Source organism: Nonomuraea sp. NPDC049129 (genome assembly GCF_040648495.1).
In the GTDB taxonomy this organism is placed as follows: domain Bacteria; phylum Actinomycetota; class Actinomycetes; order Streptosporangiales; family Streptosporangiaceae; genus Nonomuraea.
Genome location: NZ_JBEZDU010000029.1, coordinates 1 through 55690, shown reverse-complemented (window position 1 = coordinate 55690; position 55690 = coordinate 1). Strand labels below are relative to the sequence as shown.

56 protein-coding genes, 1 tRNA gene and 1 riboswitch (1 of these 58 cut by a window edge) are annotated in these 55690 nt (G+C 69.9%); of the genes, 30 read left to right on the top strand and 27 right to left on the bottom strand.

What is annotated here, in order from left to right:
• The 6 genes from AB0B64_RS50820 to AB0B64_RS50795 form a co-directional block, all read left to right on the top strand.
• On the top strand, window positions 1-687 hold the end of the coding sequence (locus AB0B64_RS50820) for an MFS transporter (RefSeq protein WP_357942737.1). Its footprint begins 924 nt before the window's first position; 687 of the gene's 1611 nt are visible here — the last part of the coding sequence; its start codon lies beyond the left edge, outside the window; it ends in the stop codon at window positions 685-687.
• A gap of 119 nt (window positions 688-806) precedes the next feature.
• Window positions 807-1058: a DUF3039 domain-containing protein gene (locus tag AB0B64_RS50815; RefSeq protein WP_357646610.1), complete on the top strand. Its 252-nt coding sequence runs from the start codon at window positions 807-809 to the stop codon at window positions 1056-1058.
• Between the two features lie 77 nt (window positions 1059-1135).
• Window positions 1136-2119 (top strand): zinc metalloprotease, encoded by a 984-nt coding sequence (locus AB0B64_RS50810; protein ID WP_358197183.1) that lies wholly within the window; start codon window positions 1136-1138, stop codon window positions 2117-2119.
• A gap of 75 nt (window positions 2120-2194) precedes the next feature.
• Entirely contained in the window at window positions 2195-3721 is a 1527-nt protein-coding gene (locus AB0B64_RS50805; RefSeq protein WP_357942741.1) for an MFS transporter, read from the top strand.
• Between the two features lie 718 nt (window positions 3722-4439).
• Window positions 4440-5105: a hypothetical protein gene (locus AB0B64_RS50800; protein WP_357942743.1), complete on the top strand. Its 666-nt coding sequence runs from the start codon at window positions 4440-4442 to the stop codon at window positions 5103-5105.
• Window positions 5106-5238: 133 nt separating this feature from the next.
• Window positions 5239-6987, top strand: a complete 1749-nt coding sequence (locus AB0B64_RS50795; protein ID WP_357942745.1) for a DEAD/DEAH box helicase — start codon at window positions 5239-5241, stop codon at window positions 6985-6987.
• On the opposite strand, the gene AB0B64_RS50790 is transcribed toward AB0B64_RS50795, so the two are convergent.
• A complete protein-coding gene (locus AB0B64_RS50790) occupies window positions 6984-7151 on the bottom strand; it encodes a hypothetical protein (protein WP_357942747.1) in 168 nt (55 codons plus the stop codon). The genes AB0B64_RS50795 and AB0B64_RS50790 overlap by 4 nt on opposite strands.
• A 269-nt stretch (window positions 7152-7420) precedes the next feature.
• Between AB0B64_RS50790 and AB0B64_RS50785 the strand changes: the two genes are divergently transcribed.
• Window positions 7421-7798 (top strand): anti-sigma factor antagonist, encoded by a 378-nt coding sequence (locus tag AB0B64_RS50785; RefSeq protein ID WP_357942749.1) that lies wholly within the window; start codon window positions 7421-7423, stop codon window positions 7796-7798.
• On the opposite strand, the gene AB0B64_RS50780 is transcribed toward AB0B64_RS50785, so the two are convergent.
• The 3 genes from AB0B64_RS50780 to AB0B64_RS50770 form a co-directional block, all read right to left on the bottom strand.
• A complete protein-coding gene (locus tag AB0B64_RS50780; protein WP_358197173.1) occupies window positions 7788-8462 on the bottom strand; it encodes a hypothetical protein in 675 nt (224 codons plus the stop codon). The two genes, AB0B64_RS50785 and AB0B64_RS50780, sit on opposite strands and share 11 nt — an antisense overlap.
• Window positions 8463-8670: 208 nt before the next feature.
• A complete protein-coding gene (locus AB0B64_RS50775; RefSeq protein ID WP_358197170.1) occupies window positions 8671-9240 on the bottom strand; it encodes a nicotinamidase in 570 nt (189 codons plus the stop codon).
• A gap of 15 nt (window positions 9241-9255) precedes the next feature.
• On the bottom strand, window positions 9256-10539 hold the full coding sequence (locus AB0B64_RS50770) for a nicotinate phosphoribosyltransferase (protein WP_357942755.1): 1284 nt from the start codon (window positions 10537-10539) through the stop codon (window positions 9256-9258).
• Between the two features lie 37 nt (window positions 10540-10576).
• On the opposite strand from AB0B64_RS50770, the gene clpS reads away from it, so the two are divergent.
• The 5 genes from clpS (at window position 10577) to AB0B64_RS50745 (ending at window position 13194) form a co-directional block, all read left to right on the top strand.
• Window positions 10577-10879 carry an ATP-dependent Clp protease adapter ClpS gene (gene clpS, locus AB0B64_RS50765; protein WP_219526749.1) on the top strand — a complete coding sequence of 101 codons (303 nt, stop codon included), beginning with the start codon at window positions 10577-10579 and terminating at the stop codon, window positions 10877-10879.
• 10 nt (window positions 10880-10889) lie between these two features.
• Window positions 10890-11420: a DUF2017 domain-containing protein gene (locus AB0B64_RS50760; RefSeq protein ID WP_357942757.1), complete on the top strand. Its 531-nt coding sequence runs from the start codon at window positions 10890-10892 to the stop codon at window positions 11418-11420.
• Between the two features lie 10 nt (window positions 11421-11430).
• A complete protein-coding gene (locus tag AB0B64_RS50755; protein ID WP_357942759.1) occupies window positions 11431-11832 on the top strand; it encodes a M67 family metallopeptidase in 402 nt (133 codons plus the stop codon).
• Between the two features lie 140 nt (window positions 11833-11972).
• Window positions 11973-12245 carry a MoaD/ThiS family protein gene (locus AB0B64_RS50750; RefSeq protein ID WP_225290416.1) on the top strand — a complete coding sequence of 91 codons (273 nt, stop codon included), beginning with the start codon at window positions 11973-11975 and terminating at the stop codon, window positions 12243-12245.
• 1 nt (window position 12246) lies between these two features.
• Window positions 12247-13194, top strand: coding sequence for a cysteine synthase (locus AB0B64_RS50745; RefSeq protein ID WP_358197159.1), 948 nt, complete (start codon window positions 12247-12249; stop codon window positions 13192-13194).
• A 112-nt stretch (window positions 13195-13306) separates the two neighbouring features.
• On the opposite strand, the gene AB0B64_RS50740 is transcribed toward AB0B64_RS50745, so the two are convergent.
• Together AB0B64_RS50740 and AB0B64_RS50735 are read right to left on the bottom strand one after the other, a co-directional pair.
• A complete protein-coding gene (locus AB0B64_RS50740; RefSeq protein WP_358197156.1) occupies window positions 13307-15118 on the bottom strand; it encodes a DUF3352 domain-containing protein in 1812 nt (603 codons plus the stop codon).
• 167 nt (window positions 15119-15285) lie between these two features.
• A complete protein-coding gene (locus AB0B64_RS50735) occupies window positions 15286-15609 on the bottom strand; it encodes a hypothetical protein (protein WP_357942765.1) in 324 nt (107 codons plus the stop codon).
• A gap of 125 nt (window positions 15610-15734) precedes the next feature.
• On the opposite strand from AB0B64_RS50735, the gene AB0B64_RS50730 reads away from it, so the two are divergent.
• From AB0B64_RS50730 to AB0B64_RS50720, 3 genes are all read left to right on the top strand, one after another.
• A complete protein-coding gene (locus AB0B64_RS50730; RefSeq protein ID WP_357942767.1) occupies window positions 15735-16526 on the top strand; it encodes a thioesterase family protein in 792 nt (263 codons plus the stop codon).
• 74 nt (window positions 16527-16600) lie between these two features.
• Window positions 16601-17425 (top strand): glutamate racemase, encoded by an 825-nt coding sequence (gene murI, locus AB0B64_RS50725; protein WP_225290421.1) that lies wholly within the window; start codon window positions 16601-16603, stop codon window positions 17423-17425.
• Entirely contained in the window at window positions 17422-18174 is a 753-nt protein-coding gene (locus AB0B64_RS50720) for an MBL fold metallo-hydrolase (RefSeq protein ID WP_358197147.1), read from the top strand. The genes murI and AB0B64_RS50720 overlap by 4 nt, the downstream gene beginning before the upstream one ends.
• 7 nt (window positions 18175-18181) lie before the next feature.
• Here AB0B64_RS50720 and AB0B64_RS50715 read toward each other — a convergent pair whose 3' ends face one another.
• A complete protein-coding gene (locus AB0B64_RS50715) occupies window positions 18182-19420 on the bottom strand; it encodes an MFS transporter (RefSeq protein ID WP_358197143.1) in 1239 nt (412 codons plus the stop codon).
• A 68-nt stretch (window positions 19421-19488) separates the two neighbouring features.
• On the opposite strand from AB0B64_RS50715, the gene rph reads away from it, so the two are divergent.
• The 5 genes from rph (at window position 19489) to AB0B64_RS50690 (ending at window position 25201) form a co-directional block, all read left to right on the top strand.
• Window positions 19489-20208, top strand: a complete 720-nt coding sequence (gene rph / locus AB0B64_RS50710) for a ribonuclease PH (protein WP_225290424.1) — start codon at window positions 19489-19491, stop codon at window positions 20206-20208.
• Window positions 20205-20795 (top strand): RdgB/HAM1 family non-canonical purine NTP pyrophosphatase, encoded by a 591-nt coding sequence (rdgB, locus tag AB0B64_RS50705; protein ID WP_358197135.1) that lies wholly within the window; start codon window positions 20205-20207, stop codon window positions 20793-20795. Before rph ends, rdgB begins: the two co-directional genes overlap by 4 nt.
• A gap of 64 nt (window positions 20796-20859) precedes the next feature.
• A complete protein-coding gene (locus tag AB0B64_RS50700; RefSeq protein ID WP_358197132.1) occupies window positions 20860-22623 on the top strand; it encodes a molybdopterin-dependent oxidoreductase in 1764 nt (587 codons plus the stop codon).
• A gap of 1658 nt (window positions 22624-24281) precedes the next feature.
• Window positions 24282-24935, top strand: a complete 654-nt coding sequence (locus AB0B64_RS50695) for a toxin glutamine deamidase domain-containing protein (protein ID WP_357942779.1) — start codon at window positions 24282-24284, stop codon at window positions 24933-24935.
• The gene (locus AB0B64_RS50690; RefSeq protein ID WP_357942781.1) at window positions 24932-25201 is read left to right on the top strand and encodes a hypothetical protein; all 270 of its coding nucleotides are present in this window, start codon (window positions 24932-24934) and stop codon (window positions 25199-25201) included. The genes AB0B64_RS50695 and AB0B64_RS50690 overlap by 4 nt, the downstream gene beginning before the upstream one ends.
• A 125-nt stretch (window positions 25202-25326) precedes the next feature.
• Here AB0B64_RS50690 and AB0B64_RS50685 read toward each other — a convergent pair whose 3' ends face one another.
• From AB0B64_RS50685 to AB0B64_RS50670, 4 genes are all read right to left on the bottom strand, one after another.
• Entirely contained in the window at window positions 25327-27819 is a 2493-nt protein-coding gene (locus tag AB0B64_RS50685; protein ID WP_358197125.1) for an FtsX-like permease family protein, read from the bottom strand.
• 1 nt (window position 27820) lies between these two features.
• Window positions 27821-28573, bottom strand: coding sequence for an ABC transporter ATP-binding protein (locus AB0B64_RS50680; protein ID WP_357942785.1), 753 nt, complete (start codon window positions 28571-28573; stop codon window positions 27821-27823).
• Window positions 28574-28678: 105 nt separating this feature from the next.
• The gene (locus AB0B64_RS50675) at window positions 28679-29329 is read right to left on the bottom strand and encodes a response regulator transcription factor (protein WP_357942787.1); all 651 of its coding nucleotides are present in this window, start codon (window positions 29327-29329) and stop codon (window positions 28679-28681) included.
• Window positions 29329-30510, bottom strand: a complete 1182-nt coding sequence (locus AB0B64_RS50670; protein WP_358197115.1) for a sensor histidine kinase — start codon at window positions 30508-30510, stop codon at window positions 29329-29331. Before AB0B64_RS50670 ends, AB0B64_RS50675 begins: the two co-directional genes overlap by 1 nt.
• A 146-nt stretch (window positions 30511-30656) precedes the next feature.
• On the opposite strand from AB0B64_RS50670, the gene AB0B64_RS50665 reads away from it, so the two are divergent.
• On the top strand, window positions 30657-31166 hold the full coding sequence (locus AB0B64_RS50665; protein ID WP_358197113.1) for a hypothetical protein: 510 nt from the start codon (window positions 30657-30659) through the stop codon (window positions 31164-31166).
• Here the strand turns inward: AB0B64_RS50665 and AB0B64_RS50660 are convergent.
• Window positions 31163-32185, bottom strand: a complete 1023-nt coding sequence (locus AB0B64_RS50660; RefSeq protein ID WP_358197111.1) for a helix-turn-helix domain-containing protein — start codon at window positions 32183-32185, stop codon at window positions 31163-31165. The two genes, AB0B64_RS50665 and AB0B64_RS50660, sit on opposite strands and share 4 nt — an antisense overlap.
• 154 nt (window positions 32186-32339) lie before the next feature.
• On the opposite strand from AB0B64_RS50660, the gene AB0B64_RS50655 reads away from it, so the two are divergent.
• Window positions 32340-36137: a S8 family serine peptidase gene (locus AB0B64_RS50655; protein ID WP_358197110.1), complete on the top strand. Its 3798-nt coding sequence runs from the start codon at window positions 32340-32342 to the stop codon at window positions 36135-36137.
• 31 nt (window positions 36138-36168) lie between these two features.
• On the opposite strand, the gene AB0B64_RS50650 is transcribed toward AB0B64_RS50655, so the two are convergent.
• Both AB0B64_RS50650 and bcp read right to left on the bottom strand, forming a co-directional pair.
• Window positions 36169-36251, bottom strand: a tRNA-Leu gene (locus tag AB0B64_RS50650).
• Window positions 36252-36341: 90 nt separating this feature from the next.
• On the bottom strand, window positions 36342-36815 hold the full coding sequence (bcp, locus tag AB0B64_RS50645; RefSeq protein WP_358197109.1) for a thioredoxin-dependent thiol peroxidase: 474 nt from the start codon (window positions 36813-36815) through the stop codon (window positions 36342-36344).
• 143 nt (window positions 36816-36958) lie between these two features.
• Here bcp and AB0B64_RS50640 point away from each other — a divergent pair, with 143 nt between their 5' ends.
• Window positions 36959-37291 (top strand): DUF3618 domain-containing protein, encoded by a 333-nt coding sequence (locus tag AB0B64_RS50640; RefSeq protein ID WP_357942799.1) that lies wholly within the window; start codon window positions 36959-36961, stop codon window positions 37289-37291.
• Window positions 37292-37370: 79 nt separating this feature from the next.
• On the opposite strand, the gene AB0B64_RS50635 is transcribed toward AB0B64_RS50640, so the two are convergent.
• Window positions 37371-38564, bottom strand: a complete 1194-nt coding sequence (locus tag AB0B64_RS50635; RefSeq protein WP_357942801.1) for an amino acid deaminase/aldolase — start codon at window positions 38562-38564, stop codon at window positions 37371-37373.
• A 134-nt stretch (window positions 38565-38698) separates the two neighbouring features.
• On the opposite strand from AB0B64_RS50635, the gene AB0B64_RS50630 reads away from it, so the two are divergent.
• Together AB0B64_RS50630 and AB0B64_RS50625 are read left to right on the top strand one after the other, a co-directional pair.
• Window positions 38699-39298, top strand: a complete 600-nt coding sequence (locus AB0B64_RS50630) for a DUF6286 domain-containing protein (RefSeq protein WP_357942803.1) — start codon at window positions 38699-38701, stop codon at window positions 39296-39298.
• Between the two features lie 58 nt (window positions 39299-39356).
• The gene (locus AB0B64_RS50625; protein WP_357942805.1) at window positions 39357-39857 is read left to right on the top strand and encodes a hypothetical protein; all 501 of its coding nucleotides are present in this window, start codon (window positions 39357-39359) and stop codon (window positions 39855-39857) included.
• 5 nt (window positions 39858-39862) lie between these two features.
• Here AB0B64_RS50625 and AB0B64_RS50620 read toward each other — a convergent pair whose 3' ends face one another.
• The 9 genes from AB0B64_RS50620 to AB0B64_RS50580 all read right to left on the bottom strand — a co-directional run bounded on the left by AB0B64_RS50620 (window position 39863) and on the right by AB0B64_RS50580 (window position 48833).
• The gene (locus AB0B64_RS50620; protein WP_357942807.1) at window positions 39863-40411 is read right to left on the bottom strand and encodes a MerR family transcriptional regulator; all 549 of its coding nucleotides are present in this window, start codon (window positions 40409-40411) and stop codon (window positions 39863-39865) included.
• Window positions 40412-40421: 10 nt separating this feature from the next.
• Window positions 40422-41288: an SDR family NAD(P)-dependent oxidoreductase gene (locus AB0B64_RS50615; protein ID WP_358197093.1), complete on the bottom strand. Its 867-nt coding sequence runs from the start codon at window positions 41286-41288 to the stop codon at window positions 40422-40424.
• Window positions 41289-41388: 100 nt separating this feature from the next.
• Window positions 41389-42765, bottom strand: coding sequence for an L-serine ammonia-lyase (locus AB0B64_RS50610; RefSeq protein ID WP_358197088.1), 1377 nt, complete (start codon window positions 42763-42765; stop codon window positions 41389-41391).
• A 52-nt stretch (window positions 42766-42817) separates the two neighbouring features.
• A complete protein-coding gene (gene gcvH, locus AB0B64_RS50605) occupies window positions 42818-43207 on the bottom strand; it encodes a glycine cleavage system protein GcvH (RefSeq protein ID WP_357942820.1) in 390 nt (129 codons plus the stop codon).
• Window positions 43204-44289 carry a glycine cleavage system aminomethyltransferase GcvT gene (gcvT, locus tag AB0B64_RS50600; RefSeq protein WP_357942822.1) on the bottom strand — a complete coding sequence of 362 codons (1086 nt, stop codon included), beginning with the start codon at window positions 44287-44289 and terminating at the stop codon, window positions 43204-43206. The genes gcvH and gcvT overlap by 4 nt, the downstream gene beginning before the upstream one ends.
• A gap of 130 nt (window positions 44290-44419) precedes the next feature.
• Window positions 44420-44517, bottom strand: a riboswitch (glycine riboswitch).
• Between the two features lie 92 nt (window positions 44518-44609).
• Window positions 44610-45299: a gamma-glutamyl-gamma-aminobutyrate hydrolase family protein gene (locus AB0B64_RS50595; RefSeq protein ID WP_358197081.1), complete on the bottom strand. Its 690-nt coding sequence runs from the start codon at window positions 45297-45299 to the stop codon at window positions 44610-44612.
• Between the two features lie 38 nt (window positions 45300-45337).
• A complete protein-coding gene (locus tag AB0B64_RS50590; protein ID WP_357942825.1) occupies window positions 45338-46102 on the bottom strand; it encodes a 3-oxoacyl-ACP reductase in 765 nt (254 codons plus the stop codon).
• Between the two features lie 5 nt (window positions 46103-46107).
• On the bottom strand, window positions 46108-47451 hold the full coding sequence (locus AB0B64_RS50585) for an aldehyde dehydrogenase family protein (RefSeq protein ID WP_358197077.1): 1344 nt from the start codon (window positions 47449-47451) through the stop codon (window positions 46108-46110).
• Between the two features lie 5 nt (window positions 47452-47456).
• Window positions 47457-48833 carry a glutamine synthetase family protein gene (locus tag AB0B64_RS50580; protein WP_358197075.1) on the bottom strand — a complete coding sequence of 459 codons (1377 nt, stop codon included), beginning with the start codon at window positions 48831-48833 and terminating at the stop codon, window positions 47457-47459.
• Between the two features lie 108 nt (window positions 48834-48941).
• Between AB0B64_RS50580 and AB0B64_RS50575 the strand changes: the two genes are divergently transcribed.
• The gene (locus tag AB0B64_RS50575; protein ID WP_357943110.1) at window positions 48942-49646 is read left to right on the top strand and encodes an FCD domain-containing protein; all 705 of its coding nucleotides are present in this window, start codon (window positions 48942-48944) and stop codon (window positions 49644-49646) included.
• Window positions 49647-49710: 64 nt separating this feature from the next.
• Window positions 49711-50466, top strand: coding sequence for a hypothetical protein (locus AB0B64_RS50570; RefSeq protein ID WP_357942831.1), 756 nt, complete (start codon window positions 49711-49713; stop codon window positions 50464-50466).
• On the opposite strand, the gene AB0B64_RS50565 is transcribed toward AB0B64_RS50570, so the two are convergent.
• Window positions 50463-50651, bottom strand: coding sequence for a hypothetical protein (locus AB0B64_RS50565; protein ID WP_357942834.1), 189 nt, complete (start codon window positions 50649-50651; stop codon window positions 50463-50465). The two genes, AB0B64_RS50570 and AB0B64_RS50565, sit on opposite strands and share 4 nt — an antisense overlap.
• Window positions 50652-51048: 397 nt before the next feature.
• A complete protein-coding gene (locus AB0B64_RS50560) occupies window positions 51049-52479 on the bottom strand; it encodes a WD40 repeat domain-containing protein (protein ID WP_358197070.1) in 1431 nt (476 codons plus the stop codon).
• A gap of 430 nt (window positions 52480-52909) precedes the next feature.
• Between AB0B64_RS50560 and AB0B64_RS50555 the strand changes: the two genes are divergently transcribed.
• Both AB0B64_RS50555 and AB0B64_RS50550 read left to right on the top strand, forming a co-directional pair.
• Window positions 52910-53242, top strand: coding sequence for a DUF4232 domain-containing protein (locus tag AB0B64_RS50555; RefSeq protein ID WP_358197066.1), 333 nt, complete (start codon window positions 52910-52912; stop codon window positions 53240-53242).
• Window positions 53239-53388 (top strand): hypothetical protein, encoded by a 150-nt coding sequence (locus tag AB0B64_RS50550; protein ID WP_357942839.1) that lies wholly within the window; start codon window positions 53239-53241, stop codon window positions 53386-53388. The genes AB0B64_RS50555 and AB0B64_RS50550 overlap by 4 nt, the downstream gene beginning before the upstream one ends.
• 46 nt (window positions 53389-53434) lie before the next feature.
• Here the strand turns inward: AB0B64_RS50550 and AB0B64_RS50545 are convergent, their stop codons facing one another.
• Window positions 53435-54649, bottom strand: coding sequence for an FAD-dependent monooxygenase (locus AB0B64_RS50545; RefSeq protein WP_358197060.1), 1215 nt, complete (start codon window positions 54647-54649; stop codon window positions 53435-53437).
• A 120-nt stretch (window positions 54650-54769) separates the two neighbouring features.
• Between AB0B64_RS50545 and AB0B64_RS50540 the strand changes: the two genes are divergently transcribed.
• On the top strand, window positions 54770-55519 hold the full coding sequence (locus AB0B64_RS50540; protein WP_357942843.1) for a TetR/AcrR family transcriptional regulator: 750 nt from the start codon (window positions 54770-54772) through the stop codon (window positions 55517-55519).
• The last annotated feature ends 171 nt before the right edge of the window (window positions 55520-55690 follow it).

Below are 55690 nucleotides of genomic sequence, written 5' to 3'. Positions count from 1 at the left end.
ATGTTCTTCCTCGGCTTCTTCTTCCAGGGCGTTCACGGTCTGAGCCCGCTGGACGCGGGCCTGCGCATGCTGCCGATGAGCGCCGGCATGATCGTGGCCTCGCCGCTGGCCGGCATGATGATCGGCAGGGTCGGCCCGAAGATCACGATGGCCACCGGCCTGCTGATCACCGCGGCCGCGATGTTCCTCATGTCGCAGCTGAGCATCGACGCCTCGTTCATCGAGAGCGGCATCCCGTTCGTACTGCTGGCGTTCGGCCTCTCGCCGGTCTTCGTCGGCGCCACCGAGATCATCGTGGGCAACGCCCCGATCCAGCTCAGCGGTGTCGCGGGCGGTCTGCAGCAGTCGGCCATGCAGGTCGGCGGCGCGCTCGGCACCGCGATCCTGGGCGCCGTCATGGCCTCCGAGATCTCCAGCAAGCTGCCCGGCTACCTCGGCCAGACGGCCAAGGGGCTCCCGGCGGACCAGCTGTCGCTGCTGGAGAAGGCCGCCGCGTTCGGCGGGCTCCCGGCCGGCACCCCGCAGCAGCTCCAGAAGCTGGTGGGCGGGGCCGTGCACAATGCGTTCATGGACGGCATGCACCTGGCCTTCCTGGTCAGCACCTGCATCGCGGTCCTCACCGCGGTCCTGGCGCTGTTCGTCAAGAGCGGCCGCAAGACCGAGGGCGCGCCGGTGCACATGGGCTGACCCTTCTTTTCATCTGTACGGCCCTCGCCTGGTGGCGGGGGCCGTACGCGTGTCCAAGGGGTGGGCTGAACGATCTCGACCGGGAAGACGCGCTCGGAGGCGGGCATAGACTCGGTGGCGTGAGCACGAAGATCCTCCCTGAGCAGGAGACCACCCCGCGGACGTCGCATGGCGACGGCGATCATGAGCGGTTCGCGCACTACGCGGACAAGCACAAGATCACCGAGAGCATGGTAACCGGCACGCCGATCCGGGCCCTGTGCGGCAAGGTCTGGGTGCCCAGCCGCGACCCCAAGAAATATCCGGTGTGCCCCGAGTGCAAGGAGATCTACGAGGGGCTGCCGTCGGGCGGCGACGACGACAACGAGTGAGTGTTGATCACGTGTGATCACCCACGGTAGAGCTACGGTCTGCATACGGACCTACTCATACCGTAACGGGGGATTGCATGGCCCGGCGCGCGACCGCCGTCTCGTTGGCATGCCTGCTCGCGGCCGGGCTCACACCGCCGCTCCGTCCCGCCTCGGGGGCCCCGGCCGCACCTGACTGCGCCGCCGCGGACTCGCCGCGCGAGGTGGGTCTGCGCGCTGCCCACCATGGCGCCGTGGCCCGCGACGGTGGGTTGCCCAGGCCGGGTGGGGGGCTGGGGGACGATCCGCGGTCCTTGGGGCCGCGGCAGCCCAGGCCACGGGACGTCGAGCAGGTGCTGGACGAGCTCGCCCAGCGGCTCGCCGGAGTGACGGTCCCGGACGAGGTGATCGTTCCTACCTGGGTGCACGTACTCACCGACGGCGCCAGGCGGGCCTCCAACGCGGACGTCAGGGCGCAGATCGACGCGCTCAACTCCGCCTACAGCGGCGCGCTGGGCGGCGCCGCCACCGGGGTGCGCTTCCGCCTCGACGGCATCTCGGTCAAGGAGGACGCCTCCTGGTTCATCGACCCGATCGGCAACGAGCGCGCCATGAAGTCCGCCCTGCGCCGCGGCGGCCCCGAGACCCTGAACCTCTACATCGGCCAGCTGGGCGACCTCGTCCTCGGCTTCTCCACCTACCCCTACTGGTACAAGGACAGCCCCACCCTCGACGGCGTCGTCATCGACTGGCGCAGCCTGCCCGGCGGCGCGCTGGTCAACTACAACCGCGGCTACACCGGCGTACACGAGATCGGCCACTGGCTCGGCCTCTTCCACACCTTCGAGAACGGCTGCGCGTACCCGGGCGACGGCATCGCCGACACCCCACCCGAGGCCAGGCCCACGGAAGGCTGCCCAGACTCCAAGGAGACCTGCGCGGAGCGGGGTCTGGACCCCATCCACAACTACATGGACTACGCGCATGACCGGTGCATGTGGGAGTTCACGGCTGAGCAGGCGAAACGCATGCACCAGATGTGGGCCGTCTACCGGGGTCGGGGCTCGCTGCCCGCCCTCTGACGGGGCGTCGCGATGACATGGGCGTCGCGCTGATGGCGCGTCGTCCTGAAATAGCGGCACAACTAGGATGTTTGGGTGACAGCACCGAAGGCACTCGACACTCCGTACGATCAACCTCGCATCTTCGGTTCGGCCTATCGGACGGCCACCATCGGCATCCTGCTGGTGATCACGCTGATCGCCTTCGAGGGCATGTCGGTGGGCGTCGTCATGCCGGTCATCTCCCAGCAACTCGACGCGCTCGACCTCTACGGCCTGAGCTTCTCGGCCTTCCTCATCGCCAGCCTGTTCGCGAACGTGGTGTCCGGGCTCTGGTCGGACCGGCGGGGGTACACGATCCCGTTCCTGGTCGGGGTGGTGCTGTTCGTGGTCGGGATGGGGCTGGCGGGGGCGGCGTCGACCAAGGTGTTGTTCCTGGCCGCGCGGGCCGTGCAGGGGCTGGGCGCGGGATGCACGATCGTCGCCGTGTACGTGATGATCGCCCGGGTCTATCCGGCCGACGTGCGGCCGAAGGTGTTCGCGGGGCTGTCGGCGGCGTGGGTGGTGCCCGCCATGGTCGGGCCGGCCGTGGCCGGATTCGTGGCGGACACGTGGGGGTGGCGGTGGGTGTTCTTCGGGATCATCCCGCTCGTGGTGCCTGCCCTGGTCATGCTGGTCCCCGCCCTGAACAAGCCCGCCCACGAGCCGGACGCGTCCCACGCCTCCGGGGACGCAGGCTCGGCCGACTTGCCCGGCTCGTCGGTGCCGTCCGGGTCGTCCGGGTCGTCCAGGTCATCGGGCTCGCTCGGCTCATCCGATTCGTCTGGCTCGTCTGGCGCGGGTGGTGGGTCGGTGGAGGGGGCGCGTTCCAGGCCGTTGGCGATGACCGTGGCCGCCACCGCCTCAGCAGGTGGGGCGGGCGTGTTGCTGTACGGCGTGGACAAGCTTCATGTCTCGCCGGTGCCGAGCGCCGTCGCGGTCCTGGTGGGGCTGATCTGCCTCGGGTACGGCCTGGCCAAGCTGCTGCCGCCGGGCGCTCTGCGCTTCAGCCGGGGGCTGCCGACCACGATCATGATGCGGGGCCTGTTCTCGGCGGCCTTCTTCGGCGTGAACTCCTTCATTCCCCTCGCCCTCCAGCAGGTCAAGTCGTTCGGCCCCACGGCGGCGGGCATCGCGCTCACGACCGGGGCCCTCGGCTGGTCGACCGGGTCCTACCTGCAGAGCAGGCGCTCGGTCGAGCCGCACAGGCGGATCAGGATGGGAGCCGCCTGCGTCATGACGGGGGTACTGCTCGGGCTGCTGTCGGTCCTGCCCGGGGTCACCGGCTGGGTCGCGGTGCCGGCGTGGATCGTGGCGGGGTTCGGCATGGGCATAGGAATGACCACGGTCAGCGTCACGGCGCTCAAGCAGTCGCCGGTCAACGAGCAGGGGGCCAACTCCGCCGCGCTCTCGGTGACGGACATGCTGGGGTCCGCGCTGGCGGTGGGGCTCGGCGGCGCGTTGATCAACGTCATCGGGCACAGCCCGGGGATGATCGCGCGGGGCTTCGTGGTCATCTGCTGTCTGATGTCGGCCATATCCCTCGCGGCGACCCTTCTCGCCTCTCGCACTCGTTCCGACTGACCCGGTTCAAGGGTGATTCTTGTCCCTCCTGTCACAGCGATCACGGAACGCCGGACCCGGGCGGGCAGGAGTGATAGGACAGCGGGCAGGAGGTGTCATGGAGGACGATCGCCGCGTTTGGCCGCCGAGCTCGGGAGCCAGGCACCGCCGTACACCTCCCGCACCTCCACCCGACGACCCCGAGCCCCCGCAGTCGTCCGAGCCCCAGTCCCAACGCTCATCTGACCCCCAGCCCCAGCAGCCATCTGACCCCGAGCCTCAGCGGTCATCTGGCACGGCGTCTCAGCGGCGCGAGGAGGCGCCGAGTCCGGGGCGCAGGGGCGGGGATCCGTACCCGCGGGTCGGGCGGCGGGAGCCCGTACGCGATGGCGGGTCCTCGCGGCGGGGCGCCCCGCGCGATGACGAGGCCGCGCGGAACCCTCTACGCGAGGACGGGACGGCGCGGGACCCTCTACGCGATGGCCGGGCCGCGCGGGATCCCCTGCGCGAGGGCCAGGCTTCACGGCGGGACCCCCTGGACGATGACGGTTCCTCACGGCGGGGCCCCGAGCGCGATGGCGGGGCCGCGCGGCGCGGTCCCCTGGCCGGGGGGCTCGGGTGGGTGCGGCGGGGGTCTGCAAGCGACGATGACGAGGTCGGTGGGGGGTATTCGTGGCACGGGAGGGGCGATCCCGAGGGCGAGGAGGGGGACGAGCCGGAGGATCTCTGGAATCCGCGGTTGCGGCGCACCGCCGGGCGAGGGCTCGAGCGGGACGACGGCGATCCGCAGGTGCCCTGGGAGTCCCTGCCTCCGTCCGCCCGCCACTACGGGGTGCCCGCCGATCCCGGCCTGTCAGGGCGGGTACGGGGGCGCCGGTGGCGGCGGCCTGCCGGGGCGGTGCTCACACTGCTCCTGGCCACCGGGCTGATCGCGGCGCTGGTCATGGTCGTACTGCGGCTGGTCGCCCCAACGCCCGCGACGGCGAGCCTGAGCGACTCTCGGGCGGGGGTGACGATCACGCTGCCGGCGGGGTGGCAGGAGGCCGGGGTGCCGCCTGTGACCGGATTCACTTCGGCCGCCAGGAGCGGAGGCGCGCTCGTCATGGCCAGGCCGGTCCCCGATCCCACGGCCGACGTGACGAAGGCCACAAAGGACGCGGCGGAGCTGTACTCCCGGCTGCTGCTCAAAGGCGACAAGGTCGACATCGTGGAGGACAAAGTTCTCCCGCAAGGGCACACGCGTGCGCTACGAGCGCAATACCAGGATGTGGCGAACACACCCGCCTACCTACGTGTCACACTCCTCACCCGGGACGGCAAGGCAGTGCTGCTCGTTGGCCTGCTCCAACCCGAAGAAACCACCCGAAGGCAGGCGCTCGACGCGGTGATGTCGAGCGTGCGATAAGCCCCGTACGCCCCTTAGCACGCAAGGATGAGCTTGGCCAGGATCCCCGGTGCACGGCACGTCTTGTCGGTGGGCCCGATTACTCTTGGGTCACTGTGAGACAGCGAAGCACACGAACCCCAGAGGTGATGCGGTGAGCACCTTCGCCGCATCCCACCTTTCGCCTTCCTACCCCGACCGCGCCGCATGGGGCACCGCCCCCAAGTTGCGTGCCTGGCAGCAGGAGGCGTTCGACCTGTATTTCAGGCGCGAGCCGCGTGACTTCCTCACCGTGGCGACGCCGGGCGCGGGCAAGACGACCTACGCCCTGCGCATCGCCAGCGAGCTGCTCGCCAATGGGGTGATCCGGGCGATCACCATCGTCACTCCCACCGAGCACCTCAAGCGCCAGTGGGCCGACGCCGCCAGCAAGGTCGGCATCGGCATCGACCCCGAGTTCAAGAACAGCCAGGGCGCCACCTCCCGCGACTACACCGGCGTGGCCGTGACCTACGCGCAGGTCGCCATGCACCCCGCCCTCCACAGGGCGCGCACGGAGGCCCGCAAGACGCTCATCATCTTCGACGAGATCCACCACGCGGGCGACGCCAAGTCGTGGGGCGATGGCATCCGTGAGGCGTTCGAGCCGGCCACCCGCAGGCTCCAGCTGACCGGCACGCCCTTCAGGTCCGACGACAACCCGATCCCGTTCGTCGGCTACGAGGAGGACACCGAGGGGCTCAAGCGCAGCGTCTCCGACTTCTCCTACGGCTACGGCCCGGCCCTCGACGACGGCGTCGTCCGGCCGGTCATCTTCCTGGCCTACTCCGGGGAGATGAAGTGGCGCACCCGCGCGGGCGACGAGCTCGCCGCCACGCTGGGCACGCCGCTCACCAAGGACCAGCTCTCCCAGGCCTGGCGCGCCGCGCTCGACCCCAAGGGCGACTGGATCCGCCAGGTCATGGAGGCCGCCGACCGGCGGCTGACGGAGGTGCGGCGCGGCGTCCCCGACGCCGGTGGCCTGGTCATCGCGACCGACCACGAGGCGGCCCGCGCCTACGCCCGGCACCTGCGCAACATCTCCGGCGAGGGCGCCACCGTCGTGCTCTCCGACGATCCGGGGGCGTCGAACAAGATCAAGCAGTTCGCCGCGTCCAATGATCGCTGGCTGGTGGCGGTCCGGATGGTGTCCGAAGGCGTCGACATCCCGCGGCTGTGCGTGGGCGTCTACGCCACTTCGACCTCCACGCCGCTGTTCTTCGCCCAGGCGGTCGGGCGTTTCGTGCGGGCCCGCAAGCGCGGTGAGATGGCCTCGGTGTTCCTGCCCTCGGTGCCGACCCTCATGGGCCTGGCCAACGAGATGGAGCTGGAGCGCGACCACGTGCTCAACCGCCGTCCGCCGGAGGACGGGCTGGACGACAGCCTGCTCGAACAGGCCAACAGGAAGAAGGACAATCCAGACGTCCTTGGTGACGAGCTGCCGTTCGAGATGATGGAGACCTCGGCGACGTTCGACCGGGTGCTCTACGACGGCGGCGAGTTCGGCACCGGGGCGGAGGTCGGTTCGGCGGAGGAGGAGGACTTCCTCGGCCTGCCCGGCCTGCTGGAGCCCGACCAGGTGGCCACGCTGCTGCGCAAGCGGCAGTCGGACCAGCAGGCGGCCAAGGCCAAGAAGGCCGAGAGCGCACCGCCCGCGCTGGCGCCGCACGAGCAGATCGCCGAGCTCCGGCGGGAGCTCAACGGCCTCGTGGGCGCCTGGAACCACCGCACCGGCCAACCCCACGGGGTCATCCACTCGGACCTGCGCCGGGCGTGCGGCGGGCCGCCCATCGCCCAGGCCACGGCCGCCGAGATCCAGGAGCGGATCGCCAAGATCCGCCAGTGGGCCACCCAGCGGCGCTAGCGCAGCCGCCCGGCGAGGGGGTTCCCTCCTCGCCGGGTGACCAGGCCGACGTGGTCGTCCACAGGCACGTCCTGGACCAAGCCGACCTGGTCGCCCACGTCCACGTCCTGGACCAGGCCGACGTGATTGCCCATGTCCTGGACCAGACAGACGTGATCGTTCATGTCCTGGACCAGGCGGGCGGAGATGAACCCGTCTCGCCGGGTGACCCCAAGCCGGGCGTGATAGGGATCTTCGCGATCCGGTGGCCGTGGGCCCCGAATAGTGTCACGGTTAGGACACGGCAGCGAAGAGCCTGTTCATGGCCGTGCCGGGCGCCGATCCAGAGGTGAGTAACACAGTTGGTCACATCGCGGTGGCCTTTCGGCGGACGCCCAGCCGCATCGGCTACGACCCACGATGGCTGCCTTGGATGAACAGAAGGATTTCTTCCATGTCAGCTGGGGCCACGGGTAAATCGACGTTCGTCGTCACTTCCGGCCTCTCGGGAAACGCCATCGTCACCCGGCTGAACGGCGATCTCGACGCCTCCGCGGTGCCCGTCTTCCGGGAGCACATGGAGCGCGTCTGGGCGCACCCGGCGATGCCCGTCCTGATCATGGACCTGCGGGAGATCACCTTCTGCGACTCCCTGGGGATGAACGAGCTGGTCGAAGTGCTGCAGCGGTGCGAGGCCAGGGGGACCCGGTTGCTGCTGGGCGGGGTTCAAGGGGTCATGGGGCGGGTGCTGTTCATCACAGGGCTGCGGCACGCGTTCGAGGTCTACGCCGATCTGGACGAGGCGCTGCGGCAGGGCTCCGTCATCTCATAGGACGTCGTCTGTCGGTCGCGCCTGGCACGCCAGGATGTCCGTCGGTCGCTGCTGGGGTTCCAGGATGTTCAGCTGAGGTGCCGGGACGTTCCGCGGTCCCGGCTGAGGTGCCCGGACGTTCCGCGGTCCCGGCTGAGGTGCCAGGACGGTCGTCGGTTGCGGCTGGGATGCGGTGGCCGGTGCGGCCGTCGACCGGGCTGAGCCGCGCGGGGGCCGGCGGGTCGAGCGGCACTCGCAGCGAGGCGGCGCCCCCGACAACGTGTACGGGCACCGTACGCGCCTCCTTGCCCTCGCCGACCGTCGGCCCTTCGCGGATCCAGACGCGCAGCCCGCGTCCCTTGGGGCGGAGCGTGACCTGCGCCGTCGCGCACTCGTCGGGCGCGGCGGGCCAGGACAGCGTGAGATCGTCGCGCGCGCCGCTCAGCCGGGCCGTCTGCGGCATCGGCGTACGCGCCGCGCACGCCATCGAGAACACGCTCGGTGGCGCCTCATGGGCGACGACCGCGGCTTCCCGCTCCTCGGCGGTCATCGCGACCGTGGCCGCCTCCAGCAGTGCCAGCGTCACCACGGCCCCGACCCTGGCTCCGTTGCGTCCGCGGACGAGCACCCAGAGGCTGAGCGGGGCGAGCAGCAGCCAGGCGAGGCCGAGGGAAAAGGTGAGCATGGGGAACCTCACACCAGAAAGAAGTCATATCGCTCTCCGTGGCGGGGTGGGCGCGGAGAGCGTTCGCCTTCTGGATATCACATGACCGCAGCGTCGCGCATCGCGTACTCTTCGTGGCTGACGCTCCACGCGGCCTGCGATGGGCGGCACACGAACGGCGCGCGAGAGAAAGTCGCCGCGCGAAAGAAAGTCAGCGTGCGAAAGAAAGTCAGCCCACGGACGGTGTGCCCTGCAGGACGGCGCCCGCGGCCCTCAGTTCCGCCAGCGCGCGGTCCGTGGTCTCCCGTGCCACCCCGGCCGTGAGGTCGAGCAGCACACGTACGGCCAGGCCGTGCTGGACCGCGTGGAGCGCCGTGGCGCGGACGCAGTGGTCCGTGGCGATCCCCACCACGTCCACCTCGCTCACCCCGTGCTCGTCCAGCCAGGCGGCCAGCGACACGTCGTCACCGGAGGCGCCCTCGAACCCGCTGTACGCGGCGGCGTGGGCGCCCTTGGAGAAGACCTCCTCCACCGCCGAGACGTCGAACGCCGGGTGGAAGTCCGCCCCCGGCGTGCCCGCGACGCAGTGCGCGGGCCATGTCGTCACGTAGTCGGGGGTGTCGGAGAAGTGGCCGCCCGGGTCGACGTGGTAGTCGCGGGTGGCCACCACGTGGTCATAGCCGTGGTCGTCCACGTAGCGGGTGATCGCGGCGGCCACCTCGGAACCGCCCGCCACGGGCAGACTCCCGCCCTCGCAGAAGTCGTTCTGCACGTCCACGATGATCAGCGCGGTCCCCATACGAAGCACCATACGTCAGGCGAACTCCGTGGCGATCGCCGCATACCCCCTGCCAAGGTGCAGCGCCTCCTGGGGCAGGTGTGCGATCGTCTCGGCGTGTCGCTCGCGGGCCGCGGTCAACGGCTCCCTGCCGATGACCTCGCCGTCTCGTACGAGCTGGTGCAGCAGCCGCACACCGCCCTCCGGCGCCGGCCCCGACGTGGTGATCAGCTCGGTGTCGGCGTGCCCGCTCTCGTCGAACAGGCGGTAGGACTCCTTGCGTCCCCCACGCGACGGCTTGCCGACCGACCGCTTGGCGACCGGCTCCATGACGCCCGCCGCGGTTTCGCGCGCCACCAGCTTGTACACCAGCGCGGCGGTGGGCACGCCCGAGCCCGTCACCAGCGAGGTGCCCACGCCGTAGCCGTCGACGGGGGCGGCGGCCAGGGCGGCGATGGCGTACTCGTCCAGGTCGGAGGTGACCACGATGCGCGTGTTAAAGGCGCCGAGCGCGTCGAGCTGCTCGCGTACCTCCTGCGCGGCCGCCGCCAGGTCGCCCGAGTCGATCCGCACCGCGCCCAGCTTGGCGCCGGCCAGCTCGATCGCCGTGCGGACCGCGTCGGCCACCTCGTAGGTGTCGACCAGCAGCGTGGTCTCCGGGCCGAGAGTGGCGATCTGGGCCTCGAACGCGTCCCGCTCGGAGTCGTGCAGCAGCGTGAACGCGTGCGCCGCCGTACCGGCCGTCGGTACGCCGTAGACCCGCCCGGCCATCAGATTGGAGGTGGAGGCGAACCCGGCGATGTAGGCGGCGCGGGCGGCGGCCACGGCGGCCCACTCGTGCGTACGGCGCGAGCCCATCTCGATGATCGGGCGCTTGCCCGCCGCGTTCGTCATCCGGGAGGCGGCGGAGGCGATGGCGCAGTCATGATTGAGGATGGAAAGGGTCAAAGTCTCCAGGAGTACGGCCTCCGCGAACGTTCCTTCCACCACCATGATCGGGGAGGCGGGGAAGTAGACGTCGCCCTCGCGGTAACCATAGACGTCTCCGGAGAACCGGTAGCCGGCGAGGAAATCGAGGGTCGCCTCGTCGACCACCTCGTTCTCCCGCAGATAGGTCAGCTCTTCGTCACCGAAACGGAAGTTCTCCAGCTCGTCCAGGACACGTCCCGTCCCGGCGACAACCCCGTAGCGCCGTCCGCCCGGTAGATGCCGGGCGAACACCTCGAAAACCGCCCGCCGGTGGGCGGCGCCGCTCCGCAGTGCCGCCTGAAGCATCGTCAGTTCATAGTGATCTGTGAGCAACGCAGTGCTCATGGTCATTGCCACGACTCGAAGACTACGGCCGGGGTAGGGCAGGATGGGGGATGTGGGTAGCACTGCTCCAATGGCCGTCGAGCGTCCGTCAACGGACGTCCGGCCCGACCTGCCATGGGTGACGATCGTCTGGAACGACCCGGTCAACCTCATGTCCTACGTGACGTACGTCTTCCAGACGGTGTTCGGCTACTCCAAGGAGAAGGCCGAAAAACTCATGATGGACGTGCACAAGAAAGGCAAAGCCGTCGTGTCCAGCGGCACCCGGGAGGAGATGGAGCGCGACGTGCAGATCCTCCACTCCTACGGGCTGTGGGCGACGGTTCAGCCGGATTCGGTCAAGTGAGGCGGCACACGTGAACTCGGGGTTCTCGACGCGGGACGGCGGTGGCGTCATCGCGGAGTTCGAGGCGGCGGAGGTGTCGATCCTGCGCTCGCTGGTCACCCAGGTGCTCGGTCTGGTGGCGCCGGGCGAGACGGGCGACGACCCGCTGGAGCGGGCGCTCGGGATCGGCGTCGGGGCCGGGGCGGCGCCGTCCGATCCGGTGCTCGCCCGCCTGTTCCCCTCGGCCTACCAGGATGAGAAGGAGGCGGCGGAGTTCCGCCGCTACACCGAGGCGACGCTGCGCGACGGCAAGCGCGCCGACGCGCAGACCATGCTCGACAGCGCCCGGCCGGGCCGCAGCGAGCTGTCGCCCGAGCAGGCCCAGGCGTGGCTGCGTTCGCTCAACGACGTACGGCTGGCCCTCGGCACCAAGCTCGAGGTGACCGAGGAGATCCACGACGAGATCGCCACGATGTCCGAGGACGACCCTCGTTACCCGGCCTACGTCACCTACGACTGGCTGACCTACCTGCAGGACACCCTGGTCCGGGCCCTCTGGTAATTTCCCCGACATGCTGACGATCTCGCAGGAACTCGTGGACAAGATCATTGCCCACGCGCGGGCCGACCACCCGGACGAGGCGTGCGGCGTGATCGCGGGACGGGGCGGGGTGCCCGAGCGGTTCGTCCCGATGGAGAACGCCGAGCGCTCGCCCACCTTCTACCGCTTCGACTCGCTGGAGCAGCTGCGCGTCTGGCGCGAGATGGACGACCGCGACGAGGAGCCCGTCGTGATCTACCACTCCCACACGGCGACCGAGGCCTACCCCTCGCGGACCGACGTGACCTACGCCTCAGAGCCGGACGCCCACTACGTTCTGGTCTCGACCAGGGACGAGAACGAGACGGAGTTTCGCTCGTACCGGATCCTCGATGGGGCGATAACAGAGGAAGAGGTAAGGTTCGTACCATGATGGTCCGGCCGGTGCAGAGCTACCTCTTCGCGCATACCCCGGCTGTCGTCGTCTACGACTGTCGCTGATCAGGAATCCGTGTTCAGCCGTCGGCGTTGCTGCCGATGGGACGACGACCTGACCCGAGGAGACTGACCGCGATGGCCATCGAGGTTCGCATTCCGACCATTCTTCGTACGTACACCGCCGGCGCCAAAGCCGTCGACGCCGAGGGCGCCACCCTCGACGAGCTGATCAGCAACCTTGAGTCCCTGCACCCCGGGATCAAGGACCGCCTGGTCGACCAGGGCAACCTGCGCCGCTTCGTCAACGTCTACCTCAACGACGAGGACGTGCGCTTCCTCGGCGGCCTCGGCACGCCCGTGTCCGACGGCGACACGGTGACCGTGCTGCCCGCCGTCGCCGGCGGGTGACATGCGCTTCGAATCGTTGATCGACTCGGTCGGTCGCACGCCGCTCGTCGGCCTTCCCCGGCTCTCGCCGTCGGCCGAGGTACGCCTCTGGGCCAAGCTCGAAGACCGCAACCCGACCGGGTCGATCAAGGATCGGCCCGCGCTCTGGATGGTCGAGCAGGCCGAGAAGGACGGGCTGCTCACACCCGGCTGCACGATCCTGGAGCCCACCAGCGGCAACACCGGCATCTCCCTGGCGATGTCGGCCAAGCTCAAGGGCTACAAGCTGATCTGCGTCATGCCGGAGAACACCTCCGAGGAGCGCCGCCAGCTGCTGCGCATGTGGGGGGCGGAGATCATCTCGTCCGCAGCGGCCGGGGGCTCCAACGAGGCTGTACGGGTGGCCAAGGAGCTCGCGGCCGAGCACCCGGACTGGGTGATGCTCTACCAGTACGGCAATCCGGCCAACTGGCGCTCCCACTACGAGTCGACCGGACCCGAGATCCTTGAGGACCTGCCCACCGTGACCCACTTCGTCGCCGGGCTCGGCACGACGGGGACCCTCATGGGGGTGGGGCGCTTCCTGCGCGAGCGCGTGCCCGGCGTGCGGATCGTGGCCGCCGAGCCGCGTTACGGCGAGCTGGTCTATGGGCTGCGGAACGTGGACGAAGGGTTCATCCCGGAGCTCTACGACGAGTCCGTGCTCACCACGCGGTTCTCGGTGGGCTCGGCCGACGCGCTGCGCCGTACCCGCGAACTGCTCGCCGCGGAGGGGATCTTCGCCGGGGTGTCCACGGGGGCGGCGCTGCACGCCGCTCTGGGGGTGGCCGCCAAGGCGGTGAAGGCGGGGGAGAGCGGCGACGTCGTCTTCGTGGTCGCCGACGGTGGCTGGAAGTACCTGTCCACGGGCGCTTACGAAGGCACTCTGGACGAGGCCGAGCACCGCCTCGAAGGCCAGCTCTGGGCCTGACAGCGACCGCCTGACAGCGACCGCCTGACAGCGACCGCCTGACAGCGACCGCATGACAGTGGCCGCATGACAGTGGCCGCCCCCAGGTAGGGGGCGGCCACTCGTGTTCGTGCTAGTTGAACAGGACCCGCAGCGAGAAGGTGGCCTCGGTGGCGGTCTGCTTGCCGCTCATACCGACCGCCTTCAGAACCTGGGCGTTGGCCTTGTCGTCGCCCTCCATGCTCTGCAGGTAGTACTTCTCGACCTTGTCGAGGTCCACGAACAGGGCGAAGGTGGCATCGTCGCCGTCCGGGATCGCGGTCTTGAAGGTCTCGCTCTCGCCGAGCGTGCCCTCCCCGCCCAGAGCCTTGGCGTACTCGTCGGTGGTCGCCACCGTGAACGTGCCGTCACCCGCGACCTTGGCGAGCTGGGGAGCGGGCTGACCGCTGGACGTCATGGCCTTCTGGATCTTGTCGTAGACGGCCTGCGCCTTGGCCGGATCCGTCGTGATGCGGAGGCCGCCCTTGATCTTGTCACTGTCCAGGCCCTGGGCGTCGACCGCGAGGGTCAGGTTCTTGCCGAGGATCGTGGCCAGATCGTCGGGCAGCTGCAGGCCGTAGGTCTGCTTGGCCTGGTCGATGAACTGCTTGAACTGGGCCCCCGCCGGCGACGCCGCGACGGACTGCTCGATCTCGGCCCACTTCTTGGTGATGATCTGGTCGAGGCCCGAGTAGGACAGCGCGCCCGCGGTCGAGGCGGGAAGCGTCGACAGCTTGCTGGGCTCCAGGTCACCGTCGATCATGCCCTCGGCGCCGCTGACGATACCGGCCAGCTCGGCGTAGGAGCTGTCGAAGCGGAGCGCTCCGGCGAACCTGGCGTTCTTGACCTGCTCGAGCGCCTTGGCCTCTTCGCTCGACTTGTCGGTCACGGCCAGCTCGCCGACCTTGCCGAGGTGCGCCCAGTACGACAGCACGCCCTGCTCACCGAGCGCGTTCACGTCGTCGTTGAACTCGGCGTTGTCGGCGAGGCTGGTGGTCTCGGCGGCGTACTTGTCGGCCAGCGACTGGCTGGAGGTCACCAGCGCGTAGTCGTCACGGAAGGCCAGGCCGAACTTCTCCTTGCCCATCAGCTTGGTGATGCCCGCCTTGGCCTGCGCCTCGTCCTTGACCTGGACGGCCACGGCGTAGTCGGGCTCCTTGCCGCCCGACGGGACGATGGCCAGGCCGATCCTGCTGCCCAGCCAGGGGTCGACGTCCTTGGCGAAGTCGACCTTGGAGAAACCGCTGTCCTGCGTCAGGTCGAAGAGCGCCTGGCGCGGGTCGTCACCCTTGAAGGTGTCCTTGGTGACGGTGAACTTCCTGGCGATCTGGAACAGCGCTACCTTCTGGTTGGCCGCCGGGTCCAGGTCGAGCCGTACATAGGCGATCGAGCTGGCGGGCAGCACCTCGTGCGGCTGCGTGCCGCCGCCGCCGATCGCGCCGACCGCCCAGACCGCGCCGCCGCCGAGCAGGACCACGGCCAGCGCGGAGGCGATGGCGATGATCCAGCCCTTGCGGCTCTTCTTGGCGGGCTCGGCGGGGCCGAAGCCCTCGGGGCCCTGCTGCTGCCAACCGGCCTGGCCGTACTGCTCCTGCTGGCCAAACGCCTGTTGCCCGTACTGGGGGGACTGCTGCCCGTAGGACGGCTGCTGTCCTGTCGGGGCTTGCTGGCCGTACGCGGGGGCCTGCTGGCCGTACGAAGGTGGCTGCTGCCCATATTGGGGCTGTTGCTGGCCATATGGCTGCTGGCCGTATGAAGGCTGTTGCCCATACTGGGGGCTCTGCTGCCCGTAAGACGCCTGCTGCCCATAGGACGGCTGCTGCCCTGTCGGGGCTTGCTGGCCGTACTGAGGCTGCTGGTAGGACTGCTGCGGAGGATACGGCTGGCCCTGTGATGACAATGGCATTGTCGGTGGGTTCTCGGGCTGCTGCTCCTGGTTCCAGCGGTATGCCGTCGTCCGATTCGGATCCTGGCCACTCGGGGGATTATTAGCAGACATCACTCAACTCACAATGTGGACTTATGACCACAGAGACGGTAGCTGATGTTGCTAGACGGACGCTTGCAATGTACTTAGACCCGTGAGAGTTCCTTTCGAGAAGTGCTGATGTGCACCTCTCCGCCGTCGTGATCGGTGACGCTCGACCATGGGACGAAAGTGGATCCCACATAAAGCACCCGCGCCAACGCCCGGGAGAACCAGCCCCAGCGGCCGTGCAAGTCGCGAGTCAGGCAGAGCAGGGGCCTGCGGTGGGCCGAGACCACCAGGCCGTAGACGGTGGCGCTCTGTTGCAGTTCGCCTTTGTGCTTGATCACGCGGATGTCGACGACGTGGCCGACCCACACCCCGTTGGGGTCCCAGACCGACTGCCCGATGAGTTCGGTAACACTTCCCATGATCGAACTGTCTCAGCGAGAGGGCGTTTTCGCAGGTAGGCACGCTGATGGCCCGATGCTCTGGGTCTGCAATAGACTGTGTGGCTACTAGAATATAGTTCCAGATTGATTCGAGGGCGGCACCGATGACCAAGTTCGACGAGGCCACGCAGGCGATCCGGGTCGACGAGACCACCTACGACGTCTGCCTCGACCCCGGCTATGTGATCGGTGGCCCGCTCAACGGCGGCTACCTGCTGGCGGTGATTTTGCGCGCGGTCGTGGACGCGTCGCCGTTCGAGCACCCGGTGAGCACGTCCGCCCAGTTCCTCAAGGCGCCCGTGCCCGGCCCCGCCCGGGTTCGGATCGAGCAGCTCAAGGCGGGCAGGACGGCGGCCTTCACCCGGGCGACGCTCGTCCAGGACGGGGTGGCGCAGATCGAGAGCCTGATCACCACGGCCACGTTGCACGACGTCGAGCCCACTTACGCTGATAAATCCATCTATGTCATGCCGCGGCCGGAAGAATGCGCCAAGCTGCCCGAGCCCAAGCCCGAGTCCAACATGACGCTCAACGCCCGGATGGAAATGCTCTTCGACCCGCCCACGATCGGCTGGCTGACCGGCGAGCCCAGCGGTCGGCCCGAGTCCAGGGCGTACTTCAGGATGGCCGAGCCCCAGGACCCCGACCCCTACGTGCTCGCGCTGGCCGTGGACGCGCTGCCGCCCGTGGTGTTCTCGGCCGGAGCGCGGGGCTGGGCGCCCACCGTGGACCTCACCTGGCACCTGCGGGCGCTGCCCGCCCCCGGCTGGCTCACGCTGATCGGCAGCGGCCGCCTCATCTCGGACGGCTGGTTCGACGAAGAGGTCGAGGCGTGGGACTCCGAGGGCAGGCTGGTCGCCCAGTGCCGCCAGCTCGCGCGGGTGGGCCGCGGCTGACGCGCTGACTGTGAGCATTCAACTGTGAGCATTCTTACGCAGTGAGAATGTCGCAGGTCGCCTACCCTCTAAAGGTGCCGGACGCGAGCATTGGGATCTTCGACAGCGGGGTGGGCGGGCTGACGGTCGCCAGGGCGATCATCGACCAGCTGCCCCATGAATCCATCACCTATGTGGCCGACACGGCCCGCCAGCCGTACGGGCCCAAACGCCTGGCCGAGGTCCGGGCCTACGCGCTGGAGGTGATGGACCACCTCGTCGAGAACGACGTCAAGATGCTCGTGATCGCGTGCAACAGCGCCAGTGCCGCCGTGCTGCGCGACGCGCGCGAGCGTTACGACGTGCCGGTCGTCGAGGTGATCCAGCCCGCCACCCGGCGCGCGGTGCGCGCCACCCGCACCGGCAGGGTCGGTGTGATCGCCACCAGGGCGACCATCGAGTCCATGGCCTATCACGACGCCTTCACCGCGGCTCCCGACGTACAGCTCACCGGCGTGGCCGCCCCACGCCTGGTGGAGTACGTCGAACGCGGCGAGACGGCAAGCGAGGAGCTCATCGAGGTCGTGCGCGACTACCTGGCCCCCATCAGGGCGGCCGGGTGCGACACGCTGATCCTCGGCTGCACCCACTACCCGCTGCTCACCGGCGCGATCTCCTATGTCGCCGGCGACGGGGTGACGCTCGTCTCCAGCGCCGACGAGACGGCCAAGGACGTCTACCGCATCCTGCACGACCGTGACATGGCGGCAGGAAGCGAGGCCACCCCCCGGCATCGCTTCCGCGCCACAGGCGACTCCTTGCTCTTCGCCCGGCTCGGGCGACGTTTCCTCGGCCCGGAGATCGATGCGGTCGAAGTCACACCAGTGGGGGGTACTACCTCTAACGGGAGGCCCACATGAAGGTGACCATTATTGGCTGTTCGGGGAGCTTTCCCGGCCCCGACAGCCCCTCGTCCTGCTATCTCGTCGAGGCCGAGGGGTTCAGGCTGCTCCTCGACTTCGGCAACGGGTCCCTGGGAGTGCTGCAACGCCATATCGGGCTCTATGACGTGGACGCCATCTGCCTGAGCCACCTGCACGCCGACCACTGCCTCGACATGTGCGCCTACCACGTGGCCCGGACCTACGGGCCGGCCGCGCCGTACCCCAAGGTGCCCGTCCACGCGCCCGCCGACGCGCCGCGCCGCCTGGCCGCCGCCTACGGCATGCCGGAGGAGCCGGGCATGGAGACGGCCTTCGACTTCGTACCGCTCGCACCGGGTCCGTTCGAAATCGGGCCGTTCACGGTGGTCGCCGGTCAGGTCAACCACCCGGTCGAGGCGTACGGCTTCCGCGTCACACACGGCGGCCGGAGCCTGGCCTACTCGGGCGACACCGGCGAGTCCGCCGAAGTAGTGCGGCTGTCCGCCGGCGTCGACCTCATGCTGTGCGAGTCGTCGTTCCTCGACCAGCCGGGGCTGCCCACCGACCTGCACCTGTCGGGCCGCCAGGCCGCCGAGCACGCCGCCAAGGCCGGGGTGGGCCGGCTGGTGCTCACCCACCTCGTCCCCTGGAACGACCAGCAGCGGATCCTGGACGACGCCTGCCGGGGCGGCTACAGCGGCCCGATCGACCTGGCCCGCAGCGGGGCCGTCTACGACCTGGCCTGAGCCTGTCTCACGACTTGGCTTGAATCTGCGAGAAGTCCCGCAGCCGCGGCAGCGGCGAGAACATCAGCGGCAGGAACGACAGCAGCCGCGCGCCCATGAAGACCCACAGGGCCTCTCGCACCCCGATGTGCTGAGCCACGATGCCGCCGAGCAACGCGCCCAGCGGCATCGTGCCCCAGACGATGAACCTGACCGTCGCGTTGACCCGCCCCAGCATGCGCTCCGGCGTGACGGTCTGCCGGTAGGTGAGCTGGCCGACGTTGTAGATGATCGCGCCCCATGACAGCGCGATCGAGGCGATAGCGAAGAAGGCGACCCGCCAGTCGGCCTGCGTCATGGGCAGCAGCAGGCCGAAGGGCGAGGTGACGGCGATGGCCAGCCAGGTCACCCTCGCCGTGCCGTACCTGCTGAATAACCGGCTCCCGGTGAGGCCGCCGAGCAGCCCGCCGACCGCGCCCGACATGAGCATGACGCCGATCAGGCCGGGCGGCAGCCGGACCACGTCAGCCAGGAACAGCACGGACAGGCTGATCACACCGCTGAGACTCAGGTTCGTCGCCGCGGTCGTGACGACGATCGCCCGTAACAGCCGGTCGCGCCAGACGAACCCGAGCCCTTCGGCGATGCCCTGGCGCATCCGCGGGCGTTCCTCGGCGACCGGCGCCTGGTCGGGCGTCTTGATGGCGCTCAGGAAGACCAGGGAGCCCAACGCGGCCAGCGCGGTCGCCAGCATCGTGCGCGAGGCGCCGATCAGCTGTACGAGCGCGCCGCCCAGGCTGGGACCGGCGAGCGAGCCGCTCGACCGGACGAACTCGAGCTTGGAGTTGCCGTCGCTCAGCCGGTCTCTGCTCACCAGCTCCGGCAGGTAGGTCTGGTCGGCGACGTCGTTGAAGACCTGGGCGGTGCCGGCCAGCAGCGCGACCACGTACAGCATGCCGACCGACAGCAGCCCGAGCGCGTCGCTGACCGGGATGCTCGCCAGCAGGAGGCACCTGACCAGGTCGGAGGTCACCATCACGCGGCGCCTGCGCAATCGGTCGACCCAGACCCCCGCGGGCAGGCCGATCGCGAGGAACGCCGCCGTCTGCAGCGCAGAGAGCACGCCGACCTCAAGGGGTCCGGCGTGCAGAGCCAGCACGGCGACCAAAGGGAGCGCCACGCGGGAAATGTTGGCTCCGAGTTCGTTGGCCACGTGCGAACTGAGGAACCGGAGAAAGTCAGGGTTTCGCAACACCCCCGTTGTCATTGCGTAAGGATCCATGTGTCGGACACATTCGGTCAAGAGCGTTGCGGCGCGGAGATAGGGTGATCTGCATGTCGCGACAGGATGGCCGAAACCCCGATCAGCTCCGCCCCATCACCATTACCAGGCAATGGATTACCCATGCCGAAGGTTCGGTGCTGGTGGAGTTCGGTGGCACCCGGGTCCTGTGCGCCGCATCGGTCCAGGACAGCGTGCCGCGCTGGCGCCGGGGGAGCGGCCAGGGCTGGGTCACGGCCGAGTACGCGATGCTGCCGCGCGCCACCAACACCCGCAATGACCGCGAGTCGGTTCGCGGGAAGATCGGCGGGCGCACGCACGAGATCTCCCGGCTGATCGGCCGCTCACTGCGGGCCTGCGTCGACTACAAGGCCCTGGGCGAGAACTCCGTCCTGCTCGACTGCGACGTCCTGCAGGCCGACGGCGGCACCAGGACCGCCGCGATCACCGGCGCCTACGTGGCGCTGGCCGACGCCGTCGCGTGGATGCGCGAGCGCCGGATGTGCCCCGGCGAGCCGCTGGTCGACTCCGTGGCCGCCGTCTCGGTCGGTGTGGTCGGCTCGGTCCCGATGCTCGACCTCTGCTACACCGAGGACGTGGCGGCCGAGACCGACATGAACGTGGTGATGACCGGCGCCGGCAGCTTCGTCGAGGTGCAGGGCACCGCCGAGGGCGCGCCGTTCGACCGCGCCGCGCTCAACCAGCTCCTCGACCTGGCCGTCACCGGCTGCGAGGAGCTCACCCTGATCCAGCAGGAGGCGCTGGGAGCATGAAAATCGTCCTGGCCACCCGTAACGCGGGCAAGATCGCCGAGCTGCGCCGGATCCTGTCGGGGTTCGACATCGTCGGGCTCGAGGAGTTCCCCTCGATCGGTGAGGTGGCCGAGACCGGCGTCACCTTCGAGGAAAACGCCCTGCTCAAGGCGCACGCCGTGGCGCAGGGCTCGGGGCTGCCCGCGGTGGCCGACGACTCCGGCCTCTGCGTCGACGTGCTCAACGGCATGCCCGGGGTGTTCTCGGCGCGCTGGTCCGGGCGCCACGGTGACGACAAGGCCAACCTCGACCTGCTGCTGGCACAGATCTCCGACGTGCCCGCCGACAAGCTGGCCGCCCACTTCGCGTGCGCGGCCGCGCTGGCGCTGCCATCGGGGGAGTGGCGCGTGGTCGAGGGCACGCTGGCGGGCCACCTGGTCACGACGCCCCGCGGCACCAACGGGTTCGGCTACGACCCGATCCTGGTGCCCGAGGGCGAGACCCGCACCGCGGCAGAGCTCTCCGCCGACGAGAAGGACGCCATCAGCCACCGGGGCCGCGCCTTCCGCGCCCTCGCCCCGATCGTGCGCGACCTCATCGTGAGCTGACTGTGCGAGCTGACGTAACCATCGTGTAAGAACCATCGGCCGCCAGAGGCGTAGCGTCAGAATTGTGCAGAAGAACGATGTGATGCCGGCCTGGGCTGGGGCGCTGGCGGGAGTGGTGGCCGGGGCTGTGGCGCTCGGCGTCGCGCAGCTCGTCGCCGGGGTGCTGAAGCCCGCGGCCTTTCCCGTGGTGGCCGTGGGCAACGTGGTCGTGGACAACACGCCCGCGTGGCTCAAAGAGTTCGCCATCAGCAACTTCGGCTCGAACGACAAGACCGTGCTCATCGCGGGTGTGCTGGTGGTGCTCGCGGTGGTGGCGGCGGTCATCGGCGTGCTGGCGCGGCATCGGGTGGCGTACGGGCTGGTGGGGCTCGGGGTGTTCGGCGTCGTGGGCATCGCGGCGGTGGTGACCCGGCCGGGCGCGGGAGCGCTCGACGTGGTGCCGACCGTGGTGGGGGTCGGTGTCGGGGCTTGGGCGCTCACGTGGCTGCTGGCGCGGGGCGTGCGGGAGTCGTACGAGGGCGCGGGGGCGGCGGTCCCGGGCTCGTCCGCTTCGGGCGCTTCGGGCGCTTCGGGTGGTTCGGGCGTCAGGGCGGCGGCTCGGTCGGCTTCGGGCGCGACGGCGGCTTCGGGCGTCAAGGCGCCGGCTTCGTCGGCTTCGGATGTTGAGTCTGGCAGCGGCGGATCCCCCACTGATTTTTCGGGGGCTCCCGGCGATGAGGCTGAGCGGCCTGCCGTGATGCGGACCGGGGCGGAGCCGTACTCGTTCGACCGGCGACGGCTGCTCGGCGGCGTCGCGGGCGGTGTGGTGGTCGCGGGAGCCGCCACGCTGGCCGGGCGGGTGCTCGGCGGGCGGCAGACGGCGGAGACCGCCCGGGTGGCGATCGCGCTGCCCAGGCCCAGGGTGGCGGCCAAACCACTGCCCCAAGGAACGGATTTCGGTATACGCGGCCTTTCCCCATTCGTCACGAAAAATCAGGACTTCTATAGGGTCGATACCGCGCTTATCGTGCCGCATGTCGATCCCCGGCAGTGGACGCTGCGCATCCACGGGATGGTGGACCGGCCGGTCGAGATCACGTACGCCGACCTGTTGAAGCGCCCCCTCACCGAGTCGTACGTCACGCTGACCTGCGTGTCCAACGAGGTCGGCGGCGAGTACATCGGCAACGCCCGCTGGCTCGGCGCCCGGATGGCCGACGTGCTGCGCGACGCGGGCCTCCAGTCCGGCGCCGACATGCTGCTGTCCACCTCCGACGACGGCTTCACCGCCGGAACCCCGGTCGACGTGGTGATGGACGGGCGCGACGCGCTGTTCGCCATCGCGATGAACGGCGAGGCCCTGCCCGTCGAGCACGGCTTCCCGGTACGCCAGGTGGTGCCCGGCCTCTACGGGTACGTCTCGGCGACCAAGTGGGTGGTGGACGTCAAGGTGACCCGATTCGACAGGGACGAGGCGTACTGGACGCCGCGCGGCTGGTCCGCCAAGGGGCCCATCAAGACGGAGTCCCGCATCGACCTGCCCAAGCCGGGCGCGTCGGTGACGGCCGGCCGTACCACGATCGCGGGGGTGGCCTGGGCGCAGCACACGGGGATCGACGCGGTGGAGGTACGCGTCGACCGGAGTGAGTGGCGGCAGGCGAAGCTGGCCCAGGTGCCGGGCCCCGACACGTGGCGTCAGTGGTCGCTCGACTGGGACCTCACTGCCGGCAAGCACACGATCGAGGTCCGGGCCACGGACGCGGCCGGCCGTACCCAGACCGAACAGCAGGCGCCGCCGGCGCCTGACGGCGCGAGCGGCTGGCACTCCATCCAGATCAACGTTGCCTGAGCGCGGCCCTTCTCCCTGTTTGCGCAGGTACGGGGGCTGGTTGGGACCGCCAAAACTTGCTGACTTCCCCTCCTCGAGATGGCTCGTCGCCCTACGATCGGTCGTCGAGCCATGACAGGAGGCAGGACGTGTTCCGCGACCGCAAGTCCAGCGTGCGGGGGGTCCTTCCCGAGGGGCATTACGACCCTGTGGTGGGTGACGGGGTCAGGTGGCGCGACTATGAGCGCGCCGCCGACTCGGACCTACTCGCCTCCCCCCTCTCGACCCCGGCCCCGCCCTCTTCTGCCCACCCATCGCCGTCTTCCGCCCACGTATCGCCCAGCTCGCCCTCTCCCGCCCACTCATCGCCCGACCCGCTACCCGAATGGCCGGGGACTCCGTGGGGCGCCTCACTGACCGCGCTATCGGGTCCGTCCGTCGGGAGGTCGGCCGCGCGATGGCCGGCCCCGCCGGAGCGGTCGGCTGTGGTTGGCGGGTCGACCGTAGCTGGGACGTCGGCTGCCCACCCACCCACGCCCTCGGCTGGTTCCGTGTCCGCATGGTCGGGGGCCTCGCGGGGCGCCTCGTCGGTCGGGCGACACGGTGCGCCTGCCATCCCCCGGCACAAGGCGTCGAGCGGTGTGCCGGGTGACACGGCACAAGTGGGGGAATCAGCTGTGGCCCCCGGGCCCGCGCCCGCGAGCGGCTCGGTCTCCGGGAGCGGCAGAGTGTCTGGGAGCGGCTCGGTCTCCGGGGGCGGCTCGGTGTCCAGCAGCGGCTCGCTGCCCGGGAGCGGAGCGGTGCCTGGGAGCGGCAGGGCGTCCGGGGGTGGCGCGGTCTTCGGGGGCGGTTCGCTGCCCGGGGGCGGCGCAGTGTCCCGGAACGGATCGGTGTCCGAGGGCGGATGGGTGGCTGATGGCGGCTCGGTCTCCGGGAATGGCCTGGCCTCCGGGAGCGGTGCCGTCTCCGGGCGTGGCTCGGTGACCGGAGGCGGCTTGGACTCCGGGGGTGGCTTGGACTCCGGGGGTGGCTTGGACTCCGGGAGTAGGCCGGGCTCAGCAGGTGGCTCGGCGTTCGTGGAGGGCGCGGGGATTACCGGCGGCGGGATCAGCGGCGGCGGGGTTAGCGGTGGTGCGGATGGGCCGGGCGCTGGGGCGACGGGTGGGGCAGGGATGTTCGGGGGGTCGGCGGCGGCCATTCTGGGGCTCCCGCCGGACAGCGTTTCGCCGGGATTGGGCGTTGCGGCGGTTGGGTCCCAAGAAGGTGGGGTTGTGGCGCCTGTTCCGCGCGGAGCCGGGGTGGGGCCGGCGGCGGCCATTCTGGGGCTCCCGCCCGACAGCGCTTCGACGCCCTCGGGCGCTGCGGCGCTTGGGCCTCAGGGAGGTGGGGTCGGGCCGGCCGCCCTGAGCGAAACCGGGGTCGGGACAACTGGGCGGCACGGGGCCGGGACCAGCGGTCCTGGTCGGCAGGAGGCCGGAACCAGAGGCTCCGGGTGGCACGGGGCCGCCAGAGGTTCTGCTCGGCAGGAGGTTGGCGCCGGAGGCTCTGGGTGGCAGGGGGACGGGGGTGCTGGTCCAAAGGAGGTTGGTGCCGGAGGCTCTGGGTGGCAGGGGGACGGGGGCGGGGGTGCTGGTCGGCAGGAGGCCGGAAGCGGAGGCTCTGGGTGGCAGGGGAATGGGGTGGGGGCGGCTGGGCGGCAGACGGTCGCTGAGCGGGACTGGTTCGAGCGGTCGCATCGGCCGCCGAGGTTGGCCGGTTACCGGCCCTACGGTGTGCCCGGAGGGCTGGCGAAGCCCGATGCGCAGGTGGAGCACGATCTGGCGCTGGCGATTCCGCTCGGTACGCGGTTTCCCGATCCGCGTGGCACGTGGGTCAGGCTGATCAACGGTGGCGGTCCGGCCGATGACCCGTTTCGTGCGTCCAACGCCGCCGACTGCGCGCTGGCCGTACTGTCCACCTGGCACGGCGAGCCCGCTGCGGCGGCGCCGAGGGTGGCGGAGTACGACCGGATCGGGCGGCCGCAGGTCACCGGTGAGGTCGGGGGCACTGCGCGGATCGAGCGGTGGGTGGGGCAGCGGTTCCAGTACCTGGGGCAGGGGCGGCACGCCTATCCGATGGTGGCGCGGCGGCTGCTGGAGGCGGGGCACGGGGCGGCGGCCGTGATCGTGGTGCGCTGGCCCGGTGGCGGGTCTCATGCGTGGAACGCCGTCAACTCGGGCGGCGAGGTGATCTGGATCGATGCCCAGCGGGGCCACATGGCCGTCGAACCGCCCTATACAACCGTGACCGGGGTGTTCTGCGTGATCGTCGACAGGCAGGGGCAACCGCGATGAACCTCGACCAGGCCAGGGCATTGGCGGAGGAGTACTTCAACGGGGTGCGGCGGGCGGACGACTCCGTCTCGGTGGGGATTCATGGGTTCAATGAGGGTTATGTCGCTTGGGTGCGAGAGCCTGAGCTCGATGACCCGGCGACCCTGCCCAGTACGGTCGGCGGGGGCTGCATCGTGATCGACAAGGTGTCCGGTGAGGTGGTCACCCGGCCGCTTCTCGATCCGGAAACGGTCGCCGAGCTCTGGCCCGGCCGTACCCCCCGCTGATCGGCCGTACCCCTCGCTCACCAGAGGAGCGGCGGAGGCGGGGTGCGGGACGACGAGGGATGCGGCTCGCCGTCCCGCATAGTTCCTTTCCGGAAGTTGCCGTCTTTATCGTGATTTGTCGGGGTTTATCCGGTTGCTAGTGAGCCCACGATCGACGCCCGAGCCGCCCGCCGCGCAGGCAGTACCGCGGCCAGCACCCCGGCCAGCCCCGACAGCACCACGAACAGCACGATCTGCCCCACCGGCAGCACGAACCAGGCGCCGTCGATCATCGCCCGCATCGCCGCCCACCCGAACACGCCGCCGAGCACCACCCCGACCACCGCCCCGATGAGCCCGAGCACCAGCGCCTCCACCGAGAGCATCCGCCGCAGCTGTGGCCTGGTCAGCCCGAGGGCCCGCAGCAGCGCCGATTCCCTGGTCCGTTCATGTACCGACAGCGACAGCGTGTTGGCGATGCCGAGCAGCGAGATCAGGATCGCCAGGCCCAGCAGCCCGGTGATGATCATCAGCAGCATGTCCAGCGTGTCGTCGAACTGCCCGCGTACCTCCGTCGCGCTCGTCACCTGGACCATCGGGTAGGCCGCCGTCGCCGCGTCCACCGCCTTGCGGGCCTGTGCGGTGGGTACGCCGTCCTTGATGTTCACCATCACCCGCGTGTCGGGTATCTGGCCGAAGTACTCGTCGAAGGGTCGTTCGGCCACGGTGAACATCGGCAGGGACGCATCGCCCGAGAGAACGGCGACCACCCGCAATGTGACGGTCCCGGCCTTGGCGGTCCGCACCGCGACCGTGCCGCCGACCCGTAGCCCGAACCGGCCGGCCGCGGGGGCGGTCACCGCGACCTGCCCCGGCTCAAGCCGGTCCATCGAACCGGACCGTACCTCCGGCTTGAAGGGTCCGTTGAAGGTGCCGACCTGCACCGAATTGCCGGAGTCGGAGATCTTGGCCTTGGCCGCGCGGATCTGTACGACCGAGGACAGCTCCGGACTGCGCCGCAGCGAGTCGGCCACCGACCGGGGGACAGCGGCGTCGCGCTCCTGGGTGGCCACCAGGTAGTCGACGGGGAACTGGTTGTCGAGCTTGGTCGTCATCGTCACCCGCGTCGAGGCGGTGACCACCGAGATCAGCGTCATGAGCGTCACGCCGATCGTCAGCGCCACGGTCGTGGTGGCGGCCCGGCGGGGGTTGCGTCCGGAGTTGTCCACGGCCAGCCGTCCCGGTACGCCGAACAGCCTGGCCGGGATCCAGCCGATCAGCGCGCTCAGCGGCTTGACCAGCACCGGTCCGAGGATCAGTACCGCCAGGAAGGTCAGCGCGCCGCCGCCCATGACGACGAAGAGCGGCACCATCTGGCCCGGCTCCATCACCAGCGCCCCGTAGCCGGCCGTGCCGAGCCCGGCGACGAGGAAGAGCGTGGCGAGCAGCACGCGTACGACGCCGGTACGGAACGTCTGCTCCTCCACTTGCGTGCGCAGCGCCGCGATCGGCGCGACCCGGGTGGCGGCCCGCGCGGGCAGCAGCGCCGCCCCCACGGTGACCAGCAGGCCGAGGCCCAGCCCGCTGAGCATCGTGACCGGCGTCAGCGCGATGGCCGCGTTCGTGGGCAGCGGGGCGTCGAGCGCGCCGAGTACGGCCAGCGTGGCCGCGCCCAGGCCGTAGCCCGCGAGCAGGCCGAGCGCGGACGACAGGAGGCCGACAGCGGTGGACTCCAGGATGATCGAGCCGAACACCTGCCCGCGAGTGGCGCCGATGCAGCGCAGCAGCGCCATCTCCCTGGCCCGCTGTGCGACGAGGATGTTGAAGGTGTTGTAGATGACCAGCGCGGCCACGAGCATGGCCACCAGGCCGAACAGCAGCAGGCCGGTGGTCAGCGACTCCATCTGGATGCCGGACTCGGCCGCCAGGCCCTTGGCGAGCTCCGCGCCCGTCTTGACCTTCGCTCCCGCTCCGGCGGCGGCGGCGACCGCCTGCTTGAGCGTCGTGCCGTCGCCCGCGATGTCGATCTCGGTCAAGCCCTTGGCGCCGGTCATCCGCTGAGCCGTGGCCGGGGTGAAGCCGATCGCGCCGGTGTAGGCCAGCATCTGGTCCAGGCCGGTGTCCATGATGCCGACCAGCCTGAACCGCTGCTCGCGGTGCCGGGAGTCGAGCACGGTGATCGTGTCGCCGAGCTTGAGGCCCTGGGCCTTGGCGGTGTTCTTGTCGAGCACCGCCACCTGGTCGTCGGATCCGGGGCCGGTGCCGCTGATTATGGTGGTGCGGTCGAGGCGGCCGGTCACGATCGAGACGGCCGTGGTCGGCGCGTTCCCGACCACCTTGCCGTCCTTGCCCAGCAATGGCGCGCTGCCGCGGATCAGTCCTTGCGCCTCCAGTACGCCGGGCAGGCCGCGTACCTGGTCGAGCAGGTGTTCCGGTAGAACCGCCTCGCGGTCCTCGGGCAGTACGGCCAGGCCGACCTTGTCCGCCTCGGCCGTGGCCTGCTGCGACAGGCCGGCTTTCATGGTGTCGGTCAGCACGAACGTACCGGCGATGAAGCCGACCCCCAGCGTGATCGCCAGTGAGGTGAGCAGCAGCCGCAGTTTGTGCGCGCGCAGCCCGGCCAGAGTCGTCCTCAGCAACTCAGGCCTCCAGCTTCATCAGCGTGTCGAGCACCGACTGCGGTGAGGGCGCGTTGATCTCGCTGACCAGCTCGCCGTCGCGCAGGAAGACCACGCGGTCGGCGTACGCCGCGGCCACCGGGTCGTGCGTGACCATGACGATGGTCTGGCCGAGCTCGCGTACGGAGGTGCGCAGGAACGACAGCACCTCGGCGCCGCTTCGCGAGTCGAGGTTGCCCGTCGGCTCGTCGGCGAAGATCACCTGTGGCTTGCTGATCAGCGCCCTGGCCACGGCGACGCGCTGCTGCTGGCCGCCGGACAGTTCGGTCGGCTTGTGGGCGAGCCGGTCGCGCAGCCCGACGGTCTCGATGACGCGGTCGAAGAGCAGCCGGTCCGGCTGGCGGGCGGAGATCTCCAGGGGCAGGCGGATGTTCTGCTCGGCGGTCAGCGTCGGCAGCAGGTTGAACGCCTGGAAGATGAAGCCGATCCGCTCGCGGCGCAGCAGCGTGAGCTGTTTGTCGTTGAGCCCGGTGAGCTCCACGTCGCCGATGTGCACGGTGCCGGAGGTCGCGGTGTCGAGCCCGGCCAGGCAGTGCATCAGCGTGGACTTGCCGGAACCGGACGGGCCCATGATCGCGGTGAACGCGCCCGTCGCGAAGGCGACGTCCACGCCGCGAAGGGCGTGGACCCGCGCGTCGCCTTGGCCGTACACCTTGGTCAGCGCTTTGGCCACCACCGCCTCAGGGGCCTGTCGCCGGATATCGGTGAGGGTCACGTTCACTCCTTGTCGTCTGCGGGAACGTGACCAACCTAGAAGCGGAAAATGCAGGAAATATGGGCCCCGAGGAGGGGTTTCGTGTAGGTCCTGAGATGACCCGGGTCAGCCTTTCGGCTGACGTGACGGGACCACCAGGCCCGCCTCGTACGCGTAGACCACCACCTGGGCGCGGTCGCGCAGCCCCAGCTTGGCCAGCACCCGGCCCAGGTGGGTCTTGACCGTGGCCTCCGCCACCTCCAGCTCGGTGGCGATCTCCAGGTTGGACAGGCCGCGGGCCACCATGAGCAGCACCTCGCGCTCGCGTGGCGTCAGCTCCGACGCGGCCGCGAGCTCCTCCGTCGGCAGTTGCGCGGCGAACTTGGCGAGCATCCGCTTGAGCGTGCTCGGCGCCACCACGGCGTCGCCCGCGTGCACCGACCTGATCGCGGTCAGCAGGTCGGCCGGCGGCACGTCCTTGAGCAGGAAGCCCGAGGCGCCCGCCTTGACCGCCGCGAAGGCGTACTCGTCGAGGTCGAAGGTGGTCAGGATGAGCACCTTGGGGCCGTCGATGCGCCGGGTCGCCTCCACGCCGTCCATCCTCGGCATGCGTACGTCCATGAGCACCACGTCCACCTCGACCTCGCGCAGCACCTCCAGCGCCCGCACCCCGTCACCGGCCTCGGCGACCACCTCGATGTCGGGCTGGGCGCCCAGCACCATCCGGAACCCGGCGCGCAGCAACTCCTGGTCATCGACCAGCATCACCCGGATCATCAGGCCACCCTCGTGCCCGGCACCGGCAGCCTGGCCAGCACCTCGAACCCGCCACCCGATCTCGGCCCGGCCGCCACCTCTCCGCCGTACATGCCGACCCGCTCGCGCATTCCCACCAGCCCGTGCCCGTCGGGGCTGCGTGGTGCCGCCGCGCCCCTGCCGTCGTCGGTCACCCGCACGACCAGCTCGCGCCCGGCGTACCGTAGCTCGACCAGCGCGCGGACGCCGGGGCCGCCGTGCTTGAGCGCGTTCGTCAGCGCCTCCTGCACGATGCGGTAGACCGCGAGCTGCTGCCCCTCGGGCAACTCGCCCGGCGGGCCCCCGATCCGCAGCCGCGCGGGCACGCCCGCGCCGCGCACCAGCTCCTCCAGCTGGGCGAGGCCCGGTTGCGGCGTGTAGTCCGTCCCGTCGGACCCGTCTTCCCGCAGGACGCCGACCAGCCTGCGCATCTCGGCGAGCGCCTCGCGTCCGGTCTTGGAGATCGCGTGTACGGCCTGCCGCGCCTGGTCGGGGTCGCTGTCGATGGCGTACCCGGCCCCGTCGGCCTGGACCACCATCACGCTGACGTTGTGGGCCACCACGTCGTGCAGCTCCCTGGCGATCCTGGTGCGCTCGGCGGCGGCCGCCATCCGGGCCTGCTGGTCGCGCTCGCGCTCGGCCCGTTCCGCCCGCTCCTCCAGGCTCTCCAGATAGCGGCTGCGGGTCCTGGCGTACAGGCCGGTCAGCCAGACCGTCACGACGAGGATCGAGCCGCTGAAGAAGAGGCTGAACGTCGGCGCCTGCCAGTGCACCATGACCAGCAGCACGCCGACCTCGGCCACCGCGCCCGCGGCGACCGCCCACGGGAACCTGCACCGGAAGGCCACCGAGTAGAGCGCCACCAGCACCGCGATGTTGGCCGGCATCGGATCGATCTTGGCCAGCCACTGCCCGAAACAGGCCAGTGAGAGGATCGCGAAGACGGTCAGCGGCCGGTCCCGCCGCCACAGCAGCGGGACGATCAGCACCGCGCAGAGCCCGAGGTAGCCGGCCACCCCTATGTACAGGTTGCCGTTGTCGAACGGGCCGTTCTGCCCGTACGGCACGGCCATGAACAGGCAGAACACCGCCAGCGGCGCCACCCGGAGGGCGTCCATGAGCCTGCCATGGCGTCCCGACCATCCCATTACCCTGCCGAACACATCATTACGATACGGAGGCTTCGGCATGGGTTTGTCAGTCTGTAGGGGGAGGTTTGGGTACGACTCAGGTCTTACATCAGCCTTACGGGACGTAGGGCACTCTTGTCGTTGGGAGCGCCCTGAGGGGCGAGTAAAGGGAGATCGTGATGGCGGATCATGATCGTGACGCCGGGTCGCGTGGCGAAGAGGAAGCGCCACGCGACCCGACCCCTGGAGACCGGCCCGCCGCTCCCCCCGAAGCGGAAGCGGCGCCCACCCGGGTCTCGGGTCCGCCGCCCGGAGGCAGTTGGGCGACAACGGCTCCACCTCCGCGCTCTGACAGCTTCCACGACTTCTTCCGGCTGAAGCCCACGCAGATCATCGGTGCGGGCCTGATCGGGCTGATCATCGGCGGCGTGCTCGGGGGCGGCGCCGTGGCGGTGATCAGCGGCATGGTCCACCGAGGCGACACCGCCCGCGTCTACTGGCAGGACTGGGAGCGCTATCCCGGCTACCAGGACTGTCGTCCGGGCCCTGGCGGGAGTTACTGCCGGCGACTGCCGCCGTACCCCGGCCCGTATCAGATGCCCGCGACTCCGTATCCGTTGCCCACGGCGGTGCCTACGATGATGCCCCCCAGCGTCATGCCCACGCCGATGCCCACCAAGACCGGTTAAGGCGCCCGCAGACCAGGCCCGCGATCCAGGACCAGCAGATCGTGCTGCGCGGCCAGGAACCCGGCGTGAAACCGCGTACGGGCCCCCAGCCGCTCGCACAGCTCCTGCACCCGCCGCTGCACCGTACGCGGGCTGAGACCGAGCTGCCGCGCGATCGCGTCGTCCTTCATCCCCACCGCCAGCAGGGCGAGGACTTCGGTGTCGCCCGGCTGTGGCCACACGTCCCGTTCGATGTGCGCGGCCGGGTCCGCTGACAGCCGCAGTGGCACGGCCGCCTGCCACAGCACCTCGAACAGCCCGACGAGCGCGTCGAGCAGCGCCGACGGATGGACGACCAGCGCGCTCTCCACCGCCCGGTCCTCGTCGGACACCAGCGGCAACATGGCCGTGCGGCCGTCGGCGATGGCCAGCTTGACGGGCACCTGCCCCAGCCGGGCCTGCTCGCCGTCGGCGATGGCCTGCCGCGTGTGCTCCAGCATGCCGGGCTCCTCGAACGCCAGCGGCCCGTAGATGCCCCGGACGACCGGGCCCTGGTGGGCGGCGCGCTGCTGGTTCTCCTGATCGTCCAGGATGTCGACCGCGTACGGCGGGCGCACCAGCACGAGCATCTCGGCCGTGACGCTGCGTTCGAGCTGGAGGTAGCGGCGGGCGACGGCGTAACGGCCGGTCACCACCTCCAGCACCTCCTCCGGATGCGGTCCGGTGCGGTCGGCCACCTCGGTGGCGAGCAGTGCCGCGGCGGCCCGGCTGTGCGTGATCTCCTCCTGGCGGCGGGCCACCAGCACGTCGATGGCGATGTTCGGCGGCGTGGCGATCAGCCGCAGGGGCCGGCCGGCCACCCGGGAGATCAGCCCGAGGTCCTCCAGCCGGGGCAGCATCCGGCGGATGGCGGCGGTGGACGCCCCGGTCTCGGTGGCCAGCTGGCTCAGCGTCGCGGGCCCGTGGCGGAGCAGCGCACGGTAGGCCGTCTCCTCGGCGACGCTGACACCGAGGCCCTCCAGTAACCGCCGTTGCGCCATGCCAGCCCCCCGCTGTCCTGTCGTCTCGAACGCGAGCGTAGCCCAGGCGGGTTTACGACAAGTCGGGATCTCGCCAGACGAGACCTATGGACCGGAACGCCCCCAGATCACTAGGAATTGGGTCGGCACATTTCTCGCCTTCTGGAGGTGGCCGATGAGGCCCAGGCGTTGGACAGCGGTGGCCGCCTCCCTGGCGGTGGCCGCGGTCACCACGATCACCGGTACGGGCGCGCGGGCGGACGCTCCGGCGCTCGCGCGGGCCGACCGCGCTCCGGCTCTGGCGCCGGACCCCGCCAAGCACGGCTACGACATCACGCTGATCACCGGCGACCAGGTGCACGTCGCCGTCGCCGCCGACGGCCGCCAGAAAGCGAGCGTCACCGCCGCCCCGCGCGGGGACGGGCCGCCAGCCCGTTTCCGGATCACCGAGGACGCCGGGCAACTCACCGTGCTGCCCAGCGACGTGGAGGGGCTGGTCCCCGGCCGCCTCGACCCCGAGCTCTTCAACGTGACCGCCCTGGCTGCGCAGGGCTACACCGACGAGCGGTCGGACGCCCTCTCCCTCATCGTCACGTACGGGAAACAGAGCGCGATGCCGGCCGTCCCCGCGCTGAAGGCGGTCCGCACGCTGGAGAGCATCGGCGGTTCGGGCGTCCGGTTGGCCAAGAGCGCGGCGCGGGGCTTCGGCGGTGAGCTGTCCGCGCTGGCCACGGGCCGTACGAAGAGCCCGCTCGACGGCGTCACCAAGATCTGGCTGGACCGCAAGGTGGAACCGGCGCTGGACCGCAGCGTGCCGCAGATCGGCGCGCCGGCCGCGTGGTCGGCGGGCTACGACGGCGCGGGCACGACGGTCGCGGTCCTGGACACCGGCGTCGACACCGGGCACCCGGACCTGGCGGGGAAGGTCGCCGACGAGCGCGACTTCACCGACAGCGGCAGCGCCACCGACGAGTTCGGGCACGGTACGCACGTCGCCGACATCATCGCGGGCAGCGGCGCGGCCTCCGGCGGCTCGCGCAAGGGCGTCGCGCCCGGCGTCAAGCTGCTCAACGGCCGGGTCCTGGACGCCAACGGCGAAGGGCTCAGCTCCTGGATCATCGACGGGATGGAATGGGCGGCGGGGGAGAAGCACGCCGACATCGTGAACATGAGCCTGGGCGACCCCAGCCCCGGCGGGCCGCTCACCGACGCCCTGGGCGCGCTGTACGCGGGCTACGGAACGCTGTTCGTGGTGGCGGCGGGCAACAGGGGCTGCGAAGCCTGCGTCGGGAGCCCGGGAGACGCTCCCGCCGCGCTGACCGTGGGCGCGGTCGACGGCCAGGACCGGCTGGCCGAGTTCTCCAGTTTCGGACCCGTCGGGCTGGAGCGCGCGGTCAAGCCCGACATCACCGCGCCGGGCGTCGGCATCGTCGCGGCGCGGGCGAAGGGCACCTCGCTCGGCGAGCCGGTGGACGAGCACTACACTCGCCTGTCCGGCACCTCCATGGCCACTCCGCACGTCGCCGGGGCCGCCGCGCTGCTGCGGCAGTCACGCCCCGGCATCTCGGCCGGGGAGCTGAAGTCCCTGCTCATGGGTACGGCCAAGCCCATGCCCGACACCCCGGTGGACAAGCGGGGCACCGGCCGGGTGGACGTGGCCACGGCGCTCGGGGAGCCGGTGCTGACCGCCGAGGGCGCGGTCGACTTCGGGCTGTCCGAGGTATCCTCCGGCCCGCCGGTCATCCGCGAGGTCACCTACCGCAATCCCGGCAAGACCCCGGTCACCCTAGGCCTGGCCACCGGCGGCCCGTTCAGCGTCTCGCCCGCCGAGCTGACCCTGCCCGGCGGGGCGCAGGCGACGGTCCGGCTCACCCTCGACCCGGCCAAGGCGCAGGCGGGGCGGCAGCGCGCGGAGCTCGTCGCGACGCCGCGCCAGGGGCCGCCGATCCGTACCTCGCTGACCGGCAACGTCGAGGTCAAGCGGGTCCGGCTGCGGGTGAGCGGGATCGCCAGGGACGGCCGCCCCGCGCAGGCGTACGCCGCCGCGCTGAACGTGGACGACGGGACCCGCGACGGCCGCGAGATGCCCGGGGATCCGGTGCGGCGGTGCGAGAGCGACCCGGGTGCCTCGTGCGTGCTGGTGCCGCCCGGCACCTACTCCGTGCTCGGCGTCATCAACACCCTGCGCCCGTCGGTCGACAGCATGGCCTACGCCGACCGCGGCACCGTGCTCAACCTGAGCTTCACCGGTGAGCCCGAGCTGAAGGTCACCGGTGACACCAAGGTCGTGCTCGACGCCCGCAAGGCGGTCGAGATGCGGGTCGACACGCCCGACCACGTGACCAAGCGGAACAGGGGCACCGCGACCAAGCTCATCTGGACCCGCGCGCCCGTCAAGGGCACGCCCCTCACCGAGACGGTCCTCCAGGACGAGAGCGCCGACGAGACGTACTACCTGCAGCCCACGAAGCGCGTCACCAAGGGCCGGTTCGCCCTCGCCACCCGCTGGCACCTGGAGGCCCCCGCCATCACCCTGCGGACCGCCGGGCTGGAGCTGAACCCCGACTACGTGGACCCCGTCTGGTTCAGCGACGTGTCGGCCGACTTTCCCCGCCTCGACGGCTCCGCGCTGCTCCTGGCCGTGGACGCCGGGACCGGCACACCCGCGGACCTCAAGGGCCGCGACCTGCGCGGCCGGCTCGCGCTGATCCGTCGCACGGCCGACCTGACGGTCGCCGCCCAGTCCAACGCCGCCGCGGCGGCCGGGGCCCGGATGGTCGCGGTGTACGGAGACCTGCCGGTGTCCGAGAGCGGGGTGAAGCTGAAGGTCCCGACCGTCGCGCTCACCGGCAAGGAGGGCGCCCGGCTGGCCGAACGGCTGCGCAGACTGCCGGTGCCGGTCCTGGCCAAGGGCGTCGTGGCCAGTCCGTACGTGTACGACCTGTACCTCAGCGAGGAGGGCGGGATCAGGGACCGGCCCGACCACACCCTTCGGGCGAAGTCCCTGGCCCGGGTGGACTCGGACTTCTTCAGCCAGCTCGCCGACGACGTGACGCTCTCCGAGAACCGCTTCGGCTGGCAGCCGTGGGAGACCACCTCCTGGGACACCGGCCGGCCCGTCCCGCGTACGCCGCGCGACCGGGTCGACTACCTCACCGCCGGTCCCGGGGTGCGCTGGAGCAGCAGCATGGAGACGCCGGAGAGGCCCTACAACTACACGTGGGAGCACGACCAGGCCCACATCGGCGTCGCGGGCCCCGACGACGCGCCCTTCCGGGCCGGGGAGCGGATCGGCCGCACCTGGTTCAAGCAGCCGCTGCTGCCCGGCCCGGGTAAGGTCCGGCCGCTGCGCAGGGAGGGCGACCTGCTCCAGGTCGACATGTGGGGGCTCATCGACGCGGGGCGGAACACCGGCGTCGCCCAGACCGACAACTTCGAGACCGGCATGAAGACCGGCTGGCGGTTGTACCAGGGGGACACGCTGCTGGCGCAGACCGAGCGGCGCCCCCAGGGGATACTGCTCCTGCCGGCCGCCGCCGCCACGTATCGGATGGAGTACGACGTCGAGAACCGCGCCACCTGGGCCCGGCTGTCGACCAGGACGAAGACGGCGTGGACGTTCCCGTCACAGCACGACGCCGGGTCGGGCACGACGGTCCCGCTGCTGCTCGCCGACTATGACGTGGCGACGGACCTGAAGAACCAGGCCACCTCGCCGCGGCTCGGCCTGACCCTGCGCCACCAGGACGGCTCGGCGGCCGCCCCGATCAAGGACGTGTCGCTGGAGGTGTCGTACGACGACGGCGCCTCGTGGCGCGCGGTCCGGCGGCTCACCTCGAAGGGGAACGGCGCCTACGAGGCCACGCTGGACCGGCCGCGGTCAGCCGCAGTCGTCTCGTTGCGCCTCAAGGCCACCGACACGCGCGGGGCGAGCCTGTCGCAGGAGGTGATCAGGGCGTACGCGCTGAGGTAGCCCGAGGAGGCTGCGGTAGCCGAGGAGGAGGTGCGGGCGGGGGGACTCGAACCCCCACAGTGTCGCCACCAACAGGACCTAAACCTGCCGCGTATGCCATTTCGCCACGCCCGCGCAGCCCCTGCCAGAGCGGGCCTGAGCCGAGTTTAGCGTCCCGGCAGTGCGCTGGGGGCCCGTCGCATGACCGGACGGGCCCCTGGCCTATCAAGCCAGGCCGAGCTTCTTCTTCAGGCTCGCCACGTGGCCGGTCGCCTTCACGTTGTAGAGGGCCTGCTCGATCTTGCCGTCGGCGTCGATGACGAAGGTCGAGCGGATCACGCCGACGACCTCCTTGCCGTACAGCTTCTTGGTGCCGTAAGCCCCGTACGCCTTGTGCACGTCGAGCTCGGGATCCGACAGGAGCGGGAAGGTGAGCGAGTCACGCTCGGCGAACTTGACCAGCTTGGCCGTCTTGTCCTTCGACACGCCGAGCACCACGAAACCCTCGGCGGTCAGCTGGCCGAGGTTGTCGCGGAAGTCGCACGCCTGCTTGGTGCAGCCCGGCGTCATCGCGGCGGGGTAGAAATAGAGAATCACCCGCCGGCCGCGGTAGGTCTCGAGGGAGATGGTCTCGCCGTCGGCGGCGGGAAGGGTGAACTCGGGCGCGGCGTCGCCGGGCGCGAGCTTGGTTTCGGTCATGGGGCCCTCCAGAGTTCGTCGTGCAAAACCTACCGGCCTGCCCGGAGTGCCGGGCGGGTCGCCGACCTGACAGACTGATCAGCGAAGAGCGCTTCATCGATCACCGGGCGGAGCTCGCACGGAGCGCGGCCGAAAGGAGAGCCATGGCTGACACCGATCCCGACGAGCTGGAGCGGCGGATCGCGCGGACGCGCGCGGAGTTGGCGGACACGGTCGACGCCATCGCCGACCGGGTGAGCCCCAAGCGGGTCGCCGAGCGCACGGTGGCGGATGTGAAGACGCGGGCGAGCAATCTGGTGACCTCGGTCGGCGACGCGCTCGGGGTGACGCAGCGCCCCGTCGAGTACGCCGACGACCCCGACCAGCTGTGGGCCGAGGAGCGTCCCAGCCTGGCACCGGTGCTGATCGGCGTGGGGGTCGTGCTGGTGGTCGGCGCCGCCATCACCCTCTGGCGCCGCCGTCGCCGCCGCTTCTAACCCCCGGAGGACGCCGGCCACGACGGACCGTCTTCTTCCGCTCCCCCGGAGGGGGTGTCCCGCAGACCCAGAGCCGGCGTCAGAGGAACGTCCGCCCCTCGCCCCGATACGTCGGGGCGGTCTCCACAACGGTGTCCCCGTCGACGAGGTGCAGCTCGCTGAAGCGCTCGCACATCTCGCCCGCCTTGGCGTGCCTGAACCAGACCCGGTCGCCCACCCGCAGATCCCGGGCCGCCTGACCGAGCAGCGGCGTCTGCACCTCACCCGCACCCTCGTCCCGCGTGTAACGAAGCCCGGCGGGCAGGTACGGCTGCGGCAGCAGACTCGTCCCCGGCCGCCCGGAGGCCAGATAGCCGCCCCCGAGCACCGTCACCGCGTCCGGCCCCGGCCGCCGCACGACCGGGAGCGCGAACAGCGCGGCCGGCCGGCCGGTGAAGGCGCGGTAGAAGTCGAAGAGCCGCGGATGGAAGAACCCGGAGCCCGCCGCCACCTCGGTGATCGCCTTCTCCCGTACGGTCCGCTCGACGGAGCCGGTGCCGCCGCCGTTGACGAACTCCAGGTCGCAGACCTGCCGGACGGCGTTCACGAGGCGGCCGCGGCGCAGGACCAGCTCGCGGGCCGACAGGCTCTGCATGATCCGGATGGCCCGGACATACGCGGCGTTGCCCGGCTGGTCATCGCCGACCCCCGCGATCTGCCCCTCGTACGCCATCAGACCCGCCAGACGGAAGCCGGGCCGCTTGGCGATGTCGGCGGCCAGGTCGGCGGCCTGCTCGGGCTCGCGGATCGTGGAGCGCAGGGTCCCCGCCCGGAATCTGCCGCCCAGGGCGACATATCCCGCGTCGAGGTCCATCGATAACCGGATCTCCGCGCGTGAACGGACCGCCGCCACCGCGTCGTCGACGTAGTCGAGATGCTCGGCGGCGTCGATGGTCAGCGTGATCTCACCGGCCGCCCGCGCGTCCCCGGCCAGCGTCGCGAGCGCCTGCCTGTCGGCCGTCGGGTAGGCCACGAGTACGTCGGTGAACCCCCGCTCGACCAGCCAGAGCGCCTCGGGCAGCGTGAAGGCCATGATGCCCTGGAAGCCGTCCATGGCCAGGATGCGTTCCATGACCGAGCGGCAGCGGATCGACTTGCTCGCCACCCGGATCGGCTTGCCGGCCGCCCGCCGTACGAGATCGGCCGCGTTGGCGCGCATGGCCGCGAGATCGAGGATCGCCAACGGCGGCTCGAGCGCTCTGGTAGCGCTGTCATAGCGGCGGAGATCGTTCATAAAGGCAGCTTAACGACATATCGGGCGAATGAATATGAGGGAAGTTCATCTTAATTGCGGCCCTCGTAATGATCCTGCAAACCGGCGGCGAGGGCATGGTCCGGACCATGCCCGATCCGTGTACCTGTGGCGTTGTGACCACCCTCCAGCAGATACTGTCCGGCGCCGGGATCGTCGCGCAGGAGAGCCCGCTGCGCAGGTCGGGCCGGGTGCTCAGACCGGCGCGTACGCCCGCCGGGACCGTCGTGGCACTCACGCTGACCGCCGGGCTGTGGCTCGCCGCCGCCGAGGTGGTCTCCGCCTTGCTGGGCCGGCCGCTCGGCTGGCTGCCGGTGTCCGACCTCCTCGACCTCGCGGCCCATCGGGCGTGGGGGCAGCTGTCCCTGCCCGCTGTGGTGACCATGGCCGTGGGGGTCGTGATGTTGCTGCTGGCCGCCGTACCCGGCCGGTGCAGGCTCGTGCCGGTCGAGACGTCCGACCCGCTGATCGTCATCGGCATCACCCGGGCCGGCCTCCGCCGTACGCTGCGGGCCGTCGCCCAGGAGGTCGACGGCGTGCAACGAGCGCGGGTACGGCTGCGCAGGCGGACGATCGAGGTCGTGGTCATCACCGGCCCGGAGAGCTCCGGTTCCATGCTCAAGCAGGTCGGCACCGCGGTCGGTGACCGGTTGGCGGGCGTGGGCACCCTGGCCGCGGGCGAGGTCGTCGTACGGCTGCGCCGGAGAGGGCTGTGATGCGGCCGTACGTGGGCAACCGGGTGCGGCAGTGCGTGGGCAACCGGAGGGAGCTGTGATGCGGCAGTACGCGGGTAACCGGATCGGCCTGGCCGTGGTCGGCGGGCTGCTGCTGCTCCTGGGCGGCTACGCCTGGCTGCGCGGTAAGGACAAGCTGCCGGGCATGTCACCGCGCGCCAAGGTGCTGCCGGACCGGACCGCCCAGACGATCGCCGACCAGACCTGGGCCTTGTGGCTGGTGGCGCTGGTCATGCTGGTACTGGCGTTGGTGACGTTCCGCTGGCTGCTGCTCTGCCTCGGGTGGGGCCGCCGCGGCACCCGTAGCGGCACGGGCACGGCCATGCTCTGCATCGGCCTGAAGGACGTGGAGGGTCTCACCGGGGTCAGCGCCCGCGTGGTCGGAGACGCCGCCCGCCTGCGCATCTCCCTCTGCTGCCCCGCCTCGGCCGACGTCGGCGCGGTGGTCCACAAACTGGACCGGGAGATCGTCAGCCGGATCCGCCGAGAGGTCCGCGACGACGAGGTCGGCACCGTGGTCCGGGTCCACGTCCGCCGCTGACGGCGTCAGTCCGCCGGTAGCGTCCGTCGCGGCGGCTCGTGCGGCAGCGCGGTGCGGTCCGCGCCGGCGATGGCGTCGAGGGCGTGGACGTCCGGCCCGGTCGAGCCCCCATACGTGGCGATCTTGTACTCGACCGCCGTGAGGGAGAGGGTCAGCTCACGGATCCGGCGGCGGATGGTGTCGCGATGCTCGATCAGCAGGTCGAGCCGCTCGGGTGTGGTGTGCTGCCCGGCGTCGACGAGCGAGATGTAGTGCTGCAGGTCGCGCATCGGCATGCCGGACAGCCGCATCCGGGTGAGGAACACCAGGCGCCGCACCGCCTGGGCGTCGTAGACGCGATGACCGTTGCCGTCGCGGGCCACCTCGACCAGCCCGGCCCGCTCGTAGTAGCGCAGCGTGTGGGGCGAGATGTCGAGCAGGTCGGCGAGCTCGGCGATCGTCATCGACTCGGGTACGTCGGCCAGGTCGGTGAGGCGGTGGATCGCCTCGACCGACAGCGGGCCGTCGTCCCCGAGCGTTTCGAGCGCCCTGGTCATCAGTTCGTCGGTGGCCATGACAACCAGCTTAAATCGGGCGTACCGCCGCCGGGACACCCTCGAAGTCGGCGCTGCGGGAGGTCTCGGCCCACCGCTCGACCTCGTCAAGGCCGCGCCGGTACGCACCCGAGATGCGCTCGACCGCCTCGCGCCCGAGCGGCAGCCGCAGCGGCACCTCGTCACTGTGCGCGAGGGACACGATGATCTCGGCCGCCCGCGCCGGGTCGCCCTCCTGGAGGCCGTCGGCCCCGGCCATGTCCGCCCGGACGTTGGCGAGCAGCTCACGGTAGGTCTCGGACTCCTCGACGAACTCCAGCACGTCGTTGGCGTGGAAGTCGGTCCTGAACCGGCTGGGCTCGACGATCATCACCCGGATCCCGAGCGGTGCGACCTCCCCGGCCAGGGCCTCGGACCAGCCTTCGAGGGCGAACTTCGACGCGGAGTACGCCGACACGCCGGGGAAGGACATCCGCCCACCCTGGCTGCTCATCTGCACGATCGTGCCGGTGCCCCGCGCGTGCATCGCCGGCAGCGCCGCGCGGACGAGCGCGGCCGGGCCGAACAGGTGCAGGTCCATCAGCTCACGCAGCTGCGCGTCGCCGATCTCCTCGACCGCGCCGACCATGCCCCGGCCCGCGTTGTTGACGAGCACGTCGATCTGCCCGAAGTGGTCGAGGGACTTCTGTACGAGGTCCGCGGCGGCGGTGGTGTCCCGGACGTCGAACGTGGCGATCAGGCAGGCGTCCGGGTAGGCGGCCTTCAGGTCGGCCACGCTCTCGGGCCGGCGTACCGCCGCCACCACGTGGTCGCCCGCCGCGAGCGCCGCCTCCGCGAGTGCGCGCCCGAGTCCGCGGGACGCGCCGGTGATGATCCAGGTCTGTGTCTTTGTCGTCATGTCGGCGACGCTATGGCTTTGAGCGCGCTCGAACGCAAACTCTGCTTTGGACGCAAACCGCTTTGACGGCGAGCGCGCTCGAACGCGAGCGCGCTCCGGGTCAGCACTCGATGACGTTGACCGCGAGGCCGCCGCGCGAGGTCTCCTTGTACTTGTCCAGCATGTCCCGGCCCGTGTCCCGCATGGTCTTGATCGCCCGGTCCAGGGCGACGAAGTGCTGGCCGTCGCCGCGCAGGGCGATGCGGGCCGCGGCGATGGCCTTGATGGAGGCCACCGCGTTGCGCTCGATGCACGGGATCTGGACCAGACCGCCGACCGGGTCGCAGGTCAGGCCCAGGTTGTGCTCGATGCCGATCTCCGCCGCGTTCTCCACCTGCTCGGGCGTGCCGCCCAGGACCTCCGTGAGGCCCGCGGCGGCCATGGAGCAGGCCGAGCCAACCTCGCCCTGGCAGCCGACCTCGGCGCCCGAGATCGAGGCGTTCTCCTTGAACAGGACGCCGATCGCCGCCGCGGTGAGGAAGAAGCGGACGATGCCGTCGTCGTCGGCGTGCGGGATGAAGCGGGAGTAGTAGGTCAGAACGGCGGGGATGATGCCCGCGGCGCCGTTCGTGGGAGCGGTGACGATGCGGCCGCCCGCGGCGTTCTCCTCGTTGACCGCCAGCGCGAACAGCGACACCCAGTCCATGGCGTGCAGCGGGTCGGTCTTCGGCGACTCGGTCTGCAGGCGGCGGTGGAGGCGGTTCGCGCGGCGCTTGACCTTGAGACCGCCCGGCAGCACGCCCTCCTTGGCGATGCCGCGTTCGACGCACTCGCACATGACCTGCCACAGGTGCAGGATCCGCGCGCGGATCTCGGCGGCGGAGCGGCCGAACGCCTGCTCGTTCTCCAGCATCAGCGCGGAGATGGACAGACCCGTGTTGGAGCAGTGCTTGAGCAGCTCGTCCCCGGTCGTGAAGGGGTAGGGCAGAACGGTGTCGTCAGGCTTGATGCGGTCGGCGCCGGTGGCCTGCTCGTCCACCACGAAGCCGCCGCCGACCGAGAAGTAGACCTTCTCGCGCAGCTTCTCGCCCGATGCGGAGAAGGCGGTGAAGCGCATGCCGTTCGGGTGCTCGGGCAGGGAGATCTTGCGCTCGAAGACGAGGTCCTCGCCCACGACGAAGGGGATCTCGTGCGTGCCGTAGAGCCGGACCGTGCCGGACTCGCGCATCGCGGCCAGGCGCGCGTCGATGGAGTCCACGTCGACGAGTTCGGGCTTCTCGCCCGACAGCCCCAGCAGGACGGCCTTGTCGCTGCCGTGGCCCTTGCCGGTCAGGCCGAGCGAGCCGTACAGGATCGCCTCGACGCGGGCCGTACGCGCGAGCAGGTCGTCGTCGTGCAGACCGCGCGCGAACTTGTGCGCGGCGGCCATGGGACCGCCGGTGTGCGAGCTCGACGGGCCGATGCCGATCTTGAACAGGTCGAAGACGCTGATCGCCATTGATGGGCGCCCTTCTGAAGGGCCGGGGTCCGGCAGGACCCCGGCGGGTGGGTCAGGACTCGCCTGAGGTGAGCGCCGAATACTCCTCGGCGGTGAGCAGGTCCTCGGGGTCGCCTTCCACGCGCACGCGGAACATCCAGCCGTCGCCGTAGGAGTCGCTGTTGGCCAGCGACGGATCGTCCACGACGGCCTGGTTGACCTCGACGATCTCGCCGCCGACGGGGGTGTAGATCTCGCTCACCGACTTGGTCGACTCGACCTCACCCACGGAGTCGCCCGCCTCGACGGTCGAGCCGACCTCCGGAAGCTGCACGAAGACGACATCACCCAGCGCCTCGGCCGCGTAGGCCGTGATGCCGATGGTCACGGTGATGCCGTCGTCGAGCCCGGCCACCCACTCGTGCTCCTTGGTGTAGCTCAGGTCGTCTGGGATGTTGCTCACTTGTTCCTCCTGTAAAAGGGCAGCTCAATGAGGTCCATAGGTTCATGGCTGCCCCGGATGTCCACGGCCAGACCTGCGTCGGCCCCATTGTCGACGTAGGCCATGGCGATGGGCTTACCCAGGGTCTGGGAGGGTGCCCCGCTGGTGACCTCGCCGACGACGGCGCCGTCCTTGGTCACCGGGTATCCGTGGCGCGGCACCCGGCGACCCCGCGCGACCAGTCCGACGAGCCGGCGCCGCGGCGGCGTGTCCTTGACCGCCTCCAGCGCCGACCTGCCGACGAAGTCGCCCGGCTTGTCGAATTTCACCACTCTGCCCAGCCCCGCGTCGAACGGGGTCAGCTCGACGCCGAGCTCGTTGCCGTACAGCGGCATGCCCGCTTCGAGCCTGAGCGTGTCACGGCTGGACAGACCCGCCGCCCGCAGCCCGTACGGCCGGCCGGCCTCGGTCAGCGCGTGCCAGAGCGGGACGGCGTCCTGGTTGGCCACGAACAGCTCGAACCCGTCCTCACCCGTGTAGCCGGTGCGCGCGATGAGCGCCTGCCGCCCGTCGACCAGACCGGGCAGGCCCGCGTAGTACTTCAGCCCGGCGAGGTCGGCGTCGGTGAGCGTGGCGAGGATCTCCTGCGCGCGCGGCCCCTGCACGGCGATCAGCGCGTACTGCTCCGAGCGATCCTCGACCACCGCGTTGTACGACTTGGCGCGATTTTTCAGCTCTTCCCCGACTTTTTCATAGTTGGAGGCGTTAGCCACCACCATGAACTCCTCGTCCCCGAGCCGGTAGACGATCAGGTCGTCCAGCACCCCGCCATGCTCGTTCACGATCATGGTGTAGCGGGCCCGGCCGGGCGCGAGCGCCGACAGGTGTCCCACCAGCGCGTAGTCGAGTGCCTGACCCGCCTGAGGCCCGGTCACGAAGATCTCGCCCATGTGGGAGAGATCGAACAGCCCGGCCGCCTGGCGCACGGCGTTGTGCTCGGCGGACTCGCTGCCGTAGCGGAGCGGCATCAGCCACCCGGCGAAATCGGTCAATGTCGCGCCGAGGCTCTCGTGGACCTCTCGGAGCGGTGTAGGACGTGACATATGCGCACCTCAGGGCAGGATCGGATGCCAGACATCCTCCCCCTCTGTCATGGGTGCCTGAGAGCTTCGCCCGTAATTTGCCGGACTTTCACCTTCGGCGAGGCCGCCAGGCCTGCTTTCCAGAGGACACCTCGTCCGTGCGGTCCTTTGCCTTGAGAGGTTCGCGGGGAGGGCTTGCTCCTTCAGGGGACCTGGCCGGATGCCAGGACGCTCTCCCGCACGGTTTCGACGGTGATGTCCGCAAGCCTAGTGCTGTTATGGGGGAGTTGTCGCGTGCGGACCTGGCCGCTTGGGGCCAAAAGGGCTGTACCGGGGGCGGCTCAGCAGGCGGCGACGAGCGCCTCGAACAGCGCGCAGTCCTTCGCCGCCTCCGGATGCCACTGCACGGCCATGGCGAACGTCCGGGAGTCCAGCTCCACCGCCTCGATCGTGCCGTCGTCGGCCACGGCGGACACGGTCAGGCCGGGCGCGAGCCGGTCGATGGCCTGGTGGTGGTAGTGCGGCACGGCCACCGGCTCGGCCCCGAGCGCCTTGCCGACGAGAGTCCCCGCGACGGGCCGGACGGGCAGGTGGCCGAACTCGCCGGGGGCGGGGGAGTGCCCGGTGTGTCCCACCACATCGGGCAGATGCTGGTGCAGGGTCCCACCGAGTGAGATGTTCAGGACCTGCATGCCCCGACATATCCCGAGGTAGGGGAGGTCGGCCTCAAGAGCCGCCTCGATCACCGCGAACTCCGCCGTGTCACGAAATTTCCGGATGTAGCCGGTCTGGTCGTGTGGCTCCTGGCCGTACCGCTCGGGCGAGACATCACCACCACCGGCCAGGATCAACCCGTCCAACCGCGCTACCAGCCGGGCGGGCGACCCGGCGGGCGGCAGGATCACCGGCTGCCCGCCGGCCCGGACCACCTGCTCCACGTACATGTACGGCAGCAGGGCGACCGGCAGCTCCCACACGGTGTAGCGGGCAGGCTCGACATAGGACGTGATCCCGATGACGGGTCGCTCCACAACTTCCCTTCCTAAAGTTCCCTTCCTAAAGGTCCTTCCTAAAGAGGCGTGACGTACGCGCCCGAGATGCCGCCGTCGACGAGGAACTCCGAGCCCGTGATGAAGGAGGCGTCGTCGCTGGCCAGGAACGCCACCGCCGCCGCGATCTCCGACGCCTCGGCGAAGCGCCCCACCGGCACGTGCACCAGGCGCCGCGCGGCCCGCTCAGGGTCCTTCGCGAACAGCTCCTTCAGCAGCGGCGTGTTGACCGGCCCCGGGCACAGCGCGTTCACCCGGATCCCCTCGCGCGCGAACTGGACGCCGAGCTCGCGCGACATCGCGAGCACCCCGCCCTTCGAGGCCGTGTACGAGATCTGCGACGTCGCCGACCCCATCACCGCCACGAACGACGCGGTGTTGATGATCGAGCCCTTGCCCTGCCGTTGCATGTACGGGATCGCGTGCTTGCAGCACAGGTAGACGCTCGTCAGGTTCACCTCCTGCACCCGCCGCCACGCCTCGATGCCGGTCTCCAGGATCGAGTCGTCCTCGGGCGGCGAGATGCCCGCGTTGTTGAAGGCGATGTCGACGGAGCCATAGGTGTCGTACGCCGTCCGGAACATCCGGACGACGTCGTCCTCGCTGGTCACATCGACCTTGACGAAGAGCCCGCCCACCTCGGAGGCGGCCTTGGTGCCCGCCTCCTCGTCGACGTCGGCGCAGACCACCTTGGCGCCCTCTTCGGCGAACCGCCGCGCGGTGGCCAGGCCGATGCCGCCGCCCGCGCCGGTGATCACGGCGACGCGGTTGTGCAAACGCTGCATGTGTGTCACTCCGTTGAGATGAAGACGTTCTTGGTCTCGGTGAACGCCATGAGGGCGTCCGGGCCCAGCTCCCGGCCGAGGCCGGACTCCTTGAAGCCGCCGAACGGCGTCCAGTGGCGGACCGAGGAGTGCGAGTTCACCGACAGCGCGCCCGCCTCCACGGCTCGCGCGACGCGCAGCGCCCGGCCGACGTCGCGGGTCCAGATGGAGCCGCTCAAGCCGTACGGCGTGTCGTTGGCGATCCGCACCGCCTCCGCCTCGTCCGCGAACGGCACCACCGACACCACCGGCCCGAAGATCTCCTCGGTGAACGCCCGGTCGGTGAGCGCCGGCGTCAGGACCGTCGGCGGGAACCAGAACCCCTTGCCCTGCGGGCAGTCGCCCTGCAGATACGGCGGGCCGTCGATGAAGCCGCGCACCCGCTCCAGATGCTCGGCGCTGATCAGCGGGCCCATCTCGGTGCTCTCGTCCAGCGGGTCGCCGACTCGGATGTTCTGTACGGCCGGCAGCAGCAGCTCCAGGAACGCGTCGTAGACCTCCGCCTGCACCAGGATCCTGGATCGGGCGCAGCAGTCCTGGCCAGAGTTATCGAAGACGGCATACGGCGCCGTTTTCGCCGCTTTTTCCAGATCCGAGTCCGCAAACACGATATTTGCGGATTTGCCGCCTAGTTCGAGGGTTATCCGCTTTACCTGGGTTGCCGCCTTGGCGGCGATCTCCTTGCCCACCTCGGTCGAGCCGGTGAACACGATCTTGGCCACCCGCGGATGCTCGACCAGGCGGGCCCCCGCGACCTCCCCTGCCCCGGGCAGCACCTGGAGCACCCCCTCGGGGAGGCCCGCGGCGAGGGCCAGCTCGGCCAGCCTCAGCGCGGTCAGCGGGGTCCATTCGGCGGGCTTGACGATCACCGTGTTGCCCGCGGCCAGGGCCGGGGCGACGCCCCAGCTCATGATGAGCATCGGGAAGTTCCAGGGCACGATCACGCCCACCACGCCCAGCGGCTCCTGGAAGGTGATGTCCACGCCGCCGGGCACCGGGATCTGCTTGCCGTGATTGCGCTCGGGGGCGCCGGCGTAGAAGTGCAGCACGTCGCGTACCGCGCCGGCCTCCCAGCGGGCGTTGCCGATCGGGTGGCCGGAGTTCGTGAGCTCCAGCAGGGCCAGTTCCTCCCGGTGCTCGTCCACCAGGTCGGCGAAGCGGCGCAGCAGCCGCGCCCGGTCGCCGGGCGCCACGTCGCGCCAGCCCTGATAAGCCCGCCTGGCACGCTCCACGGCCCGGTCGACCTCGGCCGCGTCGGCCAGCTCCACGTCGGCGAGGATTTCCTCCGTCGCCGGATTGATGATCTGCATCGTGCTCACATCCGCTCGAAACCCCGGAACAGCTCCCAGTCCGTGACAGCCGCGTCGAAGGCGGCCAGCTCGATCCGGGCGTTGTTCGCATAGTGCGCCACCACGTCGTCGCCGAATGTCTCCCGCGCCAGCTTCGACCCCTCGAACAGCGCCAGCGCGTCCCGCAACGTGTGGGGCACGGTCTCGGCGCCGGAGTCGTAGGCATTGCCCCCGAACGCGTCCTCCAGCGGCAGCTCCTCGTCGATGCCGCGCAGCCCGGCCGCGATCAGCGCCGACACCGCGAGGTAGGGGTTCACGTCACCGCCCGGCACCCGGTTCTCGATGCGCAGCGATTCCCCGTGGCCGACGAGCCTGAGCGAGCAGGTGCGGTTGTCCACGCCCCACTTGACGGCCGTGGGGGCGAAGCTGCCGGGGACGTAGCGCTTGTAGGAGTTGATGTTCGGGGCGTAGAAGAGGGTGAGCTCGCGCATGTGGGCCAGCTGCCCGGCGATGAAGCGGGCGCCGAGCTCGGACAGCCCGTGGGGGCCGTCGCCCGCCATCACCGGGTCGCCGTCCACGCTCCGCAACGAGATGTGGATGTGGCAGGAGTTGCCCTCGCGCTGGTTCGGCTTGGCCATGAAGGTGATCGACTTGCCCTCCTGAGCCGCGATCTCCTTGGCGCCGTTCTTGTAGATGGAATGGTTGTCGCAGGTCTTCAGCGCCTCGTCGTAGCGGAAGGCGATCTCGTGCTGGCCCAGGTTGCACTCGCCCTTGGCGGACTCGACGTACAGCCCGGCTCCCTCCATGTCCCGTCTTATCCGGCGAAGGAGGGGTTCGATGCGGGCCGTACCGAGGAGGGAGTAGTCGACGTTGTAGAGGTTCGCGGGGGACATGTCGCGGTACGCGCGCTTCCACGCGTCCTCGTAGCTGTCCTCGTACACGATGAACTCCAGCTCGGTGCCCACGAAGGCGGCCAGGTCGCGGTCGGCGAGGCGGGCGAGCTGCGCGCGCAGGATCTGCCGCGGCGAGGCGGTCACGTCGTCGCCGTTCTCCCAGGTCAGGTCCGCCATGAGCATGACGGTGCCCTCCTGCCACGGAACCCACCGCAACGTGGAAATGTCGGGCTTCATCACGAAATCGCCGTAGCCGCGCTCCCACGACGACATCGCGTAGCCGTCGACCGTGTTCATGTCCACGTCCACGGCGAGCAGGTAGTTGCAGCCTTCGGAGCCGTGCCCCAGCACCTCGTTCAGGAAATAGCGCGCCGACAGCCGCTTGCCCTGCAACCTGCCCTGCATGTCGGCGATGGCGAGCAGCACGGTGTCGACCCGTCCGGCGGCCACCTCGTCACGCAACTCGTCGACGGACAGCGCTCCGGGCTGTGGAAGACCTCGCTCGCTCACAGAAGTTCGCTCGCTTTCCCGCTAATTGGGCTACTCTTAGACCATTGATGTGCATATGGGGATCGCTTGTCAAGACCTGAGGACACGTTGGACGACTCGGCGCGGTTGATGACGGTGTTACGGCCGGTCAGGGCAGGAAACGCCTTCGAGGAGACGGTAGAACGGCTGCTCCAGGCGATCAAGCTCGGCGTGGTCGCGCCGGGCCGGAAACTGCCCCCGGAGCGTGAACTGGCCGTTCAGCTCGGCATCAGCCGGGTGACGCTGCGCGAGGCGATCCGGGCGCTCCAAGATGCCGGTTACCTCGACGTACGGCGCGGCCGGTACGGCGGCGCGTTCGTCACCTACGCCCCGCCCCCGCCGGAGAGCGGCGACCTGCGCAGGGTCGTGGCCGACATGGGCACGGCCGACCTCACCGACGCGCTGACCTTCCGCATGGCGGTCGAATGCGGCGCGGCGGCGGTGCTGGCGGCGGCCACGCTGACCGACGACCAGCGCTCCCTCCTGCGCGGCCGGCTCGCGGCACTCAACAAGGCGGGCATCGGGGACTACCGGCGGCTGGACACGGCCTTCCACCTCTCGATCGCCGAGCTGACCGGCTCCGCCCTGCTCGCCACCGCCTGCGCCGACGCGCGCCTGCGGGTCAGTGACCTCCTCAACGCCATCCCGATGCTCCAGGTGAACCTCGACCACTCCGCCCGCCAGCACGAGGCGATCGTGGCGGCCATTCTGGCGGGCGACCCGGAAGGGGCCCGCCGAGCAGTGGCGGAGCACCTGGAGGGCACGGCGGCGCTGCTGCGCGCGTTCCTGTCTTGAGTCCGTTTCCCGGTCCAAATGGTCAAGGGATGACGATTGGCCTCGTAGCATCGTTTTCAAGGTCATGGGGAACTGGTTCGAGCTGAGCATTGTCGACACGGGACGGCTGCCGCTGTTCTGTTTCTTCGTCGCGCTCATCGGGGCCTTCGTGGCCACCCGCGTCAACGTGCGGCTGATCAGGGCGAAGGTCGGCTGGTTCCGCAACGTCAACGTGGGCGAGATGCACATCCACCACGTGGTGTTCGGGGTCGTGCTCATGCTGGTCGGCGGGGTCAGCGGGCTGATCGTGTCCTCGGCGTCGCAGGTGGCCTACGCCGCGGCGGCCGCCGTCTTCGGGATCGGGTCGGCGCTGGTGCTGGATGAGTTCGCGCTGATCCTGCACCTGCACGACGTGTACTGGGAGGAAGAGGGCCGCACCTCGGTCGACGCGGTGTTCATCGCGGTCGCGATGACGGGGCTGCTGCTCACCGGGCTCCGGCCGCTGTCGTTCGACTACGGGACCCCGGTCAATCCGGGTGCGCTGCTCGTGGCGAACATGGTGCTCGCCGTGATCACCCTGTTGAAGGGCAAGATCTGGACCGGGATAGTGGGTCTGTTCGTGCCCGTACTGCTGCTGGTGGGCGCGGTGCGGCTGGCCAGACCCGGGTCTCCGTGGGCCCACCTGTTCTACCAGAAGCGGCGCCCGCGGAGGCTGGCCACGGCCGCGCACCGGGAGGAACGGTGGCGCCGGCCGGTGATCAGGGCCAAGATCGCGGTCCAGGAGTTCGTCTCGGGGCGGCACGACCTGCCCTCCACCCGGCGCGGACGTCGGCAGCTCTAGCCCGCGCTGTGGAGGGGTTCGTTCCAGTCGATGTGGTGTTCGTAGATCCACCGGCTGGGGTCGTTGCCGGTGCGGGCCATCTGTTTCATGGCCAGGCTCATGATCAGGTCGTGCGGCACCCGGGCGACGGGACCGAGCGTCTTCCAGCCGCCGGTGCGATTGCCCTGCGCTACGACGCGTTCCACGCGCTCGCGCCGTAGCGAGCCGCAAACCCCCAGCCAGTGGGAACCGTGGCTCAAGGTAACCCGCACCGCGATCCGCAAACACGCGATCACCGCTGATGCGGGCAACGGCAAGCCGGACAAACCCGCCGCCTCACGCCTGATCCACACCCACTGCCACCGTCGGCCGACCGCCGACACCGGCCAGCACTTCTGGCAGCCCGCGAGCCCACGGAGCTTGCTTGAGCCGGTTGCTCGGAAACGGGCAAGGCCGGTTCTGAGGCCCGCTGCAGCAATGCAGCGGGCCCAGCGGCGACGGCGGTCGGCAACTTCCCGAAGGGCACAACAGGCTCAACTACCGCAAGCTGGCCTTTACCGGCTCATTCCTCTCCCGATTCTGCCGCTTTACTGAGCGACAGGCTCACTTCCCTGACCTGCCGCCAAGAGGACATATGGCAAACGGCCTCTTGCCCAGTACGTCGGGAGGTGACTCGGTACTTACGGACTCCCAAAAACCCGGCACGGGCGGAAGGGGTGGAGACTCTCTACAAGCGTCCTCCATGAAACCCTTGCGCAGGTTGGGCAGTAGCCACGAATAGGCACCTCCCGTTCTCGTCCCCACGGCTAATGTTCTTCCGTCCTTACTCATGGCCACCTGCCAGCTCTCGGACTCGGGCGTTCTGAGCGTTGCCAAGCTGACCGGGCGGTAGCCGTCCTTCAGTCCCCACACGATAACTGGGTCAGAAGTCGCCGGACCGCCTGGCTCATCATGCACTGTGAAAGCAATAGATCCGTCATAGGAGATTGCCACCGGAGTCGCCCGTTCGGGGATAATAGACAAATCACCCAGATGAGTTGGCGACTGCGGATTGGTCGTATCCCACACTCCTCGTCCGATTATCGCCCTCTTGCCATCTGCGCTAAGCGCGCCACTGCTCCATTGGCGCACCTCCGGCTCGAGAGTCGCGCTTTTGAGCTCCGCAATCTTGGTGGGCCGGCTCGGATCAGTCATGGACCAGAAAATTGCAGAATCATCGCTGACAGTAAGCAGCGTTTTACCATCTGATGTCCCGGATAAAATACGAACTCCAGACGCATGTTCATGCCTGCGCGCCAGCTGCCTTGGCTTCCGTCCGGCACCCAGATTCCAGATCTCAATGGAACCGTCCTCGAACCCTGCGAACAGGGTCGTGCCGTCAGCGGTCAACGACAACTCGAGAAGCTGTTCGCGGTAGTCACCTTTACGCACGGGCGTCCTGGACGGCCTATCAGGATCGCCCAGATCCCACACATCGATGCCGCCGCTCACGTCTTCGCCTGTTACCGCCCTCCGCCCATCCGAGGACAGGGCTATCGGCCCAGACCCAGCACCAAGGGTGCCCGTTCTGGTGGCCTGAAGATTCTCTCTGCCTGACTCGGGACCCTTTCCCTGGAGGTGCCAAATTCCGTAGCCCTCCTGGGCGTTAGAGATAAGCGCCGTTCTGCCGTCGGCAGCCAACGCGACATCGACAATGGTCGCACTGCCCGGAAATAGGCCACGACGCTCTATGGCGAGCGTATCCGCAAGTGCAGATGTAGTGTAATCATCCGAGTGGATCCCCACGGCAACGTAGCCTAATAGCTTTGCGGCATACCAATCGTGATCGCGTTGTTTGGCGCCGTCGAGGGCAATCGCCCGTGCTTGGGAGACCAGCAAATCTTGCTGGTGCATATATATGGGCACGGCCGCCACCAGCGCAACACATACCAAACCGATGACGACGCGAAGCCACAGCGAGCGGCCTCGCCCTTCCCATGGAGATGGTTCGTTGCCAGTACTTGGACTCGACGGGTGTTCGCTGAAAGTCTCCATCAGATCAAAGCTATCTCCCTAAGGGGCTTCATGAGAGACTGCGCGAATACCAGCGAGCCGGCTGTCGTTCGCCGCTTGTGCTGATCCAGTGACAGTCGGGGAGGATTCCCATGTCAGCGGCGGCGGAGTGTTCAGCCCTTTCGTGGCCGGCTCGTCCACCACCTCGCGCGGTGTCTCTAGCGGAAGCGAACCCTTGGGCCGCTTGCTATCGTCACGAGTCTTGCCCTCGCCCTGCGGCTGAGTGGCGGCCGGGCCGACGAGGTGCGGCAGTTTTTCCGCGGACCCGGAATCCTGGACTGGAACACCACTGACGGAGCCTGAAGATGGAGAACCGGGGAATCTGACAGAGAGGGCATCGCCAAGGTGGTCGGCGTCGAACGGCAACGATCGCCATCCCACCCGGCGGTTCTTTCCTCGGCGGTCCGGCAAGATGGGGTCGATGACCGTCATGTCCGCCGTCCGGGCGTTCTCCCTTTTTGCGCTCTGCCTCGCCGGCTGCGGCGTAGACGGGCCAGGCGCCGCGCCGGTCGGCCCGCACCACACCATGACTGCACCGCGGCCGACGTCGTGGTCCCCTCCCCCCACGCCGTCCTGCCCCGGCTCGGGGACGTCATTGACCGCCGAGGAGCCGAACGCCGCCATGGGGCTCCGCGTCCAGACCGTGACCCTCACCAACTGCGGCAACAAGATACGCAGCGTCTACGGCTACCCCCGCGTCCGCCTCTTGGGCAAGGCCGACGCGAGGCCCAGGCCGACGCCATGAGCGATGACCGCGTTCTTGAACCCGGCGTCGGTCCACGCTTTGGTCACGCTGGGGTTGTCGGCTGCGACGACGCCGCACGTGACGTCGCGTTCGCCATGCTCGCCGGCTATGCGGCGGCCACCGAGACGGGGGTGCGGCAGCCCTGAAGCGCCGACCTGCCCACCGATCCTCGGTAAGAAGTGGTCGAGACGCTCAACGGGCTTCGGAGGGCACCTCTTGGAGTGGTTTGTCCCAGTCGATGTGGTGTTCGTAGATCCAGCGGCTCGGGTCGTTGCCGGTGCGGGCCATCTGTTTCATGGCGAGGCTCATGATCAGGTCGTGCGGCACGCGGGCGACGGGACCGAGCGTCTTCCAGCCGCCGGTGCGATTGCCCTGCGCGACGACGCGTTCCACGCGCTCGCGCCGTAGCCGTTCGTAGGCGGCGAACGCGGCGGCGATGTCCGGGCTGTCCCGCAGGCACTTGGCCAGCACGACGGTGTCCTCGATGGCCATGGCCGCGCCCTGCCCGATCGAGGGGGCGGTCGCGTGGGCCGCGTCGCCGATGATGACCATCCGGTCGTCGTGCCACTTCGGTACGGTCGGCACGTCGTAGGTGCTCCAGCCCGCGAAGATCTCGCCGGTCGCCGCGATGATGTCCGCGGCGGGCCCGCGATCGTGCCGGAACAGGTCGATCAGCCGGGACCGCCACTGTTCGGGGGTGATCGCGGCCAGTTCTGCGGGGGTGGGCTCGGCGGCCTGGGCCGGATTCGCCGCCCACCACACCTCGCCGCTCGGATGCGTCGTGTGGGTGAAGAAGCAGCGCTTGCCGAAGATCGCGTTCATCGTGCCCGGCTCGCAGCCGGTGGAGACGCCGCGGGCGTAGCCGCCCGTGTTGAGCAGCCCGCCGTAGCGCGCGTCCGGCGCGTGCGGGTCGATGATCTCGCGGGTACGTGACCGCAGGCCGTCCGCGCCGATGAGCAGGTCGCCGCGGACCGAGGTGCCGTCGGCGAACCTCGCCAGCACCCCGTCGCCGGTGCTCTCGGCGTCGACGAGCCGCTTGCCGTACTCGATGTGTACGCCGGACCGGACGACCCGTTCGCGGAAGGCGCGGTAGAGGTCGGCCCGCTTGACGGTCCGGCTGACCATGCCGTCCAGCAGGGTGGTGCCGTACGGCAGCTCGCCGAGCCGCCTTCCGGAGCCGTTGGTGAACACGATGAGCGGCGTGTCGAAGCCGACGTCGCCGAGGTCGAAGTCGAGGGCGCGCAAGGCGTCGAGCGCGTTCACCGCGAGCGTCAGGAAGGCGCCTGTGTGGTCCGCGGTCCGGTCGTACGCCTCATAGACGACCGGCGTGATCCCCACCTTGCGCAGGGCGACCGCGCATAACGAGCCCGCTATCCCACCGCCGATGATCAATGCTGTGTATGTCATACACTGAGTGTATGGCATACACTTGGCGGGAGCGCAAGCGTGCGGCCCAGCTCGTCGGCGTCGGCGTCGGTGCCGGACGGACGTCGCGAAAGGCGAGGGCGATGCGCGAAGGTGAGGACCATGAACGACAAGCTGCCGCCGGGGCTCGACCTGCTCTGGGGAAGACTCGACGAGCCGGCGCCTGAACCCAGGCAGGGGCTCAGCCCGCCGCGCATCGCCCGCGCGGCGGTCGAGCTGGCCGACGCCGGCGGCCTTGACGCCGTGTCGATGGCCAGGGTCGCCGAGCGGCTGGGCTTCACCACGATGTCGCTCTACCGGCACGTCAAGAGCAAGAATGAGCTGCTGCTGCTGATGCTGGACACGGTCGCGGCCGTGCCCGCCGAGCTCGACGAGCCCTGCGACGACTGGCGGGTCGGCCTGGAGCGCTGGTGCGCGGCGCAGTGGGTGATGCTGCGCGCCCATACCTGGATCGTGGATCTGCCCGTCACAGGACCGCCGATCACGCCCAACCAGCTGGCGTGGACCGATCGCGCCCTGAGCGCGCTGCGCGACACCGGGCTCCCCGAAAGCGACAAAGCGGGCGTGGTCCTGCTGATCGCCAACTACATGCTCACCACCGCGCGGATGAGCGCGCATCTCGGCCCCGCCGCCTCGGGGGAGTCGATCGCCGCCTACAGCGCGCTGCTCGGCGACCTCGTCGACGCGCGGCGCTTTCCGGCCCTGCGTACGGCGGTCGACGCGGGCGCCTTCGACTATCCGGCGGACACCGCCGAGCCGGAGCGGCGCTTCGACTACTCCTTCGGCCTCGCCCGGATCCTGGACGGCATGGACACGCTCATCCGGCAGCGCGGCGGCGCCGGGGCGAGCTAGAGCGTGGCGGCCCCGAGGCGAGCCAGAGCGTCGGCGGCCCTGGGGCGAGCCAGGGTGCGGTGGTCCTTGGGGCGGGCTAGGGCCTGTATGGAGTTGAGATCAATGGGATTGGCTGCGCTGCGGTCTGTGGTCCTGGTAGGCCATCGCCATGGCGCGTGGAGACCTCACCGA

Excerpts from the sequence above, each read along its gene's own strand:
- AB0B64_RS50810 (WP_358197183.1), top strand. The coding sequence starts at position 1,136 with ATGGCCCGGCGCGCGACCGCCGTCTCGTTGGCATGCCTGCTCGCGGCC.
- AB0B64_RS50790 (WP_357942747.1), bottom strand. The coding sequence starts at position 7,151 with ATGAACGATCACGTCTGTCTGGTCCAGGACATGGGCAATCACGTCGGC.
- AB0B64_RS50785 (WP_357942749.1), top strand. The coding sequence starts at position 7,421 with ATGTCAGCTGGGGCCACGGGTAAATCGACGTTCGTCGTCACTTCCGGC.
- AB0B64_RS50780 (WP_358197173.1), bottom strand. The coding sequence starts at position 8,462 with ATGCTCACCTTTTCCCTCGGCCTCGCCTGGCTGCTGCTCGCCCCGCTC.
- AB0B64_RS50775 (WP_358197170.1), bottom strand. The coding sequence starts at position 9,240 with ATGGGGACCGCGCTGATCATCGTGGACGTGCAGAACGACTTCTGCGAG.
- AB0B64_RS50770 (WP_357942755.1), bottom strand. The coding sequence starts at position 10,539 with ATGACCATGAGCACTGCGTTGCTCACAGATCACTATGAACTGACGATG.
- clpS (WP_219526749.1), top strand. The coding sequence starts at position 10,577 with ATGGGGGATGTGGGTAGCACTGCTCCAATGGCCGTCGAGCGTCCGTCA.
- AB0B64_RS50755 (WP_357942759.1), top strand. The coding sequence starts at position 11,431 with ATGCTGACGATCTCGCAGGAACTCGTGGACAAGATCATTGCCCACGCG.
- AB0B64_RS50750 (WP_225290416.1), top strand. The coding sequence starts at position 11,973 with ATGGCCATCGAGGTTCGCATTCCGACCATTCTTCGTACGTACACCGCC.
- AB0B64_RS50745 (WP_358197159.1), top strand. The coding sequence starts at position 12,247 with ATGCGCTTCGAATCGTTGATCGACTCGGTCGGTCGCACGCCGCTCGTC.
- AB0B64_RS50740 (WP_358197156.1), bottom strand. The coding sequence starts at position 15,118 with ATGCCATTGTCATCACAGGGCCAGCCGTATCCTCCGCAGCAGTCCTAC.
- AB0B64_RS50735 (WP_357942765.1), bottom strand. The coding sequence starts at position 15,609 with ATGGGAAGTGTTACCGAACTCATCGGGCAGTCGGTCTGGGACCCCAAC.
- AB0B64_RS50730 (WP_357942767.1), top strand. The coding sequence starts at position 15,735 with ATGACCAAGTTCGACGAGGCCACGCAGGCGATCCGGGTCGACGAGACC.
- AB0B64_RS50720 (WP_358197147.1), top strand. The coding sequence starts at position 17,422 with ATGAAGGTGACCATTATTGGCTGTTCGGGGAGCTTTCCCGGCCCCGAC.
- AB0B64_RS50715 (WP_358197143.1), bottom strand. The coding sequence starts at position 19,420 with ATGACAACGGGGGTGTTGCGAAACCCTGACTTTCTCCGGTTCCTCAGT.
- rph (WP_225290424.1), top strand. The coding sequence starts at position 19,489 with ATGTCGCGACAGGATGGCCGAAACCCCGATCAGCTCCGCCCCATCACC.
- rdgB (WP_358197135.1), top strand. The coding sequence starts at position 20,205 with ATGAAAATCGTCCTGGCCACCCGTAACGCGGGCAAGATCGCCGAGCTG.
- AB0B64_RS50690 (WP_357942781.1), top strand. The coding sequence starts at position 24,932 with ATGAACCTCGACCAGGCCAGGGCATTGGCGGAGGAGTACTTCAACGGG.
- AB0B64_RS50675 (WP_357942787.1), bottom strand. The coding sequence starts at position 29,329 with ATGATCCGGGTGATGCTGGTCGATGACCAGGAGTTGCTGCGCGCCGGG.
- AB0B64_RS50665 (WP_358197113.1), top strand. The coding sequence starts at position 30,657 with ATGGCGGATCATGATCGTGACGCCGGGTCGCGTGGCGAAGAGGAAGCG.
- AB0B64_RS50660 (WP_358197111.1), bottom strand. The coding sequence starts at position 32,185 with ATGGCGCAACGGCGGTTACTGGAGGGCCTCGGTGTCAGCGTCGCCGAG.
- AB0B64_RS50655 (WP_358197110.1), top strand. The coding sequence starts at position 32,340 with ATGAGGCCCAGGCGTTGGACAGCGGTGGCCGCCTCCCTGGCGGTGGCC.
- bcp (WP_358197109.1), bottom strand. The coding sequence starts at position 36,815 with ATGACCGAAACCAAGCTCGCGCCCGGCGACGCCGCGCCCGAGTTCACC.
- AB0B64_RS50640 (WP_357942799.1), top strand. The coding sequence starts at position 36,959 with ATGGCTGACACCGATCCCGACGAGCTGGAGCGGCGGATCGCGCGGACG.
- AB0B64_RS50635 (WP_357942801.1), bottom strand. The coding sequence starts at position 38,564 with ATGAACGATCTCCGCCGCTATGACAGCGCTACCAGAGCGCTCGAGCCG.
- AB0B64_RS50625 (WP_357942805.1), top strand. The coding sequence starts at position 39,357 with ATGCGGCAGTACGCGGGTAACCGGATCGGCCTGGCCGTGGTCGGCGGG.
- AB0B64_RS50620 (WP_357942807.1), bottom strand. The coding sequence starts at position 40,411 with ATGGCCACCGACGAACTGATGACCAGGGCGCTCGAAACGCTCGGGGAC.
- AB0B64_RS50615 (WP_358197093.1), bottom strand. The coding sequence starts at position 41,288 with ATGACGACAAAGACACAGACCTGGATCATCACCGGCGCGTCCCGCGGA.
- AB0B64_RS50610 (WP_358197088.1), bottom strand. The coding sequence starts at position 42,765 with ATGGCGATCAGCGTCTTCGACCTGTTCAAGATCGGCATCGGCCCGTCG.
- gcvT (WP_357942822.1), bottom strand. The coding sequence starts at position 44,289 with ATGTCACGTCCTACACCGCTCCGAGAGGTCCACGAGAGCCTCGGCGCG.
- AB0B64_RS50590 (WP_357942825.1), bottom strand. The coding sequence starts at position 46,102 with ATGCAGCGTTTGCACAACCGCGTCGCCGTGATCACCGGCGCGGGCGGC.
- AB0B64_RS50585 (WP_358197077.1), bottom strand. The coding sequence starts at position 47,451 with ATGCAGATCATCAATCCGGCGACGGAGGAAATCCTCGCCGACGTGGAG.
- AB0B64_RS50575 (WP_357943110.1), top strand. The coding sequence starts at position 48,942 with ATGACGGTGTTACGGCCGGTCAGGGCAGGAAACGCCTTCGAGGAGACG.
- AB0B64_RS50570 (WP_357942831.1), top strand. The coding sequence starts at position 49,711 with ATGGGGAACTGGTTCGAGCTGAGCATTGTCGACACGGGACGGCTGCCG.
- AB0B64_RS50560 (WP_358197070.1), bottom strand. The coding sequence starts at position 52,479 with ATGGAGACTTTCAGCGAACACCCGTCGAGTCCAAGTACTGGCAACGAA.
- AB0B64_RS50555 (WP_358197066.1), top strand. The coding sequence starts at position 52,910 with ATGGGGTCGATGACCGTCATGTCCGCCGTCCGGGCGTTCTCCCTTTTT.
- AB0B64_RS50550 (WP_357942839.1), top strand. The coding sequence starts at position 53,239 with ATGAGCGATGACCGCGTTCTTGAACCCGGCGTCGGTCCACGCTTTGGT.
- AB0B64_RS50545 (WP_358197060.1), bottom strand. The coding sequence starts at position 54,649 with ATGACATACACAGCATTGATCATCGGCGGTGGGATAGCGGGCTCGTTA.
- AB0B64_RS50540 (WP_357942843.1), top strand. The coding sequence starts at position 54,770 with ATGAACGACAAGCTGCCGCCGGGGCTCGACCTGCTCTGGGGAAGACTC.